The organism is Gordonia sp. DT101 (genome assembly GCF_049844895.1).
Lineage (GTDB): Bacteria > Actinomycetota > Actinomycetes > Mycobacteriales > Mycobacteriaceae > Gordonia.
On the sequence record NZ_JBNCLX010000001.1, the window covers coordinates 1,097,472 to 1,153,117 of the forward strand.

The 55,646-nt window shown below is 65.4% G+C and carries 59 protein-coding genes, 1 pseudogene and 1 other annotated feature (2 of these 61 cut by a window edge); of the genes and pseudogenes, 43 read left to right on the forward strand and 17 right to left on the reverse strand.

All coding sequences use genetic code 11. The features are described from left to right. A protein-coding gene (locus tag ACLQ3I_RS05275; RefSeq protein WP_425800321.1) for a DUF3556 domain-containing protein crosses the window boundary here: on the reverse strand, positions 1-517 show its start. The gene continues 1,229 nt to the left of window position 1, outside the view; 517 of the gene's 1,746 nt are visible here — the first part of the coding sequence; the start codon lies at positions 515-517; its stop codon lies beyond the left edge, outside the window. A 253-nt stretch (positions 518-770) separates the two neighbouring features. Here ACLQ3I_RS05275 and ACLQ3I_RS05280 point away from each other — a divergent pair, with 253 nt between their 5' ends. Then, the gene (locus tag ACLQ3I_RS05280; RefSeq protein ID WP_425793291.1) at positions 771-1,172 is read left to right on the forward strand and encodes a hypothetical protein; all 402 of its coding nucleotides are present in this window, start codon (positions 771-773) and stop codon (positions 1,170-1,172) included. Here the strand turns inward: ACLQ3I_RS05280 and ACLQ3I_RS05285 are convergent. Further along, complete coding sequence (locus ACLQ3I_RS05285; RefSeq protein WP_425800323.1) at positions 1,154-1,855, reverse strand: GNAT family N-acetyltransferase; 702 nt, start codon at positions 1,853-1,855, stop codon at positions 1,154-1,156. The two genes, ACLQ3I_RS05280 and ACLQ3I_RS05285, sit on opposite strands and share 19 nt — an antisense overlap. A gap of 347 nt (positions 1,856-2,202) precedes the next feature. Then, positions 2,203-3,156 (reverse strand): esterase/lipase family protein, encoded by a 954-nt coding sequence (locus ACLQ3I_RS05290; protein WP_425800325.1) that lies wholly within the window; start codon positions 3,154-3,156, stop codon positions 2,203-2,205. A gap of 749 nt (positions 3,157-3,905) precedes the next feature. On the opposite strand from ACLQ3I_RS05290, the gene ACLQ3I_RS05295 reads away from it, so the two are divergent. The 4 genes from ACLQ3I_RS05295 (at position 3,906) to ACLQ3I_RS05310 (ending at position 7,488) form a co-directional block, all read left to right on the forward strand. Beyond that, entirely contained in the window at positions 3,906-5,081 is a 1,176-nt protein-coding gene (locus ACLQ3I_RS05295; protein ID WP_425800327.1) for a hypothetical protein, read from the forward strand. A 105-nt stretch (positions 5,082-5,186) separates the two neighbouring features. Beyond that, entirely contained in the window at positions 5,187-5,669 is a 483-nt protein-coding gene (locus tag ACLQ3I_RS05300; protein ID WP_425793295.1) for an enoyl-CoA hydratase, read from the forward strand. Positions 5,670-5,974: 305 nt separating this feature from the next. Continuing rightward, on the forward strand, positions 5,975-6,460 hold the full coding sequence (locus ACLQ3I_RS05305) for an enoyl-CoA hydratase (RefSeq protein WP_425793296.1): 486 nt from the start codon (positions 5,975-5,977) through the stop codon (positions 6,458-6,460). 485 nt (positions 6,461-6,945) lie between these two features. Next, on the forward strand, positions 6,946-7,488 hold the full coding sequence (locus tag ACLQ3I_RS05310) for an enoyl-CoA hydratase (RefSeq protein ID WP_425800329.1): 543 nt from the start codon (positions 6,946-6,948) through the stop codon (positions 7,486-7,488). 465 nt (positions 7,489-7,953) lie between these two features. Here the strand turns inward: ACLQ3I_RS05310 and ACLQ3I_RS05315 are convergent. The 3 genes and pseudogenes from ACLQ3I_RS05315 to ACLQ3I_RS05325 all read right to left on the reverse strand — a co-directional run bounded on the left by ACLQ3I_RS05315 (position 7,954) and on the right by ACLQ3I_RS05325 (position 11,696). After that, positions 7,954-9,236 (reverse strand): annotated as a pseudogene (locus ACLQ3I_RS05315) (IS3 family transposase). Then, positions 8,830-8,958 (reverse strand) — a sequence feature (AL1L pseudoknot). It overlaps the preceding pseudogene by 129 nt. Before the next feature lie 12 nt (positions 9,237-9,248). Further along, positions 9,249-10,523 carry a Na+/H+ antiporter NhaC family protein gene (locus ACLQ3I_RS05320; RefSeq protein WP_425800331.1) on the reverse strand — a complete coding sequence of 425 codons (1,275 nt, stop codon included), beginning with the start codon at positions 10,521-10,523 and terminating at the stop codon, positions 9,249-9,251. Positions 10,524-10,538: 15 nt separating this feature from the next. After that, a complete protein-coding gene (locus ACLQ3I_RS05325) occupies positions 10,539-11,696 on the reverse strand; it encodes an aminotransferase class V-fold PLP-dependent enzyme (protein ID WP_425800333.1) in 1,158 nt (385 codons plus the stop codon). Between the two features lie 94 nt (positions 11,697-11,790). Here ACLQ3I_RS05325 and ACLQ3I_RS05330 point away from each other — a divergent pair, with 94 nt between their 5' ends. Next, entirely contained in the window at positions 11,791-12,327 is a 537-nt protein-coding gene (locus ACLQ3I_RS05330) for a helix-turn-helix domain-containing protein (RefSeq protein WP_425800335.1), read from the forward strand. A 20-nt stretch (positions 12,328-12,347) separates the two neighbouring features. On the opposite strand, the gene ACLQ3I_RS05335 is transcribed toward ACLQ3I_RS05330, so the two are convergent. The 3 genes from ACLQ3I_RS05335 to ACLQ3I_RS05345 form a co-directional block, all read right to left on the reverse strand. After that, a complete protein-coding gene (locus tag ACLQ3I_RS05335; RefSeq protein WP_425793302.1) occupies positions 12,348-12,665 on the reverse strand; it encodes a hypothetical protein in 318 nt (105 codons plus the stop codon). A 27-nt stretch (positions 12,666-12,692) separates the two neighbouring features. After that, positions 12,693-13,148 carry a PASTA domain-containing protein gene (locus ACLQ3I_RS05340; protein ID WP_425800337.1) on the reverse strand — a complete coding sequence of 152 codons (456 nt, stop codon included), beginning with the start codon at positions 13,146-13,148 and terminating at the stop codon, positions 12,693-12,695. Positions 13,149-13,225: 77 nt separating this feature from the next. After that, positions 13,226-13,510, reverse strand: coding sequence for a hypothetical protein (locus ACLQ3I_RS05345; protein ID WP_425800339.1), 285 nt, complete (start codon positions 13,508-13,510; stop codon positions 13,226-13,228). Positions 13,511-13,714: 204 nt separating this feature from the next. Between ACLQ3I_RS05345 and ACLQ3I_RS05350 the strand changes: the two genes are divergently transcribed. Beyond that, on the forward strand, positions 13,715-15,013 hold the full coding sequence (locus ACLQ3I_RS05350; protein ID WP_425800341.1) for a lipase family protein: 1,299 nt from the start codon (positions 13,715-13,717) through the stop codon (positions 15,011-15,013). A gap of 21 nt (positions 15,014-15,034) precedes the next feature. Here ACLQ3I_RS05350 and ACLQ3I_RS05355 read toward each other — a convergent pair whose 3' ends face one another. From ACLQ3I_RS05355 to ACLQ3I_RS05365, 3 genes are read right to left on the reverse strand one after another with little or no spacing between them, the layout of a single operon-like run. Continuing rightward, a complete protein-coding gene (locus ACLQ3I_RS05355) occupies positions 15,035-15,517 on the reverse strand; it encodes a hypothetical protein (RefSeq protein ID WP_425793307.1) in 483 nt (160 codons plus the stop codon). A 29-nt stretch (positions 15,518-15,546) separates the two neighbouring features. Further along, positions 15,547-17,166 carry a long-chain fatty acid--CoA ligase gene (locus ACLQ3I_RS05360; RefSeq protein WP_425800343.1) on the reverse strand — a complete coding sequence of 540 codons (1,620 nt, stop codon included), beginning with the start codon at positions 17,164-17,166 and terminating at the stop codon, positions 15,547-15,549. Positions 17,167-17,223: 57 nt separating this feature from the next. After that, entirely contained in the window at positions 17,224-18,549 is a 1,326-nt protein-coding gene (locus ACLQ3I_RS05365) for a PucR family transcriptional regulator (protein ID WP_425800345.1), read from the reverse strand. A gap of 204 nt (positions 18,550-18,753) precedes the next feature. On the opposite strand from ACLQ3I_RS05365, the gene ACLQ3I_RS05370 reads away from it, so the two are divergent. The 4 genes from ACLQ3I_RS05370 to ACLQ3I_RS05385 are packed head-to-tail and all read left to right on the forward strand — an operon-like array spanning position 18,754 to position 22,786. Continuing rightward, positions 18,754-20,142 (forward strand): MFS transporter, encoded by a 1,389-nt coding sequence (locus ACLQ3I_RS05370; protein ID WP_425800347.1) that lies wholly within the window; start codon positions 18,754-18,756, stop codon positions 20,140-20,142. Positions 20,143-20,190: 48 nt separating this feature from the next. Beyond that, the gene (locus tag ACLQ3I_RS05375) at positions 20,191-22,086 is read left to right on the forward strand and encodes an alkyl/aryl-sulfatase (RefSeq protein ID WP_425800349.1); all 1,896 of its coding nucleotides are present in this window, start codon (positions 20,191-20,193) and stop codon (positions 22,084-22,086) included. After that, a complete protein-coding gene (locus tag ACLQ3I_RS05380) occupies positions 22,083-22,481 on the forward strand; it encodes a YidH family protein (protein WP_425793312.1) in 399 nt (132 codons plus the stop codon). Before ACLQ3I_RS05375 ends, ACLQ3I_RS05380 begins: the two co-directional genes overlap by 4 nt. Then, a complete protein-coding gene (locus tag ACLQ3I_RS05385; RefSeq protein ID WP_425800351.1) occupies positions 22,478-22,786 on the forward strand; it encodes a DUF202 domain-containing protein in 309 nt (102 codons plus the stop codon). Before ACLQ3I_RS05380 ends, ACLQ3I_RS05385 begins: the two co-directional genes overlap by 4 nt. Positions 22,787-22,791: 5 nt before the next feature. On the opposite strand, the gene ACLQ3I_RS05390 is transcribed toward ACLQ3I_RS05385, so the two are convergent. Then, positions 22,792-22,974 (reverse strand): alpha/beta fold hydrolase, encoded by a 183-nt coding sequence (locus tag ACLQ3I_RS05390; protein ID WP_425800353.1) that lies wholly within the window; start codon positions 22,972-22,974, stop codon positions 22,792-22,794. 48 nt (positions 22,975-23,022) lie between these two features. Beyond that, entirely contained in the window at positions 23,023-23,697 is a 675-nt protein-coding gene (locus tag ACLQ3I_RS05395; RefSeq protein WP_425800355.1) for a TetR/AcrR family transcriptional regulator, read from the reverse strand. A 161-nt stretch (positions 23,698-23,858) separates the two neighbouring features. On the opposite strand from ACLQ3I_RS05395, the gene ACLQ3I_RS05400 reads away from it, so the two are divergent. Beyond that, on the forward strand, positions 23,859-25,169 hold the full coding sequence (locus ACLQ3I_RS05400; RefSeq protein WP_425800357.1) for a lipase family protein: 1,311 nt from the start codon (positions 23,859-23,861) through the stop codon (positions 25,167-25,169). Positions 25,170-25,190: 21 nt separating this feature from the next. On the opposite strand, the gene ACLQ3I_RS05405 is transcribed toward ACLQ3I_RS05400, so the two are convergent. Beyond that, on the reverse strand, positions 25,191-26,168 hold the full coding sequence (locus ACLQ3I_RS05405) for an alpha/beta fold hydrolase (protein WP_425800359.1): 978 nt from the start codon (positions 26,166-26,168) through the stop codon (positions 25,191-25,193). 279 nt (positions 26,169-26,447) lie between these two features. Here ACLQ3I_RS05405 and ACLQ3I_RS05410 point away from each other — a divergent pair, with 279 nt between their 5' ends. The 17 genes from ACLQ3I_RS05410 to ACLQ3I_RS05490 all read left to right on the forward strand — a co-directional run bounded on the left by ACLQ3I_RS05410 (position 26,448) and on the right by ACLQ3I_RS05490 (position 41,035). Next, positions 26,448-26,987, forward strand: a complete 540-nt coding sequence (locus ACLQ3I_RS05410) for a MarR family winged helix-turn-helix transcriptional regulator (protein WP_425800361.1) — start codon at positions 26,448-26,450, stop codon at positions 26,985-26,987. Between the two features lie 235 nt (positions 26,988-27,222). Continuing rightward, complete coding sequence (locus ACLQ3I_RS05415) at positions 27,223-28,761, forward strand: aldehyde dehydrogenase (RefSeq protein WP_425800363.1); 1,539 nt, start codon at positions 27,223-27,225, stop codon at positions 28,759-28,761. A gap of 40 nt (positions 28,762-28,801) precedes the next feature. Beyond that, the gene (locus tag ACLQ3I_RS05420; protein ID WP_425800365.1) at positions 28,802-29,170 is read left to right on the forward strand and encodes a RidA family protein; all 369 of its coding nucleotides are present in this window, start codon (positions 28,802-28,804) and stop codon (positions 29,168-29,170) included. Between the two features lie 49 nt (positions 29,171-29,219). Then, a complete protein-coding gene (locus tag ACLQ3I_RS05425; protein WP_425800367.1) occupies positions 29,220-29,738 on the forward strand; it encodes a cupin domain-containing protein in 519 nt (172 codons plus the stop codon). A gap of 31 nt (positions 29,739-29,769) precedes the next feature. Then, positions 29,770-30,717, forward strand: coding sequence for a PDR/VanB family oxidoreductase (locus tag ACLQ3I_RS05430; RefSeq protein ID WP_425800369.1), 948 nt, complete (start codon positions 29,770-29,772; stop codon positions 30,715-30,717). A 12-nt stretch (positions 30,718-30,729) separates the two neighbouring features. Further along, the gene (locus ACLQ3I_RS05435) at positions 30,730-31,728 is read left to right on the forward strand and encodes a VOC family protein (RefSeq protein ID WP_425800371.1); all 999 of its coding nucleotides are present in this window, start codon (positions 30,730-30,732) and stop codon (positions 31,726-31,728) included. Next, positions 31,725-32,540 (forward strand): alpha/beta fold hydrolase, encoded by an 816-nt coding sequence (locus tag ACLQ3I_RS05440; protein ID WP_425800373.1) that lies wholly within the window; start codon positions 31,725-31,727, stop codon positions 32,538-32,540. Before ACLQ3I_RS05435 ends, ACLQ3I_RS05440 begins: the two co-directional genes overlap by 4 nt. Then, entirely contained in the window at positions 32,540-33,331 is a 792-nt protein-coding gene (locus ACLQ3I_RS05445; RefSeq protein ID WP_425800375.1) for an SDR family NAD(P)-dependent oxidoreductase, read from the forward strand. Before ACLQ3I_RS05440 ends, ACLQ3I_RS05445 begins: the two co-directional genes overlap by 1 nt. Positions 33,332-33,365: 34 nt before the next feature. Beyond that, positions 33,366-34,148 (forward strand): SDR family oxidoreductase, encoded by a 783-nt coding sequence (locus ACLQ3I_RS05450; RefSeq protein ID WP_425800377.1) that lies wholly within the window; start codon positions 33,366-33,368, stop codon positions 34,146-34,148. A 33-nt stretch (positions 34,149-34,181) separates the two neighbouring features. Continuing rightward, positions 34,182-35,876 carry a thiamine pyrophosphate-binding protein gene (locus tag ACLQ3I_RS05455; RefSeq protein ID WP_425800379.1) on the forward strand — a complete coding sequence of 565 codons (1,695 nt, stop codon included), beginning with the start codon at positions 34,182-34,184 and terminating at the stop codon, positions 35,874-35,876. Further along, on the forward strand, positions 35,873-36,328 hold the full coding sequence (locus ACLQ3I_RS05460; RefSeq protein ID WP_425800381.1) for an alpha/beta fold hydrolase: 456 nt from the start codon (positions 35,873-35,875) through the stop codon (positions 36,326-36,328). Before ACLQ3I_RS05455 ends, ACLQ3I_RS05460 begins: the two co-directional genes overlap by 4 nt. Further along, entirely contained in the window at positions 36,325-36,558 is a 234-nt protein-coding gene (locus tag ACLQ3I_RS05465) for a recombinase-like helix-turn-helix domain-containing protein (protein WP_425800383.1), read from the forward strand. Before ACLQ3I_RS05460 ends, ACLQ3I_RS05465 begins: the two co-directional genes overlap by 4 nt. 1 nt (position 36,559) lies before the next feature. After that, positions 36,560-37,657, forward strand: coding sequence for a Rieske 2Fe-2S domain-containing protein (locus ACLQ3I_RS05470; protein WP_425800387.1), 1,098 nt, complete (start codon positions 36,560-36,562; stop codon positions 37,655-37,657). Next, the gene (locus tag ACLQ3I_RS05475; protein WP_425800389.1) at positions 37,654-38,016 is read left to right on the forward strand and encodes a hypothetical protein; all 363 of its coding nucleotides are present in this window, start codon (positions 37,654-37,656) and stop codon (positions 38,014-38,016) included. Before ACLQ3I_RS05470 ends, ACLQ3I_RS05475 begins: the two co-directional genes overlap by 4 nt. After that, positions 38,013-38,405 carry a RidA family protein gene (locus ACLQ3I_RS05480; protein WP_425800391.1) on the forward strand — a complete coding sequence of 131 codons (393 nt, stop codon included), beginning with the start codon at positions 38,013-38,015 and terminating at the stop codon, positions 38,403-38,405. Before ACLQ3I_RS05475 ends, ACLQ3I_RS05480 begins: the two co-directional genes overlap by 4 nt. Before the next feature lie 71 nt (positions 38,406-38,476). After that, on the forward strand, positions 38,477-39,757 hold the full coding sequence (locus ACLQ3I_RS05485; protein WP_425800393.1) for an MFS transporter: 1,281 nt from the start codon (positions 38,477-38,479) through the stop codon (positions 39,755-39,757). 96 nt (positions 39,758-39,853) lie between these two features. Beyond that, complete coding sequence (locus tag ACLQ3I_RS05490; protein ID WP_425800395.1) at positions 39,854-41,035, forward strand: FAD-dependent monooxygenase; 1,182 nt, start codon at positions 39,854-39,856, stop codon at positions 41,033-41,035. Between the two features lie 47 nt (positions 41,036-41,082). On the opposite strand, the gene ACLQ3I_RS05495 is transcribed toward ACLQ3I_RS05490, so the two are convergent. Beyond that, the gene (locus ACLQ3I_RS05495; protein ID WP_425800397.1) at positions 41,083-42,078 is read right to left on the reverse strand and encodes an XdhC family protein; all 996 of its coding nucleotides are present in this window, start codon (positions 42,076-42,078) and stop codon (positions 41,083-41,085) included. Positions 42,079-42,254: 176 nt separating this feature from the next. Here ACLQ3I_RS05495 and ACLQ3I_RS05500 point away from each other — a divergent pair, with 176 nt between their 5' ends. The 10 genes from ACLQ3I_RS05500 to ACLQ3I_RS05545 all read left to right on the forward strand — a co-directional run bounded on the left by ACLQ3I_RS05500 (position 42,255) and on the right by ACLQ3I_RS05545 (position 51,338). After that, complete coding sequence (locus tag ACLQ3I_RS05500) at positions 42,255-42,800, forward strand: MarR family winged helix-turn-helix transcriptional regulator (RefSeq protein ID WP_425800399.1); 546 nt, start codon at positions 42,255-42,257, stop codon at positions 42,798-42,800. A gap of 219 nt (positions 42,801-43,019) precedes the next feature. Beyond that, positions 43,020-43,994, forward strand: coding sequence for an ABC transporter substrate-binding protein (locus tag ACLQ3I_RS05505; protein ID WP_425800401.1), 975 nt, complete (start codon positions 43,020-43,022; stop codon positions 43,992-43,994). Positions 43,995-43,997: 3 nt separating this feature from the next. Further along, entirely contained in the window at positions 43,998-44,789 is a 792-nt protein-coding gene (locus ACLQ3I_RS05510; RefSeq protein ID WP_425800403.1) for an ABC transporter permease, read from the forward strand. Next, positions 44,786-45,676, forward strand: a complete 891-nt coding sequence (locus ACLQ3I_RS05515; protein WP_425800405.1) for an ABC transporter permease — start codon at positions 44,786-44,788, stop codon at positions 45,674-45,676. The genes ACLQ3I_RS05510 and ACLQ3I_RS05515 overlap by 4 nt, the downstream gene beginning before the upstream one ends. Continuing rightward, complete coding sequence (locus ACLQ3I_RS05520; RefSeq protein WP_425800407.1) at positions 45,669-46,472, forward strand: ABC transporter ATP-binding protein; 804 nt, start codon at positions 45,669-45,671, stop codon at positions 46,470-46,472. Before ACLQ3I_RS05515 ends, ACLQ3I_RS05520 begins: the two co-directional genes overlap by 8 nt. Continuing rightward, positions 46,472-47,290, forward strand: coding sequence for an FAD binding domain-containing protein (locus ACLQ3I_RS05525; protein ID WP_425800409.1), 819 nt, complete (start codon positions 46,472-46,474; stop codon positions 47,288-47,290). Before ACLQ3I_RS05520 ends, ACLQ3I_RS05525 begins: the two co-directional genes overlap by 1 nt. Then, entirely contained in the window at positions 47,287-47,841 is a 555-nt protein-coding gene (locus ACLQ3I_RS05530) for a (2Fe-2S)-binding protein (protein ID WP_425800411.1), read from the forward strand. The genes ACLQ3I_RS05525 and ACLQ3I_RS05530 overlap by 4 nt, the downstream gene beginning before the upstream one ends. Beyond that, positions 47,838-50,228 carry a xanthine dehydrogenase family protein molybdopterin-binding subunit gene (locus ACLQ3I_RS05535; protein ID WP_425800413.1) on the forward strand — a complete coding sequence of 797 codons (2,391 nt, stop codon included), beginning with the start codon at positions 47,838-47,840 and terminating at the stop codon, positions 50,226-50,228. The genes ACLQ3I_RS05530 and ACLQ3I_RS05535 overlap by 4 nt, the downstream gene beginning before the upstream one ends. Further along, positions 50,225-51,061: an aspartate dehydrogenase gene (locus tag ACLQ3I_RS05540; RefSeq protein WP_425800415.1), complete on the forward strand. Its 837-nt coding sequence runs from the start codon at positions 50,225-50,227 to the stop codon at positions 51,059-51,061. Before ACLQ3I_RS05535 ends, ACLQ3I_RS05540 begins: the two co-directional genes overlap by 4 nt. Positions 51,062-51,212: 151 nt before the next feature. Beyond that, positions 51,213-51,338, forward strand: a complete 126-nt coding sequence (locus ACLQ3I_RS05545) for a hypothetical protein (RefSeq protein ID WP_425800417.1) — start codon at positions 51,213-51,215, stop codon at positions 51,336-51,338. A 243-nt stretch (positions 51,339-51,581) separates the two neighbouring features. On the opposite strand, the gene ACLQ3I_RS05550 is transcribed toward ACLQ3I_RS05545, so the two are convergent. After that, positions 51,582-52,451 carry a hypothetical protein gene (locus ACLQ3I_RS05550; protein WP_425800419.1) on the reverse strand — a complete coding sequence of 290 codons (870 nt, stop codon included), beginning with the start codon at positions 52,449-52,451 and terminating at the stop codon, positions 51,582-51,584. Positions 52,452-52,646: 195 nt separating this feature from the next. On the opposite strand from ACLQ3I_RS05550, the gene ACLQ3I_RS05555 reads away from it, so the two are divergent. From ACLQ3I_RS05555 to ACLQ3I_RS05570, 4 genes are all read left to right on the forward strand, one after another. Further along, positions 52,647-53,216: a hypothetical protein gene (locus tag ACLQ3I_RS05555; RefSeq protein WP_425800421.1), complete on the forward strand. Its 570-nt coding sequence runs from the start codon at positions 52,647-52,649 to the stop codon at positions 53,214-53,216. 222 nt (positions 53,217-53,438) lie between these two features. Then, positions 53,439-54,071 (forward strand): hypothetical protein, encoded by a 633-nt coding sequence (locus tag ACLQ3I_RS05560; RefSeq protein WP_425800423.1) that lies wholly within the window; start codon positions 53,439-53,441, stop codon positions 54,069-54,071. Positions 54,072-54,239: 168 nt separating this feature from the next. Next, positions 54,240-54,806 (forward strand): DUF3558 family protein, encoded by a 567-nt coding sequence (locus tag ACLQ3I_RS05565; RefSeq protein WP_425800425.1) that lies wholly within the window; start codon positions 54,240-54,242, stop codon positions 54,804-54,806. A gap of 261 nt (positions 54,807-55,067) precedes the next feature. Continuing rightward, on the forward strand, positions 55,068-55,646 hold the 5' portion of the coding sequence (locus ACLQ3I_RS05570) for a hypothetical protein (protein WP_425800427.1). Its footprint extends 675 nt past the window's final position; the window shows 579 of its 1,254 coding nt (coding positions 1-579); the start codon lies at positions 55,068-55,070; its stop codon lies beyond the right edge, outside the window.

A 55,646-nucleotide genomic window follows, 5' to 3' on the forward strand; every position in this document is an offset into this window, starting at 1 on the left:
GTTCCGGGATCGCACCCGTACCCGAGCTGAACAGCGCGACCACCAGCGTCACCAGCAGCGCCGCGTACAGCAGCACGTCGATCGGTTGCCGCGAGTCCCCCTTGGTCAGCGGAATGCGATTCGGCCATGGTGGCTGACGAATAGTCTTGGGCCGCAACCAATACAGTATCGAGCCCATCGGCGGGAAGAATCGGTTGTTCAGCGGTCCGAATCCGCAGCCGAGGCCGACGACCTCGAACAGCATCGTGTAGAGCACGACCTTCTGGAAGACGATCGGCTCGTTGTACCAACTCGTCACATCGAAGAAGCCGTCGATGCCGGGCGTGGTGATGACCACCGCCCATGCGATCAGGATGTAGAGCGCGATCTTCACGACGTAGAACAGGTGCAACGCGACCGGCGTCCCGAAACCCACCTCGGCCCAGTGCCGGGCCATGGGCTTGATCTTCTCGGCCCGCGTGCCCTGACTCCAGGTCGGGAAGTCGATCTCGGGAGTGGTCTGCTTCAGGAATCCCATCGCTATCGCCCTCGTCACCTGTGCGTTTTGTCGCCGTGGCCGGGCTGGCCGGCATGTCGTGTGTCGAGGAGGGAGCCTAACAAACCAAGCAATTGCTTGGTAGCGGTTCGGCGATTGCTGCCGGCGGGTTGCGAGCGAAGCCCTCCTCTCGTCGGGACGTCTGCCTACGCTGAGACCGCCACACGTCAGCTTCACGTTCGTCGGCGAGGGCGAACGCGTGATGGGGATGACCAATCCGGGAGTGAGAATCCAGATGACCACCGACGACGACCTACCGCCACGTAACGGTCTGGGCGACAAGGACAGTCGAGAGCGGGTCCTGGTCATCATCCTCGCGTTGGCCGGTGTGATGTCGACGCTCGCGCTGTCAGTGCTGCCGGTACTCGCCGACGTGTCGCACAGTCCAGGGTTCAGCGCGCTGATCGGATCGGTGAACACCGCCGGATATCTCGTGATCATCCTGGTCGCCGCGCGCTCTCCGCTGAGCTGGGTGCTGGTCCGCCGGCTGGCGCTGGTGATGGTCGGGATCGCGGTGGTCGCCGGGGTCACGGCCGCGACGATCCTCGACGAGAACGCCGGGCCGGGATTTCTGCTCGCGATGTCGGCCTTGATGGCGGCGGTGATCGCGGCGCTCAGCTACTTGCGAATCTCCTGAGGCGCCGTGAAGGACTGGAACATCACCTCTCGACGCAGGGCGAAGCCGAGCGTCTCGTAGAGGCGGATGGCGGTGGTGTTGGACGCCGAGGCGTGCAGGAACGGCACCTCGCCGCGCAGCCGGATGCCATGCGCGAGTGCGCGAATCAGTCGGCTACCCAGCCCCTGGCCCTGATTGTCGGGATCGGTACAGACAGCGCTGATCTCGGTCCAGCCCGGCAGGTGCAGGCGCTCACCGCCCATGGCCACGAGGCGCCCACCGCGGCGGATACCCAGGTAAGTGCCGAGTTCGATGGTCCGCGGCCGGAACGGGCCCGGCTCCGTACGGCGCACCAGATCGAGCATCTCGGGTACGTCGTCGGCGGTGAGCTCGACCGCCTCGTCATCGGGCGCCGACGCGACGGCGTCGTCGACCATCTGTACGCCCTTCATCCGCATCTGCAGTCCCCAGTCGGCGGGTGGCGTCACGTCGACGACCGGAACGAATATCGAGGTGCCGGCCCCGACGAGCATGGCGGCGTCGGCCCAGTCGGCGGCGGTCGGGTCGTCGGGGAGTGCGGCCATCGGGCAGACATCCGGCTGATAGCGCACCGCGTTGCCGTGACGCTCAGCGAAACGTGCGTGGGGCCCGGCCAAGGCGGCCAGTGCCGGGTTGTCGAGTGGGCTGGAGGTACTGCTTTCCACGGCTCGACGATACCCGGTGTCGTAATTGGGCGACTTGCGAACCCTGGGTTGAGGTTCGCAGATTCCTCTCAGGCGCAGATGATTTCGGCCCAAGGTCGGCGGGGCAGTGTCGACGGTGAACGAGCGATCCGGCGCAGACGTCCGGACCTCACCGACCGAGAGGGTGACGATGCCGGATCCGAGCTGACGTTGGACAGACCGCGACCCACCGCGGCCGGCGTGTGTGCTTTGACGGCTCACGTGCTCGTGACGGTGAGTCGGGGTGTGCCAACGAACCGACCGGCACGATGCCGTGCCGTGTGACCCCGTCGTAGACGATTCTGTCGCGGCGGGGTCGCAGTGTGAGGTCACCGACCGGGCGTGCTGCCCACGCTCGGCAACACCAGTTCGCAAGACACGCGTTGCGGGTGTTCCGGATCCAGGGCGTTCCGGACCATCACCGTGGTGCGGTGTGAGCCCGCGATCGCTTGATGCTCCGAATAGTCCTGCGCGCACGAGTCCTGGACAACGATGTTGGTGACCTGCTGACCAGGTTTCCCGGGCACGAGTCCGCTGGTATACGGCACAGCCATCTCGTCGTAGCGGGTCGCGATGTTCGTGTATTCGACGCCCGGCACGTATGGGGTAACGCCGGCGTTGAGCTTCTTGATGAACGCCGATCCGGCTGCGGGTTCTCGGCAGAGCGCGCAGTTTCCGCCGCGGGTCAGCGGGCTGGCGTCGATGACCTCTTGAGGGATGGCGACGCCCTGGTAGATGCCTGCGATCGAGACCGATTTGTCGACGACGGTGTGCCCACCGCCGTAGCGGATGAAGTACCCGGTGACCAGACTGCCGAGCGAGTGGGACACGAGGTCGACCTTGGACGCGTGCGTTGTGGCGAGGACTTTGCGGACAAAAGCCGACAACTCAGGCACACCGACCGCCTCGATCGATGACAGCCCTGCGATACCGCTGAACGGTTTCGGCACACCGGCCTGCACGCCCCAGTTGAGGGCAAACGTGCAGTAGCCCGCGTTGTGCAGGACCGGCCCGTAGACGCCCCAGTCGAGCTGTCGATTGGCGAACCCGCCATGCACCAGCACGACCGGATTCGGGTGGCGAGCACTGGGTTTGCACGACCAGTCGTTGGTTCCCGGTGGATCGCCGTCGGGATCGGCGAGCTGGTTGAATGTGCCCGCAAAGTAGTTGTTCGGGACGGGCAGTTGTGCACCTGCCGGGCCGAGGGATGGGACGGCTGTTGCCGGACCCGTCGCCAAGACCAGAGCGAGAGCTGTCAACCAAATCGATACGAGCGCGCGCATCGGCGGACCATAGCGCATGGGGCACACAGCTGTTGTCAGTTTGCGGTCGGTCGGTCGGAGAACCGACTGAGAGTCAATCGTCTGGGGGACAGGATCTGCGAGGCTGCGCACTTTTCTGTGCTCCCGCGACAGTGCCCAGCCTTTCGGTAGCAGTTGTTCGATTGGACTTGGTGCTGATTCTGCAGCGCCAATCACCCGGGAATGAGAGCACCCGCCAATTCACCGGTGGCCGTCAGATTGACCTTCCCCGCCCGGAGGTAGAGACCAATCTTTCGCACGAGGTGCGGGAGCACTGAACTCGGATGGCTACGTCGATGGATGGTTGTGCACGCATACCGTGCCGTAACCCGCACGGCGGTCGAGATCTGTAGTCCGATCAAATGAAATTCCTGCGGTCTTCATCGCTTGCGTCTCCAGGTCGGCGCGTATCGGCACGTCATGATCGGTGCTGACGGCCTACCCCGCGCGGTCGAGAACAGATTCGCTGGGTAATATGCGACCGAGCATTGTCGGGGTGGAGTTGTGATGCTGTTTCGGGGGAAAGCCGTGATCCACGGCGAGCTACCCGGCCACATGAGGTCGGGCGGCAGCGACGAGCGATCAGCACTGCAAGCGGGCGAACCAGCACCGCATCTTCCCGCCCCGGCCGTCGGTACGGAGGGGACTTTCACATGATGGCTTACGCATCTGAGCGCCGGTCGCGGCATCGTCATGATCCGGAGGGTCGTCGTTCGCCGTTGTTGTTGTCGGTGACCTCGGCGGCGTTGGCGGCGTCGATTGCGGCGGGTGTGGGTGCGGGTTTGGCTCAGGCGGCTCCCGAGCAGGGCGGCACGAGCCCGAGCGACACGGCACCGCAGCAGGGTGGCACGACACCTGATGCGCCGGCACCGGAGCAGGGTGGGACGACGCCGACTCCTCAGGTGGCGCCTGCCTATAACCCGGGTCCGGGGTCGATTCCGGGTCCGCCGCAGGAGGCGCCGTATCAGTCGTATGTGGCGCCGGATTCGGGTACGAGTTATGAGAATGCGTATACGCCGTTGCCTTCGCAGCCGTTGCGGGTGCCGCGTGCGGTGAAGCCGGTGCGGCCGATTGCGCCGCCGCCGAAGAAGATTCGTGTCGGCAACTTTGTGACCGATATTCCGAAGGGGATGTCGCAGCGCGACGTGAATTCAGTCAATGAGTGGTCGGCTTACGGTGAGGCCAAGATCGCCCAAGGTTTAATCTCGGTGGGGGTGCCTGAAGATGAGGCGACCCGGCAAGCGGCTTCGACGATCATCGGCGTGATGACCGGGGGTACCGCGGGTGCGGTGACGTTGGGTATTCCGGCGGCGGTGATGGGTGCGGCCGGGGGTGCGGTCGTCGGCGCAGGTGTGGGTGCGGTAACGGGATATGTGCTATCTAGCGGTACGGGTGTGCTTGTGCCGCAAGGAGCCCTTATCGGCGCTGGCGTTGGAGCGGCTGCCGGTGCTGTTGGCCTTGGTGCTGCGGGTGCGGCGCTAGGTGCAGCAATCGGAGGAACCGCCGGAGGCGCACTCGCTTACGCCCTCGGCGCCGGAGATCCTGGCGCGCACCCGAAGGAACCGTGGAAGCAGGGCAAGCCCCAGGCGCCTAAGGCCAAGCCGCTTCCGAACCCCGGTGCGAACCAGTTCGAGTACAAGCTCTCCGCCTCAGATGCGAAGAAGTCGGGATTGCCGGCCGTCAACTACGTCGTCAATCACCGCGGTGACGTCAACGTCGAGGTCGGGAACTGGAAGGCGAACTGGAGCGTCGACCAAGCGCTCGCGCCGTACGGGTTCATGGGTGGCGGAGCGAAGCAGGGCGAAGAGTCGGCCCGCGACATGACCAAACAACGCAGTGGCCAGATCGAATCCACGGTTCCCGGTGGTGAGGTGACCTGGCCGCAGGAGACCGCGACTGTCGGGTGACGGACAATGGCGGGTCCGTCTGGCAATAACACGGTGGTGGGTCCTTGAAACGCGGTTCGCGCCCGGGCATCGCGATGATTGCATGACAACTAGGAGGGGTACGAGATGCACAGGATTGCCTCGATACTGGCAGTGGTGGTGGCGGCCGCCGTCATGGCATGTGTTGGTGCGGGTAGCGCCACTTCGCAGCCGCAGTTACCGAAGTTCTCGACCACGGGCGACAACTTCGGCACGTTCGGCGATCATGACTTCTGCCGCGGCACGGTCAATCTCGGCCTCACGGCTCCGAAGGGCAAGCACGGCGTCGTCCGCGTCACCCTGACGTCGTTCGGATTTGTGGGCAACGGACGGGGTTGGGCCCGACGCCCTGTCTGCCGGGTGTTGATGGTGGCAACCCAGACCAGTGGGAACAGTGTGCTGAAGCAGACTCCCATGCCGGCGGCCTTCGGTCCGCGTCGCGGGGATAGAGTAACGCGGGACATCGTCACGGGGCCTGGAGTCGCGCTGATCTCCGTGATCCCGTACACGACCAAGCTTCCTCGGATCAGCCAAGGGAATGGGGCAGGGGCCTACGTTCTTGTTCCGTGATCGCGGATGACTTCGCGAACCACTCCGGCAGCGCCAAGTCACAACCCGGGTCGCACGGGATGTGCCTGGCGACAATGAAGTTGGCAACTGGAAGGCTAACTGGAGCGTCGACCAAGCGCTGGCGCCGTACGGGCTGATGGGTGGAGGAGCGAAGCAGTGCGAGAAGTGTGCGCGCGACATGACCAAGGAACAGAGTGGCCAACTCAAGGCCGCCGTCCCGGGCGGCGAAGTCATCTGGCCGCAAGAGTGAGCGCTCACGGCATGAACACAGATTCGTCGGGTTACAGCAATGGAGACCTCAGTTGTTGAGCAGCAAGCTCAGGGCCTCGATGATGATCGCGACGGTTTCGGTACTGACCTTCGTCGGCGCTGGTATCGGAACAGCAGCACCATTGCAGTCGACGACCTTGGGGAGCGACAACTTCGGTACCTTCGGTGATCACGACTACTGCCATGGTGTGATGAACGCCCGTCTCAGTCCGCCCAAGGGGAAGCGCGGCGTTGTTCGCGTAAACCTGACCTCGTTCGGATTCACTGGCTCGGGTGCCGGTTGGCAGCGCAATCCGCATTGTCGTGTGGTGATGGGCACGAGTCATATCAGCTCAATCGCGTGGAATCAGGAACACTTCCTTCCCGCCACCTTTGGGTCGCGTAAGGGCGAGCAGGTATCCCGAGATATCTACACAGGGTCCGGATTGATCCAGTTCGGCGTCGTTCCTTATTCGAAGGATCTTCCAGTGCGAGTCCGGCAGGATATGGAGTCGGCTTCTTTGTGGTGGTTCCGTGAGTAGGAACGGACCGTTGGTCGCCGTCGCATAAGCCTGACCGAAAGGACGACATGTTCCGTCGCTCGATGGGGTTGGTGTGCGTAGGAGTAGCTGTCATCGTGTCGCTCGTGGCGCGGGCACTGCCGGCGCCAAGCCCTACGAGGCACCTCGAATCAGCCAGTACAGTCAGGATGTTTGGGCTGTCGGCGGAAACAGCGGCTGCCGTGGACCGATTCACGTCGGGATCAAAGTCGATCGCCAACAGCGCGGAAAGGCCTTCATCACTCTGACACCCCGGGGGTTCGTGGGTGATGGACCCGGCTGGAGGCGAAATGCTGTTTGCAAGGTGACGATCAGGAGCGCTGTCGACTTCGACACGTTGTATCGAGGACCTCCCGCAATTGTCACGGCAGGGGCGAATGGCGGCAAGCCCGCGCCTTCACCCGAACGACATCGACGAACAGCGACTTTGTCCACCTGTATAGTGCGCATGTGCAACGGCTGCGTTCGTGCAGACCGATGCCGGTACGGGGATTCACGCAGTTTCGTTGGGGAGGGACCAGATGCGGAGGCTTTGCGCACTGCTGCTCGTAGCGGCGATCGTTTCGCTGTCGTGGCTTGGCACGGGAACTGCCTCGGCTGAACCGCAATTACCGAAGATCGTGCTTTCCACGCTCAATTTCGGAACCTTTGGCGACCACGACTACTGCCACGGTGCTCTGAACGTGGGGGCAGTGGCGCCCAGGGGGAAGAGCGGTGTCGTTCGGGTCACCGTCACCTCTTTCGGATTCACCGGAAACGGCCCGGGCTGGAAGCGAAATCCCAAGTGCCGCTTTCTTCTGTACATGAGTCAGATCAGCGGTTCGGCTATCGCGGGCAAGGAGTTCTTCTATCCGGTCGGGTTCGGACCGCGGCCAGGAGAGAAGGTGGTTCGAGAGATTCGCACCGGGCCCGGCCCAGTATCGATGAGTGTTGCGACGTACGCCCTCGACAAACCGGTTCGAGTGCCGCAGACCTACGGTGGTTCGGGATTTCTCACTGTCGTTCCGTGACGTCCATGTTTCGAAATCTGTGAGACCGGAAGCAGATTGACCCATTAGAAGTATGGGCGACTCGAAAAGGTTTGGCGCGAACCGATTGCTGCGGCCACGTCTTCGTCATGGCATGCGTTGGTGCGGGTAGCGCCACTTCGTAGCTGCAGTTACCGAAGTTCTCGACCACGGGCGACAACTTCGGCACGTTCGGCGATCACGACTTCTGTCGCGGCACGGTCAATCTCGGACTCACGCTCCGAAGGGCAAGCACGGCGTCGTCCGCGTAACCCCTGACGGCGTTCGGATTTGTGGGTAACGTGTTGGGCCGGCACCCTGTCTGCCGGGTGCTGATGGTGGCAACCCAGAACAGTGTGGACAGTGTGTTGAGACAGACTCCCATGAGCCAGGGAAGAATGGGGCAGGGGCATACGTGCTGGTTCCGTGATCGCGGACTGAATCGCCCCGGGTTTGCTGGAGGCTCGTTTACTTGGTTCCAGCGTTTGCTGGGACCGGGTTCTCACGGTAGCTGGCGACGATGTGGGTCGACCAGTAGCTGGCCTCGTACTCGACGGGTGGGACGTGTCCGATCTCGCCGTGCAGCCGGCGGTGGTTGAACCAGTCGATGTACTCGGCGACGGCGATCTCGACCTCGCCGACAGCGCCCCAGCCACCTCGAGGGCGCATGACTGGGTTGCGGATGCACTCGGCCTTGAACAGCGAATTGAACGCCTCAGCCATCGCATTGTCGTACGAATCACCCTTGGAGCCAACTGAAGTCACCGCTTCGGCTTCGGCAAGACGTTCGGCGTAACGGATGGCTCGGTACTGCACGCCGCGGTCGGAATGGTGAATCAGTCCGGCCACGTCCTGGCCGGCACGCGACCGCGCCCACAACCCCATGTCCAAGGCGTCAAGAGCGAGGTCGGTGTGCATGGTGGTCGAGACCTGCCAGCCCACGACCATCCTCGAGAAGACGTCGAGGATGAACGCGGCGTACACCCAACCTGAATGCGTACGGATGTAGGTCAGGTCCGCCACCCACAGCGCGTTGGGCGCCGCCGCGGTGAACTGCCGTTCGACACGATCTGCCGGCTGCGGAGTTTCGGCCCCCTCGCTGCACGTGGTCTTCCGCGTCTTTAGCCGCGCTATCCCCTGCAGCCCATCAGCTTTCATCAACCGTTCAACGGTGCACCGGGCCACGCCGATACCCTTCCTGCGCAGTTCGGCATGGACTTTGCGGGCACCGTAGACGCCGAGATTGTCGGCATGCACGGTGCGGATCTCACCGAGGATCTCACGGTCACGGACCACACGTGGCGCCTCGACTCGTCGACAGCTCAGATGAGCTCGGACCGTGGACGGAGCGATCTGGGCAGCCGTATCTCTCAGGGCCGCACAGATCGGATCGACTCCGTGTTCGTCGCGGAAAGCGGCGACGAACTCCACGATCAACGCTGTGGGCGGTCGATCTCCGCCGCAAAGAAAGCCGAGGCCTGCTTCAAGATCGTGTTCGCCCGCCGCAGCTCACGGTTCTCCCGCTCCAGCTGTGCGATCCGCTCAGCCTCGTCGGTCGTGGTCCCCGGTCGCACCCCACCGTCGATCTCGGCCTGCTTAACCCAGGTGCGAAGCGCCTCAGGGTGCACACCGAGTTGATCGCCGATACGTTTGAGCGCCCCCGGCCGCGTGGCCGGGTCCCGACGGGCCTCCACCGCCATCCGCGTCGCCCGCTCCTTCAGCTCAACGCTGTACTTACGTGGTGCTGCCATGCTCTCCATCCTTCACAGATTTGAGAGCCTCCGACAAACCCGGGGCGATTCAACCGATCCCAGTCCGAGGACGTTGCAGTCCATGATGTTGGCGCGACGATACGGATGGAGGCGGGCCCGCGAGCCGATGCGGTCGACGAGTGGTCCGTAGAACATCATGGTTGGGCCGTTGACGCCGGCGAACAGCCCGCCGGAGACGATGGCGCCGACGGCGATCGCGGTCTCGGTGCCACGCGCAGTGTTCGTGAGGCGTGAGCCGGTGATCGCATCGACGATGGCGTCGAAGACACCGGAGCCCTCGAGCACGCCGATGATGGCGAACACGATGATGCCGAGGCCGATGAGCGGCAGCACGTCGGTGATGCCGTCGACGAGGAAGCCGGTGGCGGCGTCGTCCTTCGACGAGATGATGTCGGCAGGCGAGATGAGCCCCGATGCCAGACCGATGACCGTGCCGACGACCAGGCCGCAGGTGGTCGCCAGGAACAGATCTCGCTTCCAGAAGGCCACGCCCAGAAGGGCAACCACGGCGATGAGCATCAGCAGCGGCTTCGGCCCCACATCGGTGGGCGCGGCGGAGGCGCCCGAGTCCGTGGTGAGCATCAGTCCGACGACGACGTACAGCACGAGCGTGATGCCCGCGGCGGGCAGCGAATAGCGAGTGCGAGAACGCACGACGCCTGCGATGTCGGCGACACCCTCCTTGCGGCGGAAGCGCTGCGTCGCCGACGACACCACGGTCGAATCGGAGATGGGCGCCAGGTTGTCACCGAACAAGGCGCCGGAGAGGATCGCTCCGGCCAGCAGGAGCGGATGGGCTCCCAGCACCACGCCGGCCGGGAAGATGACCGGGAACGCGGTGAACAGTGTCCCGATGGACGTTCCCGTCGACATCGCCATCACACCGGCGATCACAAACGCGATGGCCGGGAACAGTGCCGGTGACACGCCGGCTTCCTGTGCCGCCCAGATCAATCCGTTCGCGGCGCCGGACGAGCTGAGGAGCATCGAGAAGAGACTGACCGCCAGCAGGATCATCAGCAGTGTGCTCGCCGTGGGGGAGGAGAGGCCACGCAGGGCGGCATTCCAATAGCTCGAATAATTGCGCGCCAGCGAGGCGCCCAGGAGCAGACCGACCAGTCCGGATGCGGTCAGCGCCGTCATGTCGAAGACGTTGAACGCGATGAAGTACGAGATGACGCCGACGAGGAAGATCACCGGTGCCACAAATGCGACGTACATGCCGCCGCGGAACTCGAGACGGTCGTCGGTTGGGGTGGTTTCCATGGGGGACTCCCGATTTCAGCGGCGGCGGTAGGCCGCGAGCGCTTGGACGATACTGTCGACGTCGTTGTCGGTGCTGTAGTAGTGGAACGAGATCCGCAGGCGCCGGCCGCGTGGCGCGGTACTGATGCGATGTTCGGCGAGCAGCCACGCCGCGAGGGCGTCGGGATCGTCGTCGATGATCGCAACCTGCGGGCCCGCGAACGTCGGATCTTCGGGTCGATCGACCTGCTCACCGAGATCGCGGAGTTCTGCGGCGGTGCGCTCGGCCAACCGTTGCACGTGAGCCCAGCCCACCTGGGCGTCGACGGTGTCGAGGGCGTCGAGACCACCGAGCGCCGCGTACACCGACGGCACACCGGGTGTTCCGGTCTCGAATTTCGCAGCAGTGGAAGGTGTTTCGAGGTAGGCGGGATCGAAATTGAATGGGTTGCTCCGACCGAACCATCCGGTCAGCGCCGGGTTGTCGAGCTCTTCGGGATGACGAACGTAGAGGAAGGCCAGTCCGGGAAGTCCGAGCATGTACTTGAGCACACCGGTGACGAGGAAGTCGCAGCCCAGCTCGTCGACGGTGTAGGGCACCACGCCGCTGCCCTGGTAGGCGTCGACGAACATCAGCGCGCCTGCCGCGTGCGCGGCGTCGGCGATGGCGCGCACCGGTGGGCGCGTGCCGTTGACGTAGGAGACCAACGGTGCCGACACGACGCCGACGGTGTCGTCGATCTGCGATGACCACGCTGAGGCGGACAGAAAGTCGTCCGACGGCACCGACCGGATCGGGGTGCCATCGGCGGAGGCGCGCCACACGTGGCCGACCGACGGGAACTCGTGGTCACTGCTCAGCAGCGCCTTGCGGCCACGCGTAGCAATGGTGGTGCGGACCTGGAAGGCGGCGATCGAGGCGTTCGGTGCGATGGCGACCTGCTCCGGCGATGCCCCGATCCGGGCTGCGAACCGCGCGCGAAGGGTCTCGACGAGCTCCATCCAGCGTCCCCACGGGGCCGGGTCGGCGATCAGATCGTCCTGCATGGCCTGCAGTCGACGCTGCAGATCGACCGACACGGCGCCCTGGCTGCAGCTGGCGAGGTGGACGGTGTCGCCGAGGTGAGGGAACCGGCTTCGGAAGTCGGCGAGCTGGTCGGTTGCCGGTGTGGTGGCCTCCTGGACTGATGTCATTGGCCAATGGTGCGGCACGGTATTAACCCTGTCAATAGAAGTATTAATCAGAGTCGGTGCGTGGGGCGGCCCTGTCACCTGCCATGATGCACATGTGCTGGGTACGACGATTCGCGAGGTGCGCAAGACGCGTGGGCTGACGATGGTGCAGCTGGCCGAGTCGGCCGGTGTCTCGCAGGGCCTGATCAGCCAGGTGGAGAACGGTCGGGCCGATCCCAGCCTGGAGACGTTGCGTCGAATCGCGGAGGCGCTCGGGGCGCCCCTGTTCGACCTGTTCCAGGATGGTGCGCCGAGTCCGGTGAACGTGCTGCGTGCCGGCAACCGTGCCTCGGTCACCACGCCGACGGGTTCGCTGACCTACGAGAAGCTCTCCCCGCCGAGCGCGACGCTCGAGGTGCTGCGTGGTCGGCTGGAGCCCAACGACGTGTCCAGTCGAGAACCGCACGCACACCCGGCAAGCGAGTGTGTGGTCGTCGAGAGCGGTTCGATGGTGGTCGAGGTCGCGGGGGAGCGGATCGAACTAGAGGCAGGCGACAGCGCGACCTACGATTCGCGGCTGCCGCATCGGTATCTGAACGAATCCGATGAGCGGACAGTGTTTCTCGTGTTGGCGTCGCCGCCAAGTTTCTGAGCCGACGATCACGGTGTGGGTCACCGACACGTTCGCTCGGCCGAGCGGGGCAACGATCCCAGACCGGCGACTCGCCGCCATCGGCGCGATTGGATGGCCCACCGCACGACTGCAATGATCAACGCGACCGTGGGTATCCAGAGGTAGCAGAAGCCGATAAAGATGAGCAGCCCCCAGAGGAAGCCGCCGAAGAAGGCATCTCGGTACTCGGTGGCAGAGTTTGGTTCGCCGTCAGTGGCGACCGCGATTTCGAGCGCGACAACGGTTCCGACGATGGCAATCAGTGCGCTGACGGGGATTGCGCACAGGAGTGAACGCAGCCAGAGCCGGAACAGCATGGATAGCACGGTAGACGTCGACCACCGCTAGCAGGAATCCGACTCACCGATCTTGACCGCCGACAACACAGCGTCACCCTCACCGATCGGCGTTCCCGGATCGGGTGTTTGAGCGACCACAATCCAATTCCGGTCCAGGATCTGGGATCGCCCCCGGCCCGTCGCATCGGTGCTCCGAGAGAAGAAGACCCCGGCGTCCTGGATCTTGTTCTGCGCGTCCTGCAGATTCATGCACACCACGTCGGGCATGATCGCCGGTTCTTCGGGAGGGGCCGTGGTGGCGGTCGCCTGCGTCATCGGTGGCGGCGCCTCGGTCGTCGGGGGCTCAGTAGTCGACACCTCCGTCTCGGTGGCCACCGCGGCGGTCGCTGTCTCGGTCACGGTGGTCGTCGCCGTGTCTGCACCTCCGCCGCATCCAGCGATCACGAGAGCGATCAGCAGGGCTCCTGCCGCTGCACCAGCGGACTTCCGGACGTGCGTCATGCGCTCTCCTCGGTCGACGAGCATCTCTGTGTGCCTCTGTATCGACCAAGGGTGTGATCCGCGTTACACCCGCCCGATCAGAGACCCAGATCTCCTTCGAATCGCCGGAAATAGCTTTCCGGGTCCTGGTTGTAGGCCGTGTTCTCCTGCTCGCAGCGTTCGAGCAGTGCGGTATGTTGCGCCCGCTCGACCGCCCGGCGGGCGTCGTGGGCCTTGATCATCTTCGACGTGGCGAACACCAGCAGCCCGATGGCTGCGGCCGCGGCAAAGATGTACCAGAACTTCACGACCACGGCGATGAGGATGAGCACCACGATCACCAGGGCACCCGCGCCTTTGTTGCCACCATCTGACTTGGCCATCTCGTCGCTCCCTCACGATCGTCGTGTTGGGGACATCGTCGCAGGACATACCGACAGTTACAGCAGGTCGCAGCGTCGTCAGGTGACCCGACGGAATGGTCACCAACCCGAGAGTGTTGGAATGCCATGTAAGCGTTTGCTTAGGTATCGGCTCGGGCAAGTCCGTCCGACGACGACCACCCAGGCTTGGAACAGGGGGCGGCCATGGCCACACACGTTGATCACATATCGAGAGGCGATGCTGCCGTTCCGTTGGTGCTCCCCACGCAAGACTCCTTCTACGACGAGCCCGCCGACCTCCGCGCCATGCGGCCGGGCGAGATCATCCGGTCACGGCAGGTCGAGCTCAAGGACTATTGGGCGTCGCATCACCGCAGCCAGGCGTGGCAGCTGCTGTACCGGTCGACCGATCTGTACGGCGCTGCGGGTGTCGCGGCCACTACCGTCGTCATGCCACGCAAGCGTGCGCGCGACGGCCAGTTCCAACTTCTGTCGTTCCAGTGCGCGATCGACGCGGTCACCTCGCAGTGCTTCCCGTCGTATGCGCTGCGCAAGGGCGCTTCAGCCGCGAAAGCGATTGCGCCGTTCGAGTTCTTGGTGATCCGCCGTGCGCTGGCCAAGGGCTGGGCGGTGTCGATTCCCGACCACGAGGGCATGCTCGGCGCGTGGGGAGCCCCGCGTGAGCCCGGCTATCGCACTCTCGACGGCATCCGTGCGGCGTTGTCGTTCGACGACTTCGAATTTCGTTCTGACACACCGGTCGGCCTGTGGGGCTATTCGGGCGGCGGCATGGCGACGTCGTGGGCCGCGGAGATGGCGCCTCAGTACGCGCCGGAGCTGAACCTCATCGGCGCGGTTCTCGGCTCCCCGGTGGGGGACATGGCATCGGCACTGATGCGCCTGAACGGCGGCTTCCACACCGGGTTGCCGGTGATGGCCATCGAGGGACTGCGACGCGTCTACCCGCAGCTCGACCGCGTGATCGTCGACCACGCCACCGAAAGTGGGCGTCGGCATCTCGCGGAAATCGCCGAGATGCCCACCGTGGAAGCGTTGCGGCGCTTCAAGAATCACGACATCGACAGCTTCCTCGACATCCCGCTGGCCGACGTGCTCGCCCGCCCCGAGATCGTCGAGATGATGAACGACCTGCAACTCGGTACGCACGCCCCGACGATTCCGCTGCTGGTGGTGCAGGCGGTGCACGACGAGGTGATCAGCGTCGACGACATCGACGGCCAGGTCGAGCGCTACCGCGAGCAGGGTGTGTCGGTGACCTTTGTGCGCGATCAGCTCAGCGAGCACTACTCGTTGCTGCCGCTGTCGGGTCCGTTGGCGGTGTCCTGGTTGGCGAATCGGCTCGACGGCCGTCCGGGACAGGACAAGACGGTGACGGCGGTGGCCGGTCAGCGGGCGCCGCGTTGGGCGAAGCTCCTCGGTGGGGGACGTGCACGGCCGGATCGTGAGAACACCGTGACCGACGATGAGCGACCGGCCGCCTGACCGAGCGCCGAGAGCGTAGCCTCAGGCCGAGTCCTCCGTGTGCAGAACATGATCGGTGCGATGCATACGGCCGGTCGTGTATCCGATGGCCATAAGCCCGGCCACCACACACAGCACGATTGTGACCCACCCCGGCCACTCGAGCGCCTCGACGAGCTCGAAGGCCTCTTTGATGCCGATCAGGGCGGCACCGGCCCCGACGATGAACCAGCCCGTGGCTTTGTTCGCATACGACACGAACTGCTCCCGCTGTTCCAGCGTCAGGGCCGCCGTCACCTGTTGTCGCCACTCCTCCTGCGCGCGATGAATGAGCACATAAGCCACCGGCGGCAATAGCCACCACCACGGGGACACCCGCTCCTGATGTGGAATCGCCAGTGATTGCTCTCGGATCGTTCCGCGGTCGATCTTCTCCTCGCTCAACTCGAGCGCCCCCTGATACATCGGGCCGGCCACGAGCAACCATGCCCCGACGTACCCGCAGATTGCGACGAACAACTCCATCAGCGCGCCTTTCGGATGGTGCTCTAGCCTCAGACCCGCGTGACGTCGAGGTCCCCCTCCTGGTACTGCGACCGCAGACGCTTCTTGTCGAACTTGCCGACGCTGGTCTTCGGCACCTCGTTGATCACGGTCCAGTTCTCCGGGAGCTGCCACTTGGCGACCTTGTCGGACAAGAACTCCCGCAGAGTGTCGGCGGTGGCGTCGGAGCCCTCGCGCAGGACCACTGCGACCAGTGGCCGCTCGTCCCACTTCTGATCCGGCACGCCGATCACCGCGGCCTCGATGACGTCCGGGTGCCCCATGACGGCGTTCTCCAGGTCCACCGACGAGATCCATTCGCCACCGGATTTGATGATGTCCTTGGTGCGGTCGGTGAGGGTCAGATACCCGTCGGGAGTGATGGATCCGACGTCGCCGGTGCGCAGCCAGCCGTCCTGGAACTTGTCCGGCGCGTCGACACCGTAATAGGAGGCGGCGATCCACGGTCCGCGAACCTCGAGCTCGCCGATGCTCTCGCCGTCGTTGGGCACCACCTGGCCGTCGTCGTCGACGAGCCTGGCCCGCACCGACGCCGGGAATCGGCCCTGGGTGTAGCGGTAGCGCCACCGCTCCTCACCCTCGGTATCGGCAGGCGGACGTGCCACCGAGCCGAGCGGCGACGTCTCCGTCATTCCCCACGCGTGCAAGACCTGGACGCCGTGATCCTTGTCGAAGGTGTGCATCAGCGACGGCGGCACCGCGGACCCGCCGATGAGGACGTCGTGCATGAACGAGATGTCCTGCGGGTGCTGCTCCAGATATTGATGCAGCCCTTGCCAGATGGTCGGCACCGCGGCGGAGAAGTTGGGTCGTTCCGCTTCGATCAGTGCGGCCAGGGGTTCGGGCTGGAGGAACCGATCGGGCATGAGCAGTGATGCGCCGATCATGAACGCCGCGTACGGAAGTCCCCATGACATCGCGTGGAACTGCGGAACCACCGCCAGCGCACGATCGCCCTGCTTGAGTGCCGGCCCATCGGTCATGCACACCTGCATCGAGTGCATGTAGATCGAACGGTGGGAGTAGACAACGCCTTTCGGGTCGCCGGTGGTGCCGGACGTGTAACACATTGCCGCGGCCGACCGTTCGTCGACATCGGGCCAGTCGAACTCTTCTGGCTGGTCGGCGAGCAGCGCGTCGTACGAATGCACCTGCATGCCGTCGGGGGCGTCGATCCCGTCCGTGTCGCCGGTGACGATCAGGTGCTTCACCGTCGTCAGTTGTGGGAGCTGCGGCGTCAATAACGGGACGAGAGTGGCGTCGACGATGATGACATGGTCCTCGCCGTGGTTGGCCACAAACACCAGCTGCTCAGGGAAGAGCCGAATGTTGAGCGTGTGCAGCACCGCGCCCATCGACGGGATGGCGAGATACGCCTCGAGGTGCTCGGCGTTGTTCCACATGAACGTGCCGACCCGCTCGTCACCGGTCACACCCAGCCCGCGCAACGCGTGCGCGAGCTGCGCGCACCGCCGCCCGACCTCGGCGTAGCTGCGGCGTCGTGCACCGGCGTCGGTCCAGGTCACCACCTCTGCGGTGCCGTGGAAGGTGCTGCCGTGGTGCAACAGCTGTGCGATCGACAGGGGGGCGTCTTGCATGGTGCTCAGCACTGATTCACTCCTTGGTCGTAAATGCGGTCGGGGGGTCACGGTGATGCGTCACCACCGTCACGCCGGTCGCGTCCGGTCTCCATCATCGTCGGAAATGCCGGATTGGTTGGCCGGTTTTCGGGACTTACCCGTGAACCCGCCCGACACCTCGTCGCGGGGCGTGCTCGCAGCCACGGTCAGTGCCGCACCGAAGGCCATCACCCCCACGAAGCCGCTGGGATCGATTCCGCTCAGCGAGGCCACCCGGTGCAGGCGGTTGTTGATCGTATTCGGGTGCACACCAAGCGCTCTCGCGGTGCGCCCGCGATCCATGTCGCAGCGCAGGTATTCCTGCAGAAAGGCGATCAGTTCCGGGAACGGCTCGATGGGCGCCAGCACCGCGCCGACATGGTCGGCGGCCGGGCCCGGCCGGGTCAGCTGAAAGTCCAGCGCCACATCGGCCAACCGGTACACGCTGCGCTCGCTGCGGTGTCCCGCCGACAGGCGCAGCACCTCGGCCGCCAACGTCCCCGCCGACGGCACGTCGGCGATCGCCACCGTCTCCACCAGACCCGCCCGCACCGCAACGCCCACCGATGACCGGATGCGTTCGACCAGCTCGGCGGCCGCCGCCAGCGTCGACGCGGTGGCGTGCGGGTCCGCCGGCAGGAGCAGATGACCGCCCGCCGGGCCCAGCGTCGTCAGGATCGACGTGGCGCGCCGGAACTCGGGCAACGACAGCATCGAGCGCATCTTGCGCCGCCCGGCCACCAGCCGGCCGGTCGCGTCGTCGACCAGCTCGTCCGTCGTCGGCGCGATCGCCAGCGCGAGCACGTGGTACTCGGCGGCCAGCTCGATCCGGAAGCGATCGGCATACGGCCGGGCTTCCTGACCGTCGAGAATCATTCGCGCCACCAGGTGCCCGGCGCTGCTCTTCTCGCTGTCGAGGATCATCTGCTCCTGCTCGTAGGCGTCGACGAGCGTCGCCGAGAAGGTGCCGAACAGCGAGATCAGTGCGGTGCCCAGGTAGGCCACCTCCGCGCCCTCCTCCGGACGGGCCAGGGCGGCCGCCTCGGTCCAGAAGCGCTGGAAGCCCGCTTGCCAATTGCGGATCACCACCGACAGCGGGACCCCTTCGTCGGCGCGCTGCACCGCGATCTCACGGGCGGGGCGCAGTTCGTCGGCGCTGGGTGTCACATTGTCGCCCAGCGCCCGGAACACCGTCGACAGCGTCCGGCGGGTCACCCACGGCAATTCGGTCAGCCGGATCTCCGACGGCAACGCCCGCAGCGCGTCGGAGCTGTCGAGCGCGGACTCCTTGATCATGTCGTTGGCGCGCAGCTGCAGCCGATGCAGGAGCGCACTCGTCCCCGGGGGCGGCGAGGACGATGTCAGAGCGGCCATACCTGCCTCCAAGATTGTGCGATCGCACATCACATCGGTAGGTCACCTGTGATTATCGGATATTGCGATGGTCAAGGGCCCACCATAGCGTGGTGACACAGCAGCGAATGTGACGGGCACCACCTCGTCGTCGCTTATCCGGTCCTGTCTCAGGCACCGACCGAGCTCTCTGCCCGCGACCACGAGGAACTCGAAGGAATCACGATGGATCAATCGGCCACCCGGCAGCGCAGCGCGCCGGATCTCCCGCCTGCCGTCACGGAGCCGGGCGGGTGGGGCCGCGCCGGCCGTCCGGCCCGATCCGGTGCGGCGACGGTCGGCGGCACCCGCGCCTGGGTCATCACCGCGATGTTGATGGTGCTGATGATGATCAACTTCGCCGACAAGGCGGTGATGGGGCTGGCCGCGACCAGCATCCGGGCGGAGTTCGGGCTCACCGCCGCGCAATACGGCACCATCTCGAGTGCGTTCTTCCTGCTGTTCAGCATCTCGGCGCTGGTCGTCGGCCACCTTGCCGACCGGTTCAGCACCCGCAAGGTGCTGCTCGTGCTGGCGCTGATCTGGTCGGTCGCGATGCTGCCGGTCATCGGTCCGGCGGGATTCACGGTGATCCTGATGTCGCGCGTCGTTCTCGGCGCCGCCGAAGGCCCGGCGTTCGGCGTGGCACAGCACGCCGTGTTCAAGTGGTTCACCGATGCCGATCGCGGGATGCCGACGGCGTTGGTGAGTACCGCGACGTCGATCGGTGTGATCATCGGTGCGCCCGTGCTGTCGTGGATGATCTCCGCGCACGGCTGGCGGTCGGCGTTTGTGCTCGTGGCCGTCATCGGTGCGGCGTGGTGCGTGGTGTGGTTGTTCGTGGGACGCGACGGCCCGGTCGGTGTACAGGCCACGGCGTCGACCGCCGACGCCGTGCGCCCTATCGATCAGGTGCGGGTGCCGCTGCGCAAGATTTTGTCGTCGCGCACCTGGCTCGGTGCCGCCCTGAGTGCCTTTGCTGCGTACTGGTCGCTCGCGCTGCTCATCTCGTGGGTGCCGGCGTTCTTGACCGACGACCTGGGCTACAGCAAGTCCGCGGCCGGAACGCTCACGGCGTTGCCGTGGCTGGTCGGGATGATCGCCTTGCTCGCCCAGGGATTCGCCACCCAGCGCATGATGCGTAACGGCCGTTCGAGCAGCGTTGCGCGAGGCATCATGCCGGGCGTCATCGTGGTAGTAGGCGGCGTCTGCATCCTGGCGTTCGGCTATGTGCACGCGAATGCCCTGATATTGCTGTTCATGGCGCTCGGACTGGGATTGTCCGGTGTGGCGCTCGCCGCCGGCGCCACCGCGTGCAGTGAGATCTCGCCGGTCGGTCAACGCGGCGTCGTGCTCGGGGCGTTCGTCGGGCTGTACTCGCTGGCCGGCGTGATCGCCCCCTTCGTCGCCGGTGTCCTCATCGATCACGCGGGCGTCGATCCGCACTCCGGCTACACCGTGGTGTTCGCACTCACCGGCGTCATCGTGGTGGTCGGCGGGGTACTGGCCATCGCCCTCATCCGTCCCGAACGCGACACCGCCCGACTCATCGCGGCCGGCTCCCCCATCTCCTGACCGCGGCATCTGCCCGTAACTGTTGTCCTTTCTCGAAACGGAGTTCTCTTGTCCAGCAACACCCAGACCGCCACCTCGCACACCGCCGCCGCGAACAGGGCGGTGCTCGATCAGCTGCCCTTCGACGACCGTCGGGCGTTCGACGACGCACACCGCGGTTTCATCGCCACCCTGGATCCGATGGTGATCACCGACGACACCGGTCGCGTGGTGTGGGATCTGGAACGCTTCACCTTCTTGCAGGGCGATGCGCCGGCCACGGTCAACCCCAGTCTGTGGCGGATGTCCCAGCTGCACACCGCGCACGGCCTGTTCCAGGTGGCCGATCGCATCTTCCAGGTCCGCGGATTCGACATCTCCAACATGACCGTCATCGAGGGCGACACCGGCTACGTCATCGTCGACCCGCTCACCTCGGTCGAATGTGCCCGGGCGGCCATGGATCTGGTGCGTGATCACCTGGGCGAGAAGCCGATCCGCGCGATCATCTACACGCACAGCCACGCCGATCACTTCGGCGGGGTCAAGGGCATTGTGTCCGACGACGACGTGGCAGGCGGCGCGGTACGGATCGTCGCGCCGCTCGGCTTCCTGGAACATGCGGTCAGCGAGAACGTCTACGCAGGCAACGCCATGACGCGCCGCGCCCAGTACATGTACGGGCAGAACCTGCCGGTCGACGCGGCCGGGGTGATCTCGACGGGTCTGGGGATCGCACTGTCGAAGGGGCAGATGAGCCTCCTCGAACCGACCGATGTGATCTCGGGGACCAGCCAGGAACTGGTGCTCGACGGTGTGCGGTTCGAGTTCCAGTACACCCCGGATTCCGAGGCGCCGGCCGAGATGCACTTCTACCTGCCCGACATGCGGGCATTGTGTATGGCCGAGAACGTGTCTCATCACATGCACAATCTGTACACGCCGCGTGGCGCGCAGATCCGGGACGCGGTGGGTTGGAGTCGCTACATCGATGTGGCGTTGCGGCGCTACGGCGCGGTGACCGACGTGATGTTCATCTGCCATCAGTGGCCCGTCTGGGGAACCCGGTCGGTGTGCGAGTTCCTGGCCGAGCAGCGTGACCTCTACCGCTACATCCACGACGAGACGCTGCGCCTGGCCGCGCACGGGTACACGATGATCGAGATCGCGGAGATGGTGGAACTGCCCGAGGGGCTGGCCACCTCGTGGATAGCGCGCGGCTATTACGGGTCGCTCAACCACAACGTGAAGGCCGTCTACCAGAAGTATCTCGGGTTCTTCGACGGCAACCCGGCGCACCTGCATCCGCATCCGCCCGTCGAGGCCGGACAACGCTATGTGGAGTTCATGGGCGGAGCCGACGCCGTGTTGAACAAGGCGCGCAAGTCCTTTGACGACGGCGACTATCGGTGGGTGGCCGAGGTGGTCAATCATGTGGTGTTCGCCGAGCCGAACAACCAAGCCGCGCGCGAGTTGCAGGCCGATGCGCTCGAACAGCTCGGGTATCAGAGTGAATCGGCGCCGTGGCGCAACTTCTACCTGACCGGCGCGCAGGATCTGCGCGAAGGTGCCCGCAGCGACGAGGCGGCATTGGGTGCGGGCGAGGTGATCGCCGCGATGACCGTCGACATGCTGTTCGACTACCTCGCCATCCGGCTCAACGGTCCCAAGGCCGGCGGGCAGAGCTTCGCGATGCAGGTGCAGCTCACCGACACCGGGGAGTCCCGACGCGTGGAACTCGTCCACGGCGTATTGAACTGCACGCCTGCGCAACCCGACGATCACGGGGACACCACGATGCGGCTGCCCAAGGCGGCGTTGACCGGGTTGGCGCTGGGTGCAGTGACACTGGCCGACGCGGTGGCCGCCGGCCAGGTGGAGATCTCCGGTGACGAGGAACCGGCGTATCTGCTGTTTGCGCTGCTCGATACGTTCGCCCGCACGTTCAACATCGTCACCCCGTGAGCCAGCAGTCGACGTCGCAGGTCTCGGAGGCTGAGGCGCAGGAAGCGGGGGTGCAGGAGTCGGGGGTGCAGGACACCGAACCCGACTACCGGTTCACGCTGGCCAACGAGCGCACCTTCCTTGCCTGGATTCGTACGGCGCTGGCCTTGCTGGCCGCCGGGGTCGCCGCCGACGAACTGATCGGTGGCGGCGCCGGAAACATCGACCATTCGGTGCTGGCGGTGACCTGCGTGGTGGTGGCGACCCTGTTGTCGCTGGGCGCGTTTCATCGGTGGCGTCGGGTGCAGTCCGCGATGCGGCGCAGCGATCCGTTGCCCCCGGCGTCGATCGTGCGGATAACGGTCGGCGGGGTGTGCGCCATCGCGCTGGTCTGTGTGGTGGTCGTGATCCTGTGACGGCGACCGAGCGTGATGCCGGACTGCAGCCGGAGCGAACGTTGTTGGCCTGGCGCCGAACAACTCTGACCGCAGTCGGTGTGTTTCTGCTGTGTTGTCGTGCGCTGGCGGTCGGTCACACGGTGGCGCATGTGGTGGCCGTTGCGCTCAGTGGCGCGCTGGTGTGCTCGCTGTGCGTCGGCATGCGGCAGCGCGCCCGCCGCTACCAGGAGAATCCGCGGTGTGCCGAGCATGCGTCGACGGTGTTGCTGTGCGTGATCGCGGTGGGGATCGGTTGCGTGGGTGTGGCGTCGGCTCTCGGGTAGCGCCGTCAGATACCGTCGAGGAACTCCAGGATGGCGGTGTTCACGCGATCAGGCTCCTGCATCTGCACGAAGTGGCCGGCGCCGGGGACGGTCTCGATGCGCCGCAGGTTGGGGACCAGCGGCCGAGCCGTGTAGTTGGGCGGATGGGAGCGTGTGCGACCACGAGCATTGTTCTGGAGCCCGAACATCTTGTGGTGCCGGCGATGGTCGGTTTTGCGAATGCGACGACGACCAGCTCATGACTTGCGGGTACGCATACCCTGCCGCACGGTGAGGACGAAGTCGGTCATGTCATCGACCAGACGTGTACGTGCAGGGGCGGTGAGGGTGCCGTCCGCCCGGTCGAGAGCGTCGGCGATGAGGTCGAACAGCCCGCCGGTCACCGCGATCGCCATCTGCTCGGTCGCAGGGCCGTCGGGGAGATCGTCGTTTCGGGACCACACCGCACGCACCAGTTCGGCGGCCTGTCGTCGATTGGCCCGCCGTTGTCGTTCGATGGTCTGGGAGATCCCGCCCGACTGTCCAAAGGTCACCACTCCGACCCGGGGATCGTCGATCAATGCGTCGACGAACATTTCCAGCAGCCGGTGCGTGACATCCGGCTCGGACTCGACGGACTCGTCGAGCGCCGTGTACAGGCCGGAGAAGATGGTGTGCGTATTACGTTGCAGCAGTTCGAGATAACAGGCTTCCTTGGAGGAGAAGTGCTCGTAGAACGCCTTGTTCCCGACGTAGGCCATCTGACAGATCACTTCGATCGACGCGTTGGCGTATCCGTCCCGAGCAAACAGCTCGAGCGCTGCGTCGAGGATCAGCTCACGGCGCTGCTGTGCTCGCTCGGTCGCATCGAGTCCCCTGATGCGCCGGCCCGCAGACGACTGCTTCGCGGCGGCACGCCCATTCCCGGTCACCTCACGAAGTGTAGAGCCAATTAGAAACAAGAGCTCTTGTTAAGAGTAAAGCCGTGTGCTGTACTGCTGTGGCCGACTCACCGACGACGGGGGCAAAGCACGTGGAACAGTATGGAGACGATCCGATTCGACGGGCGGGGCCTCGGATTCTGACGGCCCTCATGGCCGCCGTCGTACTCGCCATAGGGCTTGCTCATGCCGGTCCTGCCGGTGCGACTCCAGCGTTCCCGCAGACGTTTCCGCCGAATCAGAACCAACTGCCGCAGCTACCGCGGGAGCCCGACATCTATCGCGCGCTGCCCATCGCGACCCCGGACACCGACCCCTGGTACGACGATCCGCCGAACATCGCCGCCTACCGGCCGGGTCAGATCGTTCGCACTCGGGTCGTCCAGACTCGCGTCCTGGGTATCCCGTTCCCGGTGCACACCAAGCAGTTGCTCTACCGGTCGGAGGACGCCCATGGCCGTCCGATCGTGACGGCCACATCGGTGATCATCCCCGGCATCCCGTGGGCCGGAAGTCCGCGGCCGGTGGTCTCTTTCCAAGAAGCCATCGACTCCACCAGCTCATCGTGCAATCCCTCGCACACTCTGCAGACGGGTACCTTCAAGGAGGCCACCCTCGCAATATCGTGGCTTGCACAGGGTTTCGCGGTGAACGTGCCCGACTTCGACGGGAAGTTCAACACCTTCAGCACCTGGGACGAGGGAAAGATGGTGCTCGACAGCCTGCGGGCGGTGAAGAACGACACGACGCTTGGTCTGCGGCACTCGGGTATCGCGATGTATGGATACTCCGGCGGCGGATCGGGCTCCATCCGCGCCGCCGGCTTGCGGAAGACCTACGCACCCGATGTGAAGATCCTCGGCACCGCCATGGGCGGAGCGCCCGCCGACCTGACCGCGCAGGCAAGGTACGCAACCGGCCCCCAGCCCGGCGTCACGGGTATCAGCAACTTCACCATGTGGCTCGGATTCGCCAGTCTGTCACGGGAGTACCCGCAGATCTTCGACGCCGACAAACTGCTGACCGCTGCGGGCCAGAAGATCGTCGCCGACCTCGGCAGCCGGTGCGTGTATACCGCTGCGATGACCGGCATGTGGCGACCGATCGGAGACTACTTCCAGCCGGGCAAGAGCCTGGCGACCGCGCCCGGGGTCATGCCGCTTCTTCGCGAACTCAGTCTGGACAGGCATGTTCCCGATACACCGATTCTGTGGTTCCACGGGATGTGGGATGAGCTCATCCCACCGTCGAAGGTGGTGCTGCCGGTGGTCCGTAAGTACCAAAGGGCCGGGGCTGATCTGCGCTTCATCACGCTGCCGTTGCCCGAGCATGTCACCAACGCGGCGGTCGGGTGGATGCCCGCACAGGCGTGGATCAGTGCGGTGTTGCGGGGCGCCTCGCCGGGCCCGAGATTCATGCTCGCCTATCCGGCGCCTCTGCCTCCGGAGTTTCCGGGGACCTGATCGACGACGCGGTCTGGAGCCTCAGAATTCCTTTCGCAGGTCTAAAAGGAAGCTCACCATCGCCGCGTTCACCTGGTCAGGTTCCTGCATCTGCACGAAGTGGCCGGCGCCGGGGACGGTCTCGATGCACTGCAGACCCGGTACGAGCTGTTTCATGGAGCCGAGTGGGTCGCGCCCCATCATCCCGAGGACCGGGTCGCGATCGCCGACGACAAACAATGTCGGAGTGTGTATCTCGGCGTCACCGATACTCTCGTTCTGCTCCCAGACGGCATCGGCTGCGCGGTACCAGTTGAGTCCGCCGGTGAAGCCGGTGCGACGGAACTCGGTGACGTAGTGGTCGAACTCGTCGGTACTCAGCCACGGCCAGGGCAGCGGGGGTGCGGGCGGGAGCACGTCGAGGTAGCCGTTGCCCTCTGACGGGTGCTCCCAGCAGGTGAGGTACCGGTCGACATCGCTGAGCGCCCAGAAGATCCGGCGCAGGAACTCCGCGGCGTTGTTGTCGAGCTCCTGCTCGGCCACCCCCGGCTCTTGGAAATAGTGGAAGTGCAAGAAGTGGTCGCGGGCCATGGCCGTGTAGATGGTGCTGGGGCTGACGGGTGCGCGGTGCGTGAGGGGGACGCTCACCTGGATGAGGCCGGCGACGCGGTCGGGGATCCATCGCGCCAGGTCCCAGGTCAGCTGGGCGCCGAAATCGTGTCCGGCAAAGATCGCTCGGTCGGCGCCCAGCGCGTCGAGCAGGCCTTCGATGTCGGCCACCGTCGTAGTGCGGTCGTAGGCCGCCACGTCGGTCGGCCGGCTGCTGTGACCGTAACCGCGCATGTCGGGGGCCACGGCATGCCAGCCGGCGGCGGCGATGGCCGGGATCTGGTGGCGCCACGAATAGCCGAGTCCGGGGAAGCCGTGGCAGAGGATGACGGGCACGCCGCTGCCCTGTTCGGTGATGGACAAGTCGATTCCGTTGACATGGATTGTCCTGGTGCGGGGTTCGGCGGTCACAGGGTGGACGTTACCCGGTGGTCGCCTGGCGAATCACGTCATTCGCGGCGGTGAGGGTGTCGTTGAAATGTGCGACACCGCCGCTCGTGCACCGGCGGTGGTAGCCAGATGTTGTGCGGCGATGTCTGCTGATTGGTGGGAGGGGCGATCTGTCCAGCACCCGCTGGAGACTCGCAACAGTAGGTCTCCGGACTTCCTGGGACGAAGCAACCGCATGACGACGTGACGGTGTGTCTACATCGACCCGCCGGGGCCACCTGTGGGTAGTCTCAACGCATCATGGATAGTGTCGATCTGATCGTGTCCCGGTGGGCTGTCGCGCGACCCGAACTGGACGTTTCGGCGCTGAAGGTCTTCGGCCGACTGCATCGCAGCTTCCTCGTCTACAAGGCGCGTATCGCGTCGACATTCGAGGAACACAACATCACCGACTCCGGGTTCGACGTTCTCGCCTGTCTGCGACGTGCGGTGCCCGATCATCGGCTGACAGCTGGAGAGCTCGCAGAGCTGACCTTGGTGACCACCGGAGGGCTGTCGCTGCGGGTGCGGCGGCTCGAGGATGCGGGCCTGGTGACCCGCACGCGCGACTCCGACGATGCACGCGTCGTGTACGTGGAACTCACACCGTCCGGTGCGGAGCTGGTCGACCAGGTCGCCGACGAGCACTTCGCCAAGCTCACATCGATGCTCGCCGAGTTCGCCGACAGGGACGCCGCTACCCTGGCCCGTTTGCTCGGTCGACTGGAGGAATCGGCTCGATCCGCGCACCTCGGCGACGGCCTGGACCCGGGCGAAACGGATCCCATCGCGGCGAGCTGAAAACTTTCGCGAGAGAAATCTCGCCAGAGTGACGGCGCGCACACCCAGTGTGACCTGCGTCGCTTCGATTTCCTTCAGATAAACCCGGCGTTACAAAGCTCTGTTCTGCGGCTTCTGCTGTTGACGTCTTAGCGCTAAGGCTCTACAACTGTCTTAGCGCAAAGGTAATTACCTGCGCGACAGCCCAGTCAGAGCCACGCAGTCGTCGGCTCGCCCAGCCGGAATGGATCCCCGAATGTCACTCGTCGCGAGCACCGATACAGCGCCCGCCCTCATCGGGGCCGGCGTCGACCCGAGCCGCGATCTCCTCGACGAGATCTACGTGGCGGGACGGTGGGTGACCGGAACAGGTGAGCCGATCGAATCGATCGACCCGGCGTCCGGACACAGGTTCGCCACCCTGCGGGCCGCCACCGTCGACGACGTCGATGTCGCCGTCCGCGCCGGGCTGTCCGCAGCGCGGACCAGCGGGTGGGCGACGATGCTGCCGCACGAGCGTGCAGCGACCCTTCATCGCATCGGCAATGCGGTCGAATTCAATGCGGACCGTATCGCTGCGCTGCAGACCCTCGACACCGGCAAGACCCTCAGTGAGACGAAAGCCTTGGCAGCGAGCGCGGCCAACACCTTCCGGTACATGGCCGCCGCGCTGGAGACCGCCGACGACGCGGTCACCACACCACGGGGACCGTGGATGACGCTGTCGACACATCAGCCGATGGGCGTCGTCGGCGCCATCACGCCGTGGAATTCGCCGATCGCCTCGGACGCACAGAAACTCGCACCGGCGCTGGCCGCCGGGAACGCGGTGATCAGTAAGCCGCCGGTCTGGGCCCCGTGGGTGACGCTGCTCCTCGCGCGACTGTGCGAGGAGGCCGGGCTGCCCAGCGGGCTGTTGTCGGTGCTCCCCGGTCCGGGCCGGACGGTGGGTGAGGCGCTCGTCCGTCATCCGCAGGTGGCAAAGGTCAGCTTCACCGGAGGAACATCCACCGGTCGCCATCTCGCACACGTCGCCGCCGACAAACTGATGCCGATCACCCTGGAACTCGGCGGCAAATCCCCCACCATCGTCTTCGACGACGCCGACCTCGAACGAGCCCTGCAGGGCGTGCTCTTCGGCATCTTCTCGTCAAGTGGGCAGAGCTGCATCGCTGGATCACGAATCTTTGTCCAACGCAGCATCTTCGACAACTTCACCGACGAACTAGTGCGACGCGCCGCACGTCTTCGGCTCGGGCCGGGCACGGACGGTGGCACCGATGTCGCACCGATGATCTCCCGGACGCATCGCGATTCCGTCGCCACGATGGTCGACGCTGCCGTCGCCGCGGGCGCCCAGGTGCGATGCGGCGGTCGGATCCCGGACGATCCCGGGCTGGCCACGGGAAGCTACTACCCGCCGACGATCCTGACCGGAGTCACCAACGCCGACACCATCAGTCGCGAGGAGATCTTCGGGCCGGTCGCGGTGGTGATCCCCTTCGACGACGAGGCCGATGTCATCACGCAGGCGAACGACACCGTCTACGGCTTGGCATGCGGCCTCTGGACCCAGGACTACCGCCGCGCGCTGCGTGTCGGTGAAGCGGTCAACGCGGGAACGGTGTGGGTCAACACCTACAAACAGTTCTCCATCTCAACACCTTTCACCGGTCTGCGAGAGAGCGGTCTCGGCACGGAGAAGGGGCGAGACGCAATCCGTCAGTACTCGGATCAGAAGAGCATCTACCTGGATCGCAGCGACGCACCGATGCGTTGGGGCACATCCCGATAGATCTCGAGACCGCCCCCAGCAAAACGAGAGAGGACACACCATGCCCACTTCGGCGCCATCAGCGACCGGATCAGCCCACCCCTACAGCCCCGCCTATGCGGTGGCCGGCTTCGGATTCGTCTCCGGTGCCTTGTCAGTCGACGAGAGCGGTACCGCGGTGAACGGGGTCGAACCCGCACTCGACGCCGCGATCGCACGGCTGACCGAGCGCCTCGCCACCGTCGAGATGGAGCTCACCGACGTCGTCAAGACCACCTACTTCGTCACCGACGTCTCGCTCCGGGATGCGGCAAACCGTCACTACGAGAAAATCTTCGACGATCCGCGACCCGCGCGATCGTTTGTCGAAGTCGCGGCCCTGCCGTACGGCGCCACCGTCGAGATCGAAGCGATCGCGCACCGCGCCTGACCCAATCCTGACCACCGAAGATCACCAACCCAACCGAGAGGACACCATCATGAGCGCTCCAGAGAAGCAGGCCGTCGACCTCGAGCAGCAGATCGATGCCTGCATCGCCGGCCGCGATTCACGGTACGAGGACTGGGACACCCTGGGATTCCAGGCCGCGAAGGGCGGAGACCGGTTCAAGCGCGCCCAGATCCGCTACATCGGGTCCGGCGCCACCGGCAACCACGACGGCGACAACCGTACGCTGCCGTCGGAGCACTTCACCTTCTCGAACATGCGGCTGCCGGCCGGTGCCGTCGGCCCCGAGCACACCCACCATGACGTGGAGGAAGTGTTCTTCGTGCTCGAGGGTGAGCTCGAGGTCGCAGTGCACGACGTCGAGGATGGCACCAAGAAGGCTGTCCGCAAACTCGGCTACCGGGATCTGATCCGCGTGCCGGCCGGGGTGCCGCGCAGTCTTGCCAACGTCGGGGACACCGACGCTCTGTTCTGCGTGATCATCGGCGCGCCCAAGCCGCAGCTGCCCACCTACCCGCCGAGCTCGGAGATGTACGGCGTCACTCGCTGACGTCGTACCCGACCGTCCGAGAGGATCACCGATGTCCGCAGACACGAGACTCCTTCGCGTCGAGCAGAAGACGTGGGAGGCAGATGGCATCACCAGCGTCACCCTGGTCGACCCGACTGGTGCGTGCCTGCCGACCTGGAAGCCCGGTGCACACATCGCCCTGCACCTCCCGGGTGGACTGATCCGGGAGTACTCCCTGTGCTCCGACCCACACGACACGTCGCGCTGGACGGTCGCGGTGCTGCGCACTGAACAGTCTCGCGGCGGCAGCGTGCACGTGCATGATCGGCTGTCGGTCGGTGCCGAGATCGAGGTCGCCGGACCACGTAACGCATTCGGCGTCGACGATGACGCCACCGAACATGTGCTCGTGGCCGGTGGCGTCGGGATCACCCCGATCGTGGCGATGATGCGTCACCTCGAGGCTGCCGGACGTCCATGGCGGATGCTGTACGCGGGACGGTCACGGCATTCGATGGCATTCGTCAACGAGGTTTCCGGGCTCGCAACGGCGACGATCCACGCCGACGACGAGGTCGGCGGACTTCCGGATCTCGACGCCGTGATCGGTAACGCAGCGGCAGGTGCCGTCGTGTACTGCTGTGGTCCGCCCCCGCTACTCGATGCGGTGGAGAAGGTGGTGCCCGAGGGCGCGGCCCTGCGGACCGAGCGATTCGCCGCTCCCGTGATCGCGGCACCCGCCGGCGACGACAGCGCGTTCGACGTCGTGCTCGATCAGAGCGGTCGTCGAATCCCGGTCGCCTGCAACGTCTCGGTGCTCGACGCCTTGCTCGACGCCGGTGTCGACGTGCCCAGCTCATGCACCGAAGGTATCTGCGGCACCTGCGAGGTGGCCGTCGTCAAAGGCGACGTCGACCACCGCGACTTCGTGCTCAGCGAAACCGAGCATGCCGAGAACACGACGATGTTGCCGTGCGTATCCCGCTGCCGCTCTGCCGAACTCGTCCTCGACCTCTAGAAGGATTCCACGATGCTCTACTCCCAGCGTCCCGTCATCACCGACCGGCCGGTCTGCACCCTGCGCAGCCTGCGTTCGGTGGCGCTGACGGTCTCTGACCCCAAGGCCTCCCGCGACTTCTACCACGAGGTGTGGGGACTGACCGCCGTCGACGAGGACGGCGATCGGTTCTGGTTGCGGGCCACCGGAACCGAGCATCACGTTCTCGATCTCCGGCCGGGCGACACGAACTCCCTCGGTGGCATCAGCTTTGCCCTCGCCGCACCACGGGACGTCGACGAGGCCGCGCTCGCGCTCGATCGCATCGGTGTCCCGATGCTGCGCACACCGGGCATGCTCGACGATGCGGGCGGCGGATACGGTCTGCAGTTCGTGGACCCCGAGGGCCGGACGATCGAGCTGTCGGCTGATACCTTCGCGGTGTCAAGTCAGGAGCCCGGTGGCCGTCGCGCCGTGCCCCGCAAGATCGCTCACGTGGTGCTCAACACCACCGACATCGAGCGGACCGTGCAGTTCTACACCCAGGTGCTCGGCATGCGGATCTCCGACTGGTCCGAACGCCAGATGGCCTTCCTGCGATGCAATTCCGACCACCACGTGATCGCTTTCAATCAGGCCACGTGGCCGTCGGTCAACCACATCGCCTACGAGATGACCTCGATCGATCACTTCATGCGCGGCATCGGAAGTCTGCATGCACATGGGATCGCGCCGCAGTGGGGACCCGGTCGGCACGGCCCCGGCGACAACACCTTCTCCTACTTCACCGATCCCGCCGGACTGGTGTGCGAATACACCTCGGAGGTGGCCCAGATCGACGAGGACGCGTGGCTGTGCCGCACCTGGCGTCGCACCCCGGAACTGTCGGACACTTGGGGAACCGCCGGGCCGCCCAGCACCTCGGTGCGCACGGCCATGGCCGGCATCCCGGATCTCGGTGCCCGATCATTGGTCACGCCGCGCGACGCCGACTACTTCTATGGCGCACCCGAGATGGCGGGGATTTCATGACCAGCGCATCGACGGCAACCACCGGCACCGATATCCGCGATCGCATCCACCTGGTGGCCCACACCGCCCGTACCGAGGCGATCATCACGTCGCCGGTCGTGATGCTGCACGGGATCGGCGGCTCGGTCGCTTCGTGTGAACCGTTGGCGTCCCGACTCGCGGAGGCCGGTGTGTCGAGCTGGTGCGTCGACGCGCCCGGCTTCGGACAGTCGGCGGATCCCGAAGCCGGGGGCGACGTCGTCGACGACATCCTCGACGTCCTCGATGTCGTCTCCCCGGATCAGCCCGCCGTGATCGTCGGGACATCGTGGGGCGGGGTCATCGCGATGTCGGCAGTACTACGCCGGCCGGACCGTGTGCGAGCGCTGGTGCTCGCCGACACCACCCGCGGCTCGGGCATCAGCGAACAGAAGTCCGCGGCCATGCGAGCGCGGATCACCGAACTCCGCGACAACGGTGCCGTGTCCGTCGCCGCCGGCCGCGCCGACCGGCTCACCGCACCCGACGCCGACCCCGCAGTGGCAGCCGACGTGCGCAAGTCGATGGCCGCGGTCCGCCTGCCCGGTTTCAGCGCGGCCGCCGAGTTCATGGCCGCCACCGACCACGGCCCCGACCTGCCCCGGATCGCCATTCCGGCACTGGTTTTGGTCGGCGACAAGGACGTGATCACCGGCGTGGACGAATCACGACTGCTCGCCGAACGTATCCCGAACGCCGAGCTCCACATCGTCGACCACGCCGGACATGTCGCCATCCAGGAACAACCGGCCGTGGTGGCCGGCCACGTCGTCGACTTTCTGCGGAGACTGTGATGACCGGCCCGACCGCCCCGAGCCGTCGCACCACGAATAGTGGCACCCCGAACAGGGGCACCGTCGTGGTGACCGGTGGTGGACGCGGCTTGGGGCGGAGCATCGCCGAGCGTCTCGGTCGAGAGGGCCACCGGGTCGTGATCGCCGAACGCGACACCACCACCGCCCAGGTGACCCGGGACGAGCTGACCGCCGAAGGCATCGACGCCACCGCGATCGTCACCGACATCGCCGACTTCGCGTCGGTACGTGCTCTGGCCGAGCGGCTGGAGCACGACGGGGATCGTCTGGTCGGTCTGGTGAACAACGCTGCCATCGCCGACGGAGTCGGCGGCGCAACGTTCTTCGAACTCGCCGACGACGAGTTCGGACGTCTCTCGGACGTCAACGTACGCGGCACCTGGGCGGTCACCAAGTACCTGTGGCCACTACTCGCCGACGCGCAGGGTGCAGTCGTCAACATCGCCTCCGATGTCGCGATGTACGGCTCACCTCGACTGGTGCACTATGTTTCGTCGAAAGCGGCGGTCATCGGGATGACACGGTCAATGGCACGAGACGCCGGAGAATACGGCGTACGGGTCAATGCTGTGGCACCCGGCCTCACGCGGGTCGAGGCCACCGAGACGGTGCCGGATGAGCGATACCGCACCTATGCCCAGGGCCGAGCGCTGAAACGCGAACAGACGCCCGACGACGTCGCTGGGGTCGTCCGATTCCTGCTCTCCGACGACGCCGCCTTCGTGACCGGACAGACCATCGTCGTCGACGGCGGATTCATCTTCCGCTGAACGCCATTCAGACCATCACCATCCAGGAGCACACATGGACCTGCAACTGAGCGGCCGCCGAATTCTGATCACCGGAGCCAGCTCCGGGATCGGTCTTGCCACGGCCCGAATGCTCGCGGCCGAAGGCGCCCGACTCGCGCTGTGTGCCCGGGACGTCGATCGCCTGCGTGCTGCCACCGCAGACCTGGCCGAGATGACCGATGTCGTCACGGCACCCTGCGATGTCACCGACCGGGCGTCGGTGAACTCCTTCGTCGACGACGCGATCGGTAGCCTCGGCGGTCTCGACGGAATGGTGTGTAATGCCGGCCGGTCGTTGATGCGCACCCTCGATGAAACCACCGACGACGAGATCCGCGACGAGTTCGATCTGAAGATCTTCGGCGCCCTCAACGTCATTCGCGCCGGCCGAAAGGCGTTAGCCGACTCGGGTGCCGGCTCGGTCGTCATCGTCAATGCCATCCTGTCGCGTCAGCCCGAACTGCGACTCGCCATCACCGCAGCCGCTCGCGCCGGGCTGCTCAACCTGTCGCGTTCACTCGCCGGGGACCTCGCGCCCGAGGGCATCCGCGTCAATTCCGTGCTGCTGGGCCTGGTGGACACCGGTCAGTGGCACCGCCGATACCAGGAGAGCGGCTCGGCCGAGGATTTCGAATCATGGAGCGCCGACATCGCGCGTGATCGCGGAATCGGTCTGGGGCGCTTCGGGACTGCGGACGAACTCGCTTTCCCGGTCACGACCCTGCTCTCGCCACTCAACAGTTACATGACCGGCGCGACCCTCGACGTCGGTGGCGGAGTCCACCGCTACGTCTGACAGCCCTACCCCAGCCCACAGGAGAGATCAGCGATGTCCGAACCGTCCACCACCCACCGCCGCACCGGCGGAGACGTTCTCGTCGAGGTGATGCGCCGCCACGGGATCACCACCGCATTCGGCGTGGTCAGCATCCACAACCTGCCGCTTGTCGAGGCGGTCGACCGCGACCTCAGCTTCGTCGAGATGCGGCACGAAGCTGCCGCGGTCAACGCCGCGGACGGCTATGCGCGTGCCTCCGGCGGCATCGGTGTGGCGCTGACCAGTACCGGGACCGGCGCCGGCAACGCGGCCGGATCGATGGTGGAAGCCCTGACCGCGGGCAGCCGGGTGCTGCACATCACCGGCCAGATCGAAAGTGAGTACCTCGCTCCCGGTCGTCCCGCCACCAGTCGCGGCGTCATCCACGAGTTCCCCGCCCAACCCGAGATGCTGGCCGCCGTGTCCGCACACTCCACGACCATCCGCGACGCGAAAGACGTGGCAGCCGAGCTGGAATCGGCGATCGCCGCGATCCGCACCGCCCCGTCCGGCCCGGCCAGCGTGGAATGGCCGACCGATCTCCAGTACCTCGCGTCCCCGGAGTCCCAGCGCCCACTGGACGTGACGTCGAACCCACGCGTCGAGCTCGACACCGCAGCACTCGACCGTGCTGCGGTACGGTTGCAGGACTCCACCCGGCCATTGATCTGGCTCGGCGGTGGCGCGGCCGACGCCGGCGAGGCGATCGCCGAGCTCGCGCACCGCCTGGGCGCCGGAATCCTGACCAGCAACTCGGGTCGCGGCATCGTGCCGGAGACCGACCCGCTGGTGATCGGCAACTTCGCGACCACACCGCCCGTCCGTGAGCTCATCTCGTCCGCCGATCTGCTGCTCGCCGTCGGAACCCACTTCCGGTCGAACGAGACCGCCTCCTACAGTCTGAAGCTCCCGGACGAACTGATCCAGGTCGACATCGAGCCGGACACGATCGGGCGGGTGTACCCGGCGACGGTCGGGATCGTCGGCGAGGCCGTTGACGTCCTGCACGGCCTTGCGGAGCGGGTCACTGCCGGGCGCGCGGGTTCGGACTGGTCGACCCGCGTCACCGAGGTCCGGGACCGTGTCCGTGCCGATCTGACCTCTTACATCGGCGGCTACGCGGAGATCTGCACGTCGCTCCGTGCCGCACTGCCCGAACGGTCGGTGATCGCGCGCGACGTCACCATTCCGTCGAGTCAATGGGGAAATCGGCTCCTACCGATCCTGGATCGCACCACCAACATCTTCCCGCTCGGTGGAGGCATAGGCCAGGGTCTGGCCATGGGAATCGGTGCAGCACACGCGCGTCCGGACGTGCCGACACTGGTGATGGCGGGCGACGGGGGACTCGCGGTGCATCTCGGTGAGCTGGCCTCCCTGGCCGGCTCCGGGGCCCACGTCATCGTGCTGCTCTTCAACGACGGTGGTTACGGGGTCTTGCGGAACATGCAGGAGAAGAACGGGTTCCGACGTTCCGGTGTGGACCTGCACACCCCGCGGTTCGACCTCTTGGCCGCGTCGATGGACATCCGCTACCAGTTGGTCCAGGGGCCCGGGACGATCGTCGGGGCCCTGCAGGACGCGATCGCCCACCGTGGGCCCACGTTCATCGAGGTCGACGTCGAAGCGCTCGATCCGGCTCCGGGGCCGTTCGTACCACCGGTACACGTGCCCGCCGCCGAGTCGCATGACGGCCCGCGCTCATGAGCCCCCGCACGCTGTGGTGGGCCGACGGGGCACAGGCCGCCGTCGAATCGGGTGAGCAGGTGCACGTGCACGCGGCAGGCTCCGACGTCATCGACGCGGTTCGGTTGGCTATTGCACATCCCGACGCCGTAATCAGTCTGGTGCTGGCCGAGCCGGCCGGACTGGACGACGCCGAGAGCGCGCTGCTCACCGACGTCGCGGTGCCCACCCTGGTCCTCGCGTCTGCACCCGATCTGGACACGGATCTGTCTGCGGCGCAAAAGATTGCCGGCGATGTCGAGAACGGCGTGTTCGTCATCATCGACGGCTCACCGCAACCGGTGCATCTACGGAGTGCGGAGTCGTACGGCGAGTGGAGCGCATCCTTCATGGCCATCGCCGAAGGTCTCGCCGCACGCGATGGCCGACTGCTCACCCCACCAACCCCCCTCCTCGAAGGAGTTCACCCATGATCACTCGCACAGCCCGCGAGCCGTATCTGGAAACCCACCAGACACATCCGGAACCCATCACGCCGTACGAGCGCAAGCTCGCCGGATCGCTCACCGAGATCTTCGGCGGCGGCGCAACGACTCTCGACGAGGTCGTCGACGGTCTGAATGCGTTGGGACTGAACGGCCCCGACGGTCGTCCCTGGACCGAACAGACTTTCCGCGCCGAGATGCGCAGATTGGGGAGATGACATGACAACCACGCAAACTGTTTCCGGGACCACCGCTCGGCCGGCCACCCGCGGACGCCCAACCTACGCGGTCGGTACCCGACGTCACCTCGACGCCGACGAGATCGCCGCCACCGGATTGCGCGACCGGTGGTACCCGATCCTCCCGTCGCACATGCTCGAACCCGGTGCCATGGTGCCGGTTCGCCGGCTAGAAGTGGACTGGGTGCTGTTTCGTGACGCACAGGGTGTGGTGCGCATGCTCGAGGATCGGTGTCCGCACCGCAGCGCACCGCTGTCGGTCGGGCAGCACCTCGGTGACCGCATCGCCTGCGCCTATCACGGGGTTCAGGTCGACGGTGAAGGCACCGTCGTGTCGGTGCCGGGTATGCCCGGCTGCGCACTCGAAGGGCGCAGGGCGACAGTGTCGCTCGAGGTCGTCGAGGCCGCCGACACCATCTTCGCGTTCGTGCCGCTCACCGCGGAGTCGGTGCCCACCCCGTTCGTACTGCCCGATCGGCTGTCGGATCCCGAGGTGTCGTGGTTCGGCAACTACGCGGAGTGGGCCGGGCCGTGGCGCTTCTACATGGACAATGTCCTCGATCCGATGCACGGCGCCTTCCTGCACCGTGATTCCCACTCGATGTTCGGCGGCGACACCGCGGCCCGGTTCCGCATCCGCGAGACCGACCGAGGATTCTTTTTCGAGAAGACCGATCAGCGCGGGGTCAACTTCGACTGGGTCGAGTTCGTCCGCGGCTCCATGGACCACGTGGACCTGGAGATCCCGTACGGTCCCGGCGCCGGCCCCGGCGGCGTGTTCGGGATCGTGGGCATGAGCACGCCCATCGACCGTTCGTCGTCGGCGATCTTCCACTGGCGTACCCGCCGCGTGAGCGGATGGGAGCGAGAGGCCTGGCGGTTCATGTACCGGACCACCCTCGAGGAGAAGCACTGGCGGGTACTCGAGCAGGACCGCGAGGTCCTCGAAGCGCTGTCGGGTGACGCCGACCGCGAAGAGCATCTCTATCAGCACGACCTCGGTGTCTCCCGCATCCGCCGCATCTATCGCGCCGACGCGGTCGCCCAGGCCAAGCAGCTCGCGGAGCTCAACGCATGACCACCCCGGCGAGCGAGGAAACGATGATGCTGACCGTGGTCTTGCGGCACGACCAGGGACAGAACCTCGAGCAGCTGCAGGGGCGCCTCGACCACAACGACTGGTGGCACGGCTTCCCCCCGGACGGCTGCGAGATCGTGTCGTGGGTCGTGGCGATGGGTATCGGGCAGATCGTCACCCTCCGACTACCGGCTTCCCGTCTGGCGGCGGTCAACGTGGAGCTCGAGCGCCGCGCGTGGGGCAGCTTCCAGACCGATTTCTACCCGACCTACGACTTCCTGCCGGTACGAGCGCGTCTCACCCGCGAATCCGACGCCAGGCGTGCGCCGGCGACCACCCGGGCGGAGTCCGTCGCATGACCCGCGTCGCGGCGGCCGCTGTGGCCGAACCTCCGTGTCCGGATATGTTCAGCAACGCGCGGATCGTCAACGGACAGTTCTTCCTGTCCGGAATGCATGCGGGCACACCCGACGGACCTGTCGGCGGCACCGACCCGTTCGCGCAGGCGACAGAGGCGTTTCGCCGGGTCCAGGCGCTCACCGAGGCCTGCGGCGCCACGGTCGACGACATCGTCGTCCTGCGCATCTACCTCACGAACATCGGTGACAAGGCTGCCGTCGGACGTGCCCGAGGAGCGGCCTTCTCCGGTGACTTCCCGTGCTCGACGCTGGTCGAGGTGTCCGGGCTCGTGGAGCCAGACCTCGTCGTCGAGATCGAGGCTCACGGATTCCTGCCTACAGCTGCGTGACCGCAGCCGATTAGAATCAACCAATCCCCACCCGGCGACAGCCACGCCGGCAAACCCCCGAGGACCCCGTCATGAGCGGACCAAACCACAATTCCGGTTCCACCACCCCCGAGATCACCCGACCCCACTGGCCGGTCCTGATCCTGGCGTTCGTGGCCGTCGTTCTCGACGGTTACGACACCATCGCGTTGGGGTTGTCCGTCCCCGACCTCGCCGACGACTGGGGTGTCTCCCCGTCGCACTTCACGCCCGCGCTGTCGCTCACCAGCCTCGGCGTCGCCCTCGGGTACATCGCCGTCGGGCGGCTGACGGCACGGTTCGGTTGTCGAAAGGTCGTGTTGGTCGCGGTCGGGGTGTTCACCGTTGGCTCGCTGCTGACCGCGTGGGCCGGCGGGATCGTGGAGCTGACTGCGTTGCGCTTCGTCACCGGATTCGGTCTCGGCGCGGTGATGCCGGCCGCGGTGGCGCAGGCGACGGCGCTGAACCCGGCGCGCTATCGCCAGTCGATCGCCGTGTTCGTGACTACCGGGATCTCATTGGGCGCGCTCATTGCCGGGATCTTCGGTTCGGCGGTGATCGGGTCGTACGGATGGCCGGCGGTGTTCATCGTGGGCGCCGTGGGCTCGGCGGCGCTGCTGCCGTTCCTGTGGATCTGGCTGCCCGATGAACGAACGGCGACCGGCGTGGTGGCTGCGCCGGCCGCCGCCAAGCACGACGCGTCGGTTGCCCGGCTCTTCGACCCGGCGGTTCGGGTGCGCACGATCCTGCTGTGGGTGTTCTCGTTCCTGATCTTCTCGGTGTATTACATCTTCTCGTCCTGGCTGCCTACGCTGCTGACCAGCTACGGCTTCAGCACTGGACTCGCACCGCTCGGATCGGCTGCTCTCGGAGTGGGCAGCATCATCGGTGCCGGAGTGCTGATGGTTGCCGCGTTCCGATTCCGGATGACGTCGGTGCTGGCCGGGACGTCGATGGTCGCCATCGTGTTCCTGGTGCTGTCGACATTCCTCGGTGCGGACAAAGCGATGCTGCTCGTAGTGTTCGGCGGGGTCGGGCTCGGTCTGCAGGCCGGCATGATCGGTCAGGCGGCAGTCGCGGTATCCCTCTATCCCCAGCGGACCGCCGCGACCGGTGTGGGCTGGACGTCGTCGATGGGTCGGCTCGGCTCGGTCGTCGGTCCGATCGTCGGTGGAGCTCTCATCGGACTCGGTTTCGCGACCAGCACGATCGTGCTGATCGCGTGCATTCCGGTCGCCGTCGCGGCGGTGGTCGTCGTCGCACTGGGGCGGGCCACGCGTGAGCGACCTGTGAGGGTGCACGGCGGTCGGCCCTCCGTCGTCGGCGCCGCCTGATCCAGCATCCACTCACCAGGCAGACGCTGCGAAGGCGTCGTGCCGATCTCGGAGACCGCAAGATATGCGGCGATTCCCACGACGAAAGGTCGCGCAGTGAACGAACAACGAACGGGTGCCATGGCAGACGCCGGATTGTCCGGTCGCGACATCGCGATCGTCGGAGGCGGAATCGGCGGATTGGCTGCTGCGATCGCCCTGCGCAAGGCGGGGATCGACGCAGTGGTGTTCGAGCAGACATCGCAGTTCGCGCGCGTCGGCGCCGACATCAACCTGACCCCGAACGCCGTTCGCGTCCTGGACTCGGTGGGCGGTGAACTGGGCTCGCGCCTCCGCGATGGTGGAGCGCAACCACAGTTCCGGATCAGCCGGATGTGGGATTCGGGCGAGGAGACGTCCCGGATCGAGATGGGTCGCAGCGCCGAAGAGCGTTACGGAGCACCGCAGTTGACACTGCACCGCGGGGACCTGATGTCAGCGATGCGCGATGCGGTCCCCGATGCGTGGATGCAGATGGGACGGCGGGTCCAGTCGGTTGAGTTCGGCGCCCGCCCGACGTTGATCTTCGACGACGGGAGCCGGCACGACTGCGATGTGGTGATCGGCGCCGACGGCATCCACTCCCGCGTCCGCACCGCGATGTTCGGGCCCGAGAACCCGGAGTTCACCGGCGTGGTCGCCTATCGTGCGGTGATCCCCCGCGACAAGGTCGCTCACCTGCCCAACATGGATTCGTTCACCAAATGGTGGGGTCCCGACCCAGACACCCAGATAGTCGTCTTCCCGCTCAACCGCGGCAAGGAGATCTTTGTCTTCGCGACGACCGGCCAACCGGAGTGGACAGAGGAATCGTGGACCGCCCCAGGGTCGATCGCCGAACTCCGGGCGGCCTACACCGACTTCCACCCGGAGGCGCGGACGCTGCTCGATGCGTGTGACGAAGTAATGAAATCTGCTCTCTACGTGCGTGATCCACTCGATTCGTGGACCAACGGGCGGGGCGTTCTGCTCGGCGACGCCTGCCATCCCATGATGCCTTTCATGGCGCAGGGTGCCGGCCAGGCGATCGAGGATGCCGCGGTGTTGGCGCGTTGCCTCGCGACCGGGGACACAACCGCGGTCGCACTGCATCGCTATCAGGACACCCGCCGTGAGCGGACCGCGGCGATTCAGCGCGGCTCGCGCAGCAACGAGTGGCTCAAGGGAGCCGGCAACGGCGACTGGGTGTACGAGTACGACGCATGGTCGGTGCCGCTGGGCGCCGCGGCTCAGGTGTGAACCCGTGCCACGCCGTCGATCGGAGCCATTCCGGACAGCGCGGTCGGTCAGCCTGCCGCGGAATCCGCTCGGAGTCGGATCAATTCGGCGGCAATCGACACAGCTGTCTCCGCCGGGCCGGCGCTTCCGATCGGCAATCCAATCGGACTGTGCAGGCGGGCGAGCCTGTCCGCGCCGAGGCCGGCATCACGCAGTTCGCCTCGGCGCCGGGAGTCGGCGGTTTTCGAGCCCATCGCACCGACATAGAACGGGGGAGTCGGCCAACGAGTCTCGTCGAGACCTTCGACCAGCACCGGAACATCGATCTTGGGATCATGGGTGAGCACGATGATGACGCATCGGCCATCGAGCCGTGCGCCATCACGTTCGCGTGCAACGTAATCCGATGGCCACTCGCAGACCAAATCATGTGCATGCGGAAGCCGGGTGGCGGTGACGAAAAGCGGTCGTGCGTCACACACGGTGACGCGATAGCCCATCCGTGCGCCGAGCAGCGACATCTCTGCCGCGAAATCGGTCGACCCGACGATCACCATCCGAGGCGCCGGCACGAACACACGAACGATCGAACCGTCGGGGGTGAGGCGTGTGTGGTCACTGTCGTGGCCCACCACCGTATGGGTCGAGCCTGTCTCGGGTGACGTGGTGTGCAGGGCGCAGGTTCGCCCGGCGGTGAGCTCATCGACGATGATCGAAAGGTGGGGAAAGGACACATGATTCACGCGTTCGACCAGGACACTGAGCGATCCGCCGCAGGTCAGTCCGGGCGCCAGGATGTCACCATCGGGGCCGTAGTTCTCGATGCGCGCGACACCGGTACTCAATGCCTCAAGCGCACTTTCATAGAGTGCGCCCTCGACACAACCGCCGGAGATGCTGCCGACCACCGAGCCGTCCTCGTGTACCAGCAACATCGCACCAGGACCCCGTGGTGCGGACCCGTGGGTTGCGACCACCGTGGCGAGCCCGCATGAGCCGCCGCGCTGCCATACCCGCAACGCCTCCGCGAGCACCGGCTGCGATGTGGCAAGCAGTGATGCCATGGCGGCGCACCTCCAGGTGTTCGAGCGAATGCTCTGTACCGGAGTGGAATACGGAACCCCGCGCACCCGGCGATACGACGATCGTACACAATTTTTGCGCTAAGGTAATCAGGAAAGAGCCGAGTGGATCACGCCAGGGATCGACTCGGCCGGACTCGTGTGATGGGTGGTTCGGTATGCCAAGCGCATCAGGAGGTGTCGACGACGGTGTCGCGGAGATCATCCGCGGGTGGGCAGCCGTCCGGCCGGAGTTGGGTGTCGAACCGCTGGAGATCTTCGGCCGACTGCATCGTAGCTACCTGCTGTACCGCGCCGAGATCAACTCCGGATTCGAACGTTTCGGCCTCAACGAGGCGGGATTCGACGTCCTCGCGTGTCTGCGGCGTGCGGAACCGCGCTACCGTCGCACTGCTGGGGAACTGGCGAAACAGACGCTCGTCACGACGGGCGGATTGACCCTGCGCGTCAACCGGCTCGAGAAGGCGGGGTTCGTGACCAGGGAGCGAGATCTCGACGATGCGCGCGTTGTCTATGTCGCCCTCACCGACGCGGGGCGGCGGCTGGTCGACGAGGTTTCCGATGCGCATTTCGCCATGCTGGCTCGGTTGCTGGAGCCGGTCGATACCCCGGATCGCCGCCGGCTCGCCCACCTTCTGTTCCTTCTCGAGGAGTCGTTGCGTACCTCAGATGACGCCATAGATGACGAAGCTGCCAGCGCCTGAGCCTATTTCGACCCGGCAATTCGCAGGATGCCGGCTCGTCGCTTGAATGCCGGGCTACTGAGTCCTTCACGTGAAGCTTACGTAAAACGTGCCGCGAATATCGCCAAACCGTTGACCTCTTAGCGCAAAGACAGGCACAATCCCTTACAGCAAAGATATTTGGCGCTAAGACGGATGTGTCACTCTGACGCTCCGCGGTAACGAGAGAGATTCAGCCCAATGAACAAGATTCGTACCGCGCTGGCCGCAGTCGCGGCGAGCGGTGTCCTCGTGTTGACGGCCTGTGGCAGCGGTGCCGGGTCCGATGCTGCGGCACCCGACGGTAATCTGGAGAAGACGAAGATCACCGTCGGGGTACTGCCGCTGGCGGACTACGGCGCCGTGTACTGGGCCGACCAGAAGGGGCTCTTCGAGAAAGAAGGTCTCGATGTGACCCTGGAGCCCATCCAGGGTGGGCCCATCGGGATTCAGAAGGTGGCCTCGGGCGAGCTCGACTATGCGATCGCGAACACCATCTCGGCGTCGATCTCCCAGGCGCAGGGTGCGCCGGTCACCGATGTCGCGTTCACCGCGTCCCTCGGCGAAGGGAGTGGCGCGATCTTCGTCAAGCCGGATTCACCGATCCAGACGATCGATGATCTCAATGGAAAAACGGTCGGTACCAACACGACTCGCAACATCGGCGACGTCACCTTCGCGAACCTGGCCAAGTCCGAGGGCAAGGACGTGTCGCCGAACTGGGTGGAGGTGCCCTTCCCGGAGATGGTGTCCGGCGTCCAGGCGGGCTCCATCGATGCCGGATACACACCCGAACCGTTCTGGTCGGCCGCCCAGCAGGCGGGGATGCGTCGAGTCGTGGATCTGACCAGCGGCCCCAACGCCGGTCTGGCGGCATCGATCTTCGTGGCCGGCAACAGCTTTGTCGACCAGAACCCCGACACCACCGCCGCGTTCACGCGGGCCATCTACGAAGCGGGCGGACAGATGGCCGCCGACGAGCAGGCCGTGCGCAACTGGATCCCCAGTGTGGCCAAGGTGCCGGAGAACGTGGCCCAGACGATGGTGATGCCGACCTACTCGTCGGGTATGGACGTCGCGGCGTTGGAGAAGGTGTCGAACATGCTGAAGGATCAGGGCCTGGTCCCCGGGGAGTTCGACATCAGCGCCCACGTCTATCAGCTGCCCAAGGACTGAGCGATGCGCGTCGACAACGAACCCTTGACCCGTACGCGGGTGCTCGCGTACGGCGTCATCGGGACCCTCGGTGCGGCGGTCGTCGCGCAGGTGCTGTTCCAGCCGTCGGTGATCGGTAAACCGGGTCTCCCGATTCCGACGCAGGTCATCGGAGGTGTGGGCGATCTGCTCGGGGACGAGGCCTTCTGGGAAGCAGTCGGTTTCACTCTGCAGGAGTGGTTGCTGGGCGTGCTGATCGCGTCCGTTGTCGGCGTGCTGATCGGCGGCCTGATGGGCGCGTTCACTTCCGTGTTCGTGGCGTTCGAGCTGCCCGTCGAGGTATTCCGGGTGTTGCCGTCGGTCGCAATAGGTCCGATTCTGGTGTTGCTGATCGGTGCCGGGATGTTGCCGCTTTCGTTGACCGTCGCGCTTGCCTGCCTGTGGCCGATTCTGCTCAACACCATGTACGGCGTGCGTGGAGCCGATGTGACGGCAGTGCAGACCGCTCGAAGCTTCGGCCTGTCGGAATTGCGCATACTCGGCAGGGTCAAGATCCCGAGCGCTCTGCCGTTCGCATTCACCGGTATTCGAATCGCGGCCTCGATAGGCCTCATCGTCGCGGTGAGCGCCGAACTACTGATCGGCAACGGGCAGGGGATCGGTGGATACATCTTGGTCAACAGCGCCAATGCCACCGACCTCGACGTCGTCTACGCGGCGACACTGGTTGCCGGTTTGCTCGGCATGGCGGTCAGCGGGGTGTTCGCGGCGGTCGACTCGGCCGCGTTCGGTTGGAAGAAAGGACTCGCACAGTGACTCTCGCACAAGCTGATCGAACGAGCATCGCCGAGAGCGAGTTCGGAACCCCGAATCCGTCGAGGGGCTGGGTACGAAGGCCACAACTGCGACGTCTCGCTGGTCGGGGCGGGTTACGTCTCATCGTCCCGGTGCTCCTGCTCGCCGCTTGGTATGCGCTGTCCCAGTCGCCCACATCAGGACTGTTCGTGGCGGCGCCTGCCGACGCGTTGCGCCGAGTGTTCAGCGAGTTCTTCAGCACCGATCCGAGCACGCTGTTCCTCGGTGATGCGTTCTACGACGACCTGATCCCGAGTCTCTGGCGTGCCATGGCGGGTCTGGGTCTGGCGATCGTGATCGGGGTAGGCCTCGGCATGCTGCTGGGGATGAGTCGCGTGATGACGGCCTTGTTCCAGCCGCTCATCCATCTCGGCAGATCGCTGCCGAGCCCGGCCCTGCTGGGTGTCTTCTTCTTCCTGTTCGGCACCGGTGACAGCCCGAAAATTTTCTTGATCGCCTTCAGCGTGGTGTGGCCGGTACTGCTGAACACCATGGACGGGGTCGGCAGTGTCGGGACCGCGCGGATGCAGGCCGCGGCGGTCTTCCAGATCGGCCGCTTCGACACCTTGGCGCACATCGTGCTGCCCGGGGCATCACCCAAGATCTTCGCGGGCATACGGACCGCGATGTCGTTGTCGCTGATCATCATGATCATCTCCGAATTGCAGAAGTCGGAGAACGGATTAGGGTATCTGCTCATCCAGACGCAACGGAACTTCGACTACACGGGATTCTGGGCGATCCTCATCGTCCTGGCCGCCCTCGGGGTGGTTCTCAATTTCATCTTCAAGGCCGTCGAACGGCGTGTTCTGGCCTGGCACCGAGGAGCAACTGCCCAACATGACTAGCACCGTTACAAGACGCGAAACCAACTCAGCTGCACTGTCTCTCGAAGGTGTCTCCAAGTCCTACGACGACAATATGGCCATTCGGGACGTCACCGCACAGATCCCGGCGGGTAAGGTCAGTGTGATCGTGGGTCCGTCGGGCTGCGGAAAGTCCACCTTGCTGCGGATGATCAGCGGACTTGACACGCCGACCGTCGGGGCAATCGAGTTCAACGGTGCCCCGGTGCGCGGAGTCCCCGAGGGACTGGCCATGGTCTTCCAGGACTACTCGCGATCATTGTTCCCATGGATGCGGGTCGACAAGAACGTGGCATTTCCGCTCAAGCATCTCGATGCGACCGAGCGCGCCGAGCGTGTCCAGGAGGCCATCGACGCGGTCGGGCTGAGTGGCAAGGAGAAGCTCTACCCGTGGCAGATGTCGGGCGGTATGCAGCAGCGCGTCGCCATCGCCCGCGCGCTCGCGCGCCATCCGGCACTGCTCCTGATGGACGAGCCCTACGCGTCGGTCGACGCCCAGACTCGCGCCGATCTCGAGGACCTGCTGCTCACGATCCAGGCGAAGCTGGGAATCACGGTGCTGGTGGTCACTCACGACATCGACGAGAGCGTCTACCTCGCCGACCGCATCATTGTGCTGTCCAAGCCGCCGAGCGTGGTGGCCGAGGTGATCGACGTCGGCCTGGCGCGACCGCGCGACCAGATCATCACCAAGGAGGACCCGGTCTTCGTCGAGACCCGCGCACACGTCACCTCGTTGCTCAGAGGCGTGGAGGTCCCGGTGGCAGGCAATCGCTGATGCGTGCCCAAGCTCTCGGTTCGGGCCTTGTCGCTCAATCCCAATCGGCCATCCGGCCGTTCCCGTTGCATCGGCCGACAACCGTGGCCATGGCCGGTGAACTCATCGCCGAGCACCCCGAAGCGACCATAGCGGCCGGCTGCTCGGATCTGATGGCGCGTATTCGGGAAGGCGAGAGTGTCGAGCGACTGATCTCCGTGCAGCACGTCGACGAGTTGCGGCAGGTGAGTCTGTCCGACGGCGGTGTGCTCCGTATCGGTGCTGCGGTGAGCCATCACGCCGGCTCGACCCACCCGACGGTGCGGGCCGTGGTACCGGGGTTCGCGGCCGCCTGGGGTTCAATAGCAACCGTCCGCATCCGGTACACGGGAACGATCGGCGGCAACGTGATGGCGGGCCGAACCCGATACGAGATGCCGTTGCTGCTCGGCGCGCTCGGCGCCGAGTGCGACTATGACGCAACCGGGCGCCTGCTGTGCGGGATACGTGTGAACACTGATGACCTCAGCTATTTCGGGTATGAGCGGTCGATGCGTCCCACTGCGACTTTGGCGCTGGCGATCCATCGAGACGGCGCCGGTGGGCAGCTCGTCCGCGCCGTCGCCGGCTCCGAGTATCGGCCGGGCTATGTGCTGACGGCCCCGGGCGTCAGCGAGGACCCCCGCGATCTCGACGCTGCCGCGATCGCCGCCACGCTCGCGGGCCAATTGCCGGCCGAATGTGCCGACTACAGCGGTTCGGCCGATTATCGACGGCACCTTGTCGCGGTGCTGGCCACTCGCATCCTCCGTGCCGCGGGAGAGAGGACCCAGCCATGAACAGCAACAGCGACGACGGTGCACTCGCATCAACTGTTCGTTTCGAACTCAACGGCAAGAGCGAGAGCGTCACGGTCTCCACCAACGAGACGCTGCTCGGTCTGCTGCGGTCGGAGTTCGACTGCCGCGGTGTGCGGTCGTCCTGCGAGCGCGGCGTGTGCGGCGCCTGCACGGTGCTGATCGACGACCTGCCCGTGGCCGCGTGCTCCACCTTCGCATTCGCCGTCGACGGTGCGTCCGTGCAAACGGTCGAAGGTCTCGCCGCTGCCGACGGCTCGCCGTCGCCGGCTCAACGTGGCTTCACCGAGTGCGGCGGATTCCAATGTGGTTACTGCACATCGGGAATGCTGATGCTCACGACGGGGTTGCTGCGGCAGTCCCCGGAGCCGGATCGAGCGACGATTCGTGAGTGGATCTCCTCGAACACGTGTCGTTGCACCGGCTACGAGACGATCTTCGAGTCGGTGGAGTGCGCAGCGCGCATCGCCGCCGCCGATGCACCCTCGGACATTGCGAACCAGCCGCTGCCGGATTGCGGGGAGTCCCGATGACGGCCGTCGAGTCGTTCGAACACTCCGTGGTCGAAGCACCGCCGGACTCTTATGTGATCCACGATCTGCCCACGGTCGATCCTGAACACAGGATCAACGGAAGGGACAGACCGCGTGCGGATTCCGGTGCAAAGGTGACCGGGCGTGCGATTTACGGAACCGATGTGGCCCGTGCCGGGATGTTGCACGCGAAGGTCTTGCGCAGTCCGCACGCCCACGCCCGGATCGTATCCATAGACGATTCTGCGGCGCGTGAACTTCCCGGCGTCAAAGCGGTGCTCACCCAGGACCAGGCCACCGATCTGCAACCGCACGGCACGATGGTCAAAGACCAGCCGACCGTTGCGATGGACGTGGTGCGGTATGTCGGTGACATCGTCGCCGCGGTCGCTGCCGTCGACGAACGGACGGCGCTCGAGGCGCTGGACCTTATCGACGTGCGGTACGAGATCCTGCCGGCCGTGTTCGAGGTCGACGACGCCCTCGCCGACGGAGCGCCGGTGATTCATCCCGAGCCGCCATTCGGCGTGATCCCAGGATACGGCGACGGCGCCTCTGCCGTGCTGCGTCCGCGCGACAATGTCCCCTACGAGTTCCGCTACCGAACAGGTGATCTCGACGCGTGGGAGCGGTGCGACCATATCTATGTCGACACCTTCTGTTTCTCCCGCATGAATCACATGCACCTCGAGCCGTTCGTCACTGTTGCCGAGGCGAGCGACGACGAAATCGAGGTGTGGACGTCGACGCAGAGTCCATTCAACCTACGCAAAGAACTGTCGCGGGTGTTCTCGTTGCCGGAAAACAGAATCCGTGTGCACGTGCCACTGCTCGGCGGCGGATTCGGTGCGAAGAACGGTCCCAAGGCCGACCCAGTGGCGATCCGGTTGTCGCAGTTGTGTGGGGGCCGGCCGGTGCGGTTCGCCATGACGACCGAGGAGGCGCTTCTCACCGTGTCCCAGCACGCCGCCAAGCTGGTCGTGAAGTCGGGGGTGATGGCCGATGGCACATTCGTCGCGCGCGAATCGCTGGTGCTGCTCAACGGGGGCGCGTACGCCGAGCACAGCCCGCCGGTCGCCGAGAAGGCCGGCTACCGCATGCCCGGCGCATACCGATGGGAGTACATCGATTCGGTCTGCCAGGTGGTCACCACCAACACGGTCCCTGCAGGTGCCATGCGAGGGTTCGGTGGCACCCAGGCAACGTGGGCCAGTGAACGGCAAGTCGACCTGATCGCCGAGCGACTAGGACTTGACCCGTATGCCCTGCGGGTCAAGAACTTCAAGGCACTCGGCGAGGAGTTCGTTCCCGGTGAGTCGGGTATCGACTCGGATCTCGAAGAGGGACTGCGCATCGTGGCCGAGGCGATCGGCTACCACCAGCGACCGACGACGCGGAACCCCACTGCGCCACTGCGCCGCGGGATGGGCGTCGCGGTGGGTGTCAAGGACGGCGGCGGCATCAACAAGCCGGCGATGGCGCGGGTCAAAGTGACGTCGAAGGGCGATGTCATCCTGAACTGCGCGCTCACCGAGATGGGGCAGGGCGGACATTCGGCCATGTGCCAGATCGTCGCCGAGGTGCTACACACCCCGCCGGGGCGGGTCACCTATGCGCGGATCGACACCGACAACACGCCTTTCGATCAAGGCACCAATGCGAGCTCGGGCGTCGCCGTGATGGGCCAGGCCGTCCGCAGCGCTGCCGAGACTCTGCGGCGTCAGGTCCTGGAGTGGGCTGGTGAGCAGTTCGGATTCGACCCGGCTCGCGCCGAGCTCGACGACTGGACCGTCCGCGGTTGTGGCGGCGAGCCGCATCCGCTGTTTCCGCGCATCATGGAGATCTTCGGCAACACCGGTTTCGAGTTCTCCGCTGACGGTTTCTACAAGGCCCGCAACGATCATCGGGCACCGTTGGAGGCGCCCTGTGTCTTCTGGGAGATCGGCTGGGCAGCAGCCGAAGTGGAGGTCGATCTCGACACCGGTCGTGTCGAGGTACTGCAGCTCGCCGTCAGTGGCGACGCCGGCAAGGTGATCAGCAAGATCGGTTGCCGCGGCCAGGACGAGGGCGCCGCTGTGTTCGGACTCGCTCAGGCGCTGTTCGAGGAGATGCGTTACGACGACGGTGAGCTACTGAACGCCGAGGCGCTGCTCTACCGGGTGCCGCTGGCCGAGGACATCCCCGAGCGATTCACGTCCATCACCCAGGAGCAGGGTCATGGTGCCGGGCCGTTCGGTGCGAAGGGGATGGGGGAGGGCGGCATGCTTCCGGTGGCGCCGGCGATCGCACAAGCCATCGCGGACGCTACGGGAGCGCAGCTGACCGAGCTGCCGATGACCCCGGAGCGGGTCTACCAGGCGATCAGTGCGGAGAGGAGCGCGCGATGACGGCAAGCGCATGGACCGAAGTGACTACGTCGCGGATCTGTCGGGTCGCGGTTCTGGGGTGCGGCACCATCGGATCCGTGGTCGCCGACGGGCTGCTCGCCGGAGATGTACGCGGTGCGCAGCTGCATGGAGTGATCGGTCGTAGACCGCAGAGTGACACGTCGGTGACGTGGATGTCATTGACGGATGCCCTCGGCGCTGTCGATATCGTCGTCGAATGTGCTGGGCAACAGGCGGTACGCGACCATGCCGTCGAGATCCTCGAGTCCGGTTGCGATCTGGTGGTGACCTCGGTGGGAGCCCTCAGCGACCTGGAATTGCGCGCACGGCTACGCCATGCCGGACCTGGTCACATGGCGATCACCAACGGCGCGATCGGCGGACTCGACATCCTCGCAGCCGCGCGGGCCGCCGGCGGGTTGGAGTCTGTGACGCTCACCTCGTCGAAGAAGCCGGCAAGTCTCTTGCGGCCATGGATGTCCGGGGACGAGCGTGATCGGTTGTGCACCACCACCGAACCCGTGGTGGCCTTCCGCGGAACGCCCGATGAGGCGGCCAGGTTGTTCCCGGAGTCGCTGAACGTCGCCCTAGCCGTCGATCTCGCCGCCGGGGGCGTCGGTGACACCGTGGTGGAGTTGATCGCCGATCCGGGAGCACAGCTGACCCGCCACGAGATCTCGGCTTGCGGCTCGATGGGCCGGTATTCCATTGTCGTCGAGAACAAGCCGAGTGCCGACAATCCACGTAGCAGCGCGATTGTCCCGTATTCGGTTCTGCGCACGATTGCTTCGATGGTCGATCGGCGGTCGTGTCGAGTTGACGTCGGGCCGTAGATCGGGCCGGGCTTGCGAGCGTGGCCGCGACCCGTGCCGACCACACGGACCGCAACCCGGTCAGGCGACGATGCCGGCACTGATTCGACCGGCCCTCGCGCCGGTGGATCTGAGTCTGGCAGTGACGTGACCCGGCGCCTACGCCCCGCTCGTGACCCCGTTGTGTCCCGGGCACGACGAAGTGATCACCATCAACGACGGTGACGGTCACGTCGAGCGCTATCGCGAGCAGGGCATGTGGGTGGCGTACATCCGTGATCAGCTCAGTGAGCGCTAGTCTGTCCGGAAATCAGGTCGGCGAGAACGCAAGTGACTGTTTCGATGTCGAGTACCGCGGTCCCAGTCGTTTTCTACACGCTGATGCCGGAGAAGTATGCGACGGCAATCCGTCCGTTCGGTCTACCTTGCGCCCGAACAATGGCGGGAGCCACCGAAATAGCAGGACCCCCTATCCATTCAGACACGGTTCGACGTCCCGACAGTCGACGGGTGCAGGATGCAGGGAGTCGTGGCCGCGCCGTCAGTCGGCGGACGCTGACGTAGTTGTGTCGGTTCTCGATTCTGGCGAGACTGTTTCTGGAACATGATGAGTCGTGGTTGCCTGGCGAATCACGTCATTCGCGGCGGTGAGGGTGTCGTTGAAATGTGCGACACCCGCCGATCGTGCACCGTCGGTGTCACCGGTGGTCGCCAGGTGTTGTGCGGCGATGTCTGCGGCTTCGGTGGCGCCGACCATGAGCAGCTCGGGAGCCTGGAACAGGACGGCCGACCCGACGTCGATGGCGTCGAGGACTGCGGCCTGCGCGGGTGTGGTGGGGGCTGCGATCTGTGGCGGTTTCGCGACGATCGGCGCGTTGAGCGCGTCCACGATCTTCGCCCGCCCGGTGTCAATGGCTTTACCGACGGCCTCAGGTGCGGCGCCTGACCGGACGGTGTCGGCGACGGTGAGTCCCTCGACGACTGCCACCTCGAGCGCGTTCTGGGCCCGTGGCAGAACCAGATTCAGATCGTTGTCGATGATGCCGGTCATCGCCGAGTTCGCGGGACGCGTGACCGATGCGGCGGCGATACCCGTTGCGCGGTCGGCTGATCCGGTCTGCCCCTGGGCTGTCGCGAAGACTCCAGGAGCGCGGACGATGGCGACCGGAACGTCCACCACGAAGTCGATGATGTGCGGGCAGATGAGCGCGCAGTACTTGAGCTGGTTGCCGGCGAAGGTCGTGATGATGGCGCCGGGTGGTGGCGGCATTGTTGGTTCGTCGGGTTTCACGACGGTGGGCGGTGGATCGACCTCTGCCGCCGATGATGGCGGGGCGTTGACGAGCGCCAGAGCGGCGAGGCCCGTCAGCATGACGGTCGCCAGGATGCGGGCGTGATGGTGCCGGTTCATCCGGCCTCCCTGGGTTGCTCTCCGTGGTCCATTCGAGTGTGCGGGATCGGAGCTGAAGGGTTGCTGAAACCCGACGGTCGGCCTATGTCTCGAAGGCATCCAAGCGACCGACGCCGGTTGATCGAGTCGGTCGACCCGCTTGCTACGGTCGAACCGATCTAAACGCAGGTGGGAAAGCGATCGGGGGGTCGTCGAGTGGGGGAAGTGCTCAAACTGCCGTGCGCCCTTGCTGCAGCAGTGATGGTGCTGGCTCTGAGTGCGTGCGACGGCGACTCGAACAATGCGGACCAGTCATCGCGAACCGTCGAAACCAGCGCGACAGATTGGGCAAACGCTCCGGTTGAGAATCCGACGGCTCTCACGCCCGACCAGTTCTGCGCCGTGCTCAGCAAGGAAGATGTGGCGCCTCTGACCGAGGGCGAGGTCACTGATCCACCAGCGCCTACCAATGAGCGTGGTCTGCCTGGATGTAAGTGGCCGGTGCAAGAGGGGTACGGGTGGCTCGAGATGGCGGTGAGCAAACCCTTTGATGTGAATATCCTTTTGGGGAACACAGTCTCGGGCAAGTATCCGGTTGGTGACGGCACGATGTACCGGCACACAAAGGAGGACATCTCCATGTGTCGATCGTCGGTACAGAGACCCCGCACGCCCGGGGGATTCCTGTTGACAGTGAAGGTCGACGGGTCGGTCGACAGCAAAGTCAACGCTTGCGAGTCGGCCATCCCGCAGACCGAAAAGGTCCTCAAGGCACTGGGGTGGTGACACGCGTGAAACTTGTTCGTGGGCTGCCGCGGACGCCCTCGCCTCTTATGGCACGTCAAAGGGGGTGGACTGGCTGTGGCGCTAGGTATCGGAAACCGTAAGATTGCCTTTCATTGGACCAGGTACACGGCGTACGCCTATGAACCGTCGCTCCGATCAGCAATCGGACTGTTCATTATGGCTATAGCGGGGTGCGCTGTATCTGTCGCGCTGTCGCTGCCCATGGTCGCGTTCGGATTCGCCGCGTTGGTGCTTTTGCCCGTCGCGATGCTGGTTCCGTTCCGGACCAAGTTGGTTGTTCAGGACAGCGGAGTCGAAGTGCACCGCCAGCCCTTCTATTCCAACCCGGTGCTCATCATCGCGTTGATGTCGGGGCTCACATCGGCCGGGATGATAACCGCGATCGCGTTGGGGTATTGGCAGGCTTGGCGTCTGGTGATTCCGGCATTCGGCGGTCTGGTGCTGGTGCCGCTGCTGGGTGTGGTCAGCTTCAGGGATCGCGGTCCTCTGCTTGTCCGTGCCGACGGGGTCATTTTTGGGAACGGCGCACGTTATGAGTTTGATTCTGCGGCCGCTCATTTCTCCGTGCTGAGTAACGGTGTGCCGGCGATCGAGTTCATTCACACCACAGGCGAGGCCTCACGCCGGCGGCGGGTGGTGCACCGCCCGTACAACATTGACTTCAACACCATGCTCTCGACCTTCGAACAATTGCAGGCGTGGCACAGTCACGGCCATCGTGTAACTCCGGCGGAGATCAAGGCCTTGCTGACGGTCACTCCGCCCGACGATGTGGAGATCGGGGAATCCGTCCTGATCGAAGTCCCGGTGGAGGATGGCAACGAGCATCGTTGACGCGTTGGACGCCGCTCCGGGTTCAACTCTCATGCCTCTTCCGGACCCGTTGGAGTTCGGCTATCGCCCTGTGGCCCTTCCACATGCGTCGCGACGCGTCCGCGCCGACGTAGTCGGCCAACCCGCCACGATATGGCTGGGCTCCACAGAAATTTGGGAGGACGAACCATGAATTACGGATCCAGACTTTTGCTGGCGATCTCGGCATTGTCCGTGGCGCTGCTGCTAGCTGCATGTTGGGATGATTCGCCCGACGATACTGCTCGGCAGACAACGGGACACAGTGATACGGCCGCTTCCGGTGGAGCTCCTGTGCAGAGCCCGACCGCATTGACCGCTGAAGACATCTGCGCGGCGCTCACCCCGCAAGACGTCGCACCTCTTGTCGACGGTGACGTAACCAAGCAGCCGGAACCCAAGGACGACCGCGGTCTACCTGGATGTGAATGGCCGGTCAGCGACGGTTACGGGTCGTTGGAAATGGATGTCTTCAAGCCTTTCGATGTGAGCATAATTCTGGACAGCGCCGTGGTCCGGCAATTCCCCGTCGGGGACGGGACCGTGTACCAGCAGACAAAAGATGATGCTTCGACGTGTCGGGCACTGGTGAAGACGCCCGATACACCGAAGGGCTTCGTGCTGCGGGTGAGACTTGATGGCCAAGCAGATTCATCGAAACTCTGCGAATCCGCCATCCCCCAGACCGAAAAGGTCCTCAACGCCCTGGGGTGGTGACACGCGCACGACGAATGCGGCGGCGCACCCAGATCGTCGAACACGTGCGCGCGAACCTGCTCGCACAGCTGCGTCGCCTCGGCAGCGTCTAGCACGTCGGTGGCCGACGCGATGATCGATCTGGGCGACGCCAAACCATCCGGACTCGAAGTCATCCAAGCGACCGACGCCGGTTGATCGAGTCGGTCGACCCACTTGCTACGGTCAAACCGATCTAAACGCAGGTGGGGACAGCGATCGGGGGGTCGTCTAGTGGGGGAAGTGCTCAAGGCTGAGCCGGACTGGATCAGTGGACTGGGAAATCACGTTCTGGCGCTGAACGCGAACGTCCTCAGGACGGTCAACCTCGTCACCAGCCATTCGGGCTCCACGGGCGAGTTCAAAGGGTTGATGGGCGTCCTGAAGAGCCCGGTCGACACCTTGCGTGACGCGACAGTGCGCCGTCAGGGCACGCTCAGTCCGGCGCTGCACGGGACCAGTGTGAACCTCAAGCAAGCGGCGTGGAACTACACCAGCACCGACCACGAAGCCGCTCTCGGAATCGCCCACACCCGTACCGAGGAATACAACACGAACCCGTTCATCCCGCCTGTGGAAGTGATGCTCGGCATTACCGGTGATCCGGTGATCCGGATACCTGTGGTCGACGATGTTCCTGGTGCACGGGCGTTGACTGCACCTCGTGAGATCGATGTTGCCCCGCCGCCGAGTGAGAGCGTGGACTGGAATGCTCTCATCGAGGAGACTGCAGGGTGGCTGGCTGACGCCGATTCGTTCATCGCGGACCTGACGAACGGTTGGAGCCCCATCCAGAAGGCGCTCGAACCGGTGGCCGGCAAT

Bases quoted from the DNA above. Each gene is read 5' to 3' on its own strand.
- ACLQ3I_RS05280 (WP_425793291.1), top strand. From the start codon at position 771: ATGACCACCGACGACGACCTACCGCCACGTAACGGTCTGGGCGACAAG.
- ACLQ3I_RS05290 (WP_425800325.1), bottom strand. From the start codon at position 3,156: ATGCGCGCGCTCGTATCGATTTGGTTGACAGCTCTCGCTCTGGTCTTG.
- ACLQ3I_RS05300 (WP_425793295.1), top strand. From the start codon at position 5,187: ATGCACAGGATTGCCTCGATACTGGCAGTGGTGGTGGCGGCCGCCGTC.
- ACLQ3I_RS05320 (WP_425800331.1), bottom strand. From the start codon at position 10,523: ATGGAAACCACCCCAACCGACGACCGTCTCGAGTTCCGCGGCGGCATG.
- ACLQ3I_RS05325 (WP_425800333.1), bottom strand. From the start codon at position 11,696: ATGACATCAGTCCAGGAGGCCACCACACCGGCAACCGACCAGCTCGCC.
- ACLQ3I_RS05335 (WP_425793302.1), bottom strand. From the start codon at position 12,665: ATGCTGTTCCGGCTCTGGCTGCGTTCACTCCTGTGCGCAATCCCCGTC.
- ACLQ3I_RS05340 (WP_425800337.1), bottom strand. From the start codon at position 13,148: ATGACGCACGTCCGGAAGTCCGCTGGTGCAGCGGCAGGAGCCCTGCTG.
- ACLQ3I_RS05345 (WP_425800339.1), bottom strand. From the start codon at position 13,510: ATGGCCAAGTCAGATGGTGGCAACAAAGGCGCGGGTGCCCTGGTGATC.
- ACLQ3I_RS05350 (WP_425800341.1), top strand. From the start codon at position 13,715: ATGGCCACACACGTTGATCACATATCGAGAGGCGATGCTGCCGTTCCG.
- ACLQ3I_RS05355 (WP_425793307.1), bottom strand. From the start codon at position 15,517: ATGGAGTTGTTCGTCGCAATCTGCGGGTACGTCGGGGCATGGTTGCTC.
- ACLQ3I_RS05365 (WP_425800345.1), bottom strand. From the start codon at position 18,549: ATGGCCGCTCTGACATCGTCCTCGCCGCCCCCGGGGACGAGTGCGCTC.
- ACLQ3I_RS05370 (WP_425800347.1), top strand. From the start codon at position 18,754: ATGGATCAATCGGCCACCCGGCAGCGCAGCGCGCCGGATCTCCCGCCT.
- ACLQ3I_RS05390 (WP_425800353.1), bottom strand. From the start codon at position 22,974: ATGTTCGGGCTCCAGAACAATGCTCGTGGTCGCACACGCTCCCATCCG.
- ACLQ3I_RS05400 (WP_425800357.1), top strand. From the start codon at position 23,859: ATGGCCGCCGTCGTACTCGCCATAGGGCTTGCTCATGCCGGTCCTGCC.
- ACLQ3I_RS05410 (WP_425800361.1), top strand. From the start codon at position 26,448: ATGGATAGTGTCGATCTGATCGTGTCCCGGTGGGCTGTCGCGCGACCC.
- ACLQ3I_RS05415 (WP_425800363.1), top strand. From the start codon at position 27,223: ATGTCACTCGTCGCGAGCACCGATACAGCGCCCGCCCTCATCGGGGCC.
- ACLQ3I_RS05420 (WP_425800365.1), top strand. From the start codon at position 28,802: ATGCCCACTTCGGCGCCATCAGCGACCGGATCAGCCCACCCCTACAGC.
- ACLQ3I_RS05425 (WP_425800367.1), top strand. From the start codon at position 29,220: ATGAGCGCTCCAGAGAAGCAGGCCGTCGACCTCGAGCAGCAGATCGAT.
- ACLQ3I_RS05430 (WP_425800369.1), top strand. From the start codon at position 29,770: ATGTCCGCAGACACGAGACTCCTTCGCGTCGAGCAGAAGACGTGGGAG.
- ACLQ3I_RS05435 (WP_425800371.1), top strand. From the start codon at position 30,730: ATGCTCTACTCCCAGCGTCCCGTCATCACCGACCGGCCGGTCTGCACC.
- ACLQ3I_RS05440 (WP_425800373.1), top strand. From the start codon at position 31,725: ATGACCAGCGCATCGACGGCAACCACCGGCACCGATATCCGCGATCGC.
- ACLQ3I_RS05445 (WP_425800375.1), top strand. From the start codon at position 32,540: ATGACCGGCCCGACCGCCCCGAGCCGTCGCACCACGAATAGTGGCACC.
- ACLQ3I_RS05450 (WP_425800377.1), top strand. From the start codon at position 33,366: ATGGACCTGCAACTGAGCGGCCGCCGAATTCTGATCACCGGAGCCAGC.
- ACLQ3I_RS05455 (WP_425800379.1), top strand. From the start codon at position 34,182: ATGTCCGAACCGTCCACCACCCACCGCCGCACCGGCGGAGACGTTCTC.
- ACLQ3I_RS05460 (WP_425800381.1), top strand. From the start codon at position 35,873: ATGAGCCCCCGCACGCTGTGGTGGGCCGACGGGGCACAGGCCGCCGTC.
- ACLQ3I_RS05465 (WP_425800383.1), top strand. From the start codon at position 36,325: ATGATCACTCGCACAGCCCGCGAGCCGTATCTGGAAACCCACCAGACA.
- ACLQ3I_RS05470 (WP_425800387.1), top strand. From the start codon at position 36,560: ATGACAACCACGCAAACTGTTTCCGGGACCACCGCTCGGCCGGCCACC.
- ACLQ3I_RS05475 (WP_425800389.1), top strand. From the start codon at position 37,654: ATGACCACCCCGGCGAGCGAGGAAACGATGATGCTGACCGTGGTCTTG.
- ACLQ3I_RS05480 (WP_425800391.1), top strand. From the start codon at position 38,013: ATGACCCGCGTCGCGGCGGCCGCTGTGGCCGAACCTCCGTGTCCGGAT.
- ACLQ3I_RS05485 (WP_425800393.1), top strand. From the start codon at position 38,477: ATGAGCGGACCAAACCACAATTCCGGTTCCACCACCCCCGAGATCACC.
- ACLQ3I_RS05495 (WP_425800397.1), bottom strand. From the start codon at position 42,078: ATGGCATCACTGCTTGCCACATCGCAGCCGGTGCTCGCGGAGGCGTTG.
- ACLQ3I_RS05500 (WP_425800399.1), top strand. From the start codon at position 42,255: ATGCCAAGCGCATCAGGAGGTGTCGACGACGGTGTCGCGGAGATCATC.
- ACLQ3I_RS05505 (WP_425800401.1), top strand. From the start codon at position 43,020: ATGAACAAGATTCGTACCGCGCTGGCCGCAGTCGCGGCGAGCGGTGTC.
- ACLQ3I_RS05510 (WP_425800403.1), top strand. From the start codon at position 43,998: ATGCGCGTCGACAACGAACCCTTGACCCGTACGCGGGTGCTCGCGTAC.
- ACLQ3I_RS05520 (WP_425800407.1), top strand. From the start codon at position 45,669: ATGACTAGCACCGTTACAAGACGCGAAACCAACTCAGCTGCACTGTCT.
- ACLQ3I_RS05525 (WP_425800409.1), top strand. From the start codon at position 46,472: ATGCGTGCCCAAGCTCTCGGTTCGGGCCTTGTCGCTCAATCCCAATCG.
- ACLQ3I_RS05530 (WP_425800411.1), top strand. From the start codon at position 47,287: ATGAACAGCAACAGCGACGACGGTGCACTCGCATCAACTGTTCGTTTC.
- ACLQ3I_RS05535 (WP_425800413.1), top strand. From the start codon at position 47,838: ATGACGGCCGTCGAGTCGTTCGAACACTCCGTGGTCGAAGCACCGCCG.
- ACLQ3I_RS05540 (WP_425800415.1), top strand. From the start codon at position 50,225: ATGACGGCAAGCGCATGGACCGAAGTGACTACGTCGCGGATCTGTCGG.
- ACLQ3I_RS05550 (WP_425800419.1), bottom strand. From the start codon at position 52,451: ATGAACCGGCACCATCACGCCCGCATCCTGGCGACCGTCATGCTGACG.
- ACLQ3I_RS05560 (WP_425800423.1), top strand. From the start codon at position 53,439: ATGGTCGCGTTCGGATTCGCCGCGTTGGTGCTTTTGCCCGTCGCGATG.
- ACLQ3I_RS05565 (WP_425800425.1), top strand. From the start codon at position 54,240: ATGAATTACGGATCCAGACTTTTGCTGGCGATCTCGGCATTGTCCGTG.